At 69.8% G+C, this 56,785-nt stretch carries 50 protein-coding genes, 1 tRNA gene and 2 riboswitches (2 of these 53 cut by a window edge); of the genes, 27 read left to right on the top strand and 24 right to left on the bottom strand.

The features are described 5' to 3' along the window. The 9 genes from ACT53R_RS14440 to ACT53R_RS14480 all read left to right on the top strand — a co-directional run. A protein-coding gene (locus ACT53R_RS14440; RefSeq protein WP_476172596.1) for an MvdC/MvdD family ATP grasp protein crosses the window boundary here: on the top strand, positions 1-324 show its final stretch. 846 nt of this gene lie to the left of the window's left edge; 324 of the gene's 1,170 nt are visible here — the last part of the coding sequence; the start codon falls outside the window, past its left edge; the stop codon is at positions 322-324. A gap of 122 nt (positions 325-446) precedes the next feature. After that, on the top strand, positions 447-755 hold the full coding sequence (locus ACT53R_RS14445) for a hypothetical protein (RefSeq protein WP_476172597.1): 309 nt from the start codon (positions 447-449) through the stop codon (positions 753-755). A 140-nt stretch (positions 756-895) separates the two neighbouring features. Next, complete coding sequence (locus ACT53R_RS14450; RefSeq protein ID WP_476172598.1) at positions 896-1,063, top strand: hypothetical protein; 168 nt, start codon at positions 896-898, stop codon at positions 1,061-1,063. Between the two features lie 190 nt (positions 1,064-1,253). After that, complete coding sequence (locus ACT53R_RS14455; RefSeq protein WP_476172599.1) at positions 1,254-1,487, top strand: hypothetical protein; 234 nt, start codon at positions 1,254-1,256, stop codon at positions 1,485-1,487. Between the two features lie 75 nt (positions 1,488-1,562). After that, a complete protein-coding gene (locus ACT53R_RS14460) occupies positions 1,563-1,748 on the top strand; it encodes a hypothetical protein (RefSeq protein ID WP_476172600.1) in 186 nt (61 codons plus the stop codon). A gap of 66 nt (positions 1,749-1,814) precedes the next feature. After that, positions 1,815-3,956, top strand: a complete 2,142-nt coding sequence (locus ACT53R_RS14465; RefSeq protein WP_476172601.1) for a peptidase domain-containing ABC transporter — start codon at positions 1,815-1,817, stop codon at positions 3,954-3,956. 110 nt (positions 3,957-4,066) lie between these two features. Then, on the top strand, positions 4,067-5,524 hold the full coding sequence (locus ACT53R_RS14470; protein ID WP_476172602.1) for a circularly permuted type 2 ATP-grasp protein: 1,458 nt from the start codon (positions 4,067-4,069) through the stop codon (positions 5,522-5,524). After that, positions 5,524-6,504, top strand: a complete 981-nt coding sequence (locus ACT53R_RS14475; RefSeq protein ID WP_476172603.1) for an alpha-E domain-containing protein — start codon at positions 5,524-5,526, stop codon at positions 6,502-6,504. Before ACT53R_RS14470 ends, ACT53R_RS14475 begins: the two co-directional genes overlap by 1 nt. Positions 6,505-6,589: 85 nt before the next feature. Continuing rightward, complete coding sequence (locus ACT53R_RS14480) at positions 6,590-7,333, top strand: proteasome-type protease (RefSeq protein WP_476172604.1); 744 nt, start codon at positions 6,590-6,592, stop codon at positions 7,331-7,333. Between the two features lie 24 nt (positions 7,334-7,357). On the opposite strand, the gene ACT53R_RS14485 is transcribed toward ACT53R_RS14480, so the two are convergent. Then, entirely contained in the window at positions 7,358-8,074 is a 717-nt protein-coding gene (locus tag ACT53R_RS14485; RefSeq protein ID WP_476172605.1) for a response regulator, read from the bottom strand. Further along, positions 8,071-9,528: a sensor histidine kinase gene (locus ACT53R_RS14490; protein WP_476172606.1), complete on the bottom strand. Its 1,458-nt coding sequence runs from the start codon at positions 9,526-9,528 to the stop codon at positions 8,071-8,073. Before ACT53R_RS14490 ends, ACT53R_RS14485 begins: the two co-directional genes overlap by 4 nt. A gap of 190 nt (positions 9,529-9,718) precedes the next feature. On the opposite strand from ACT53R_RS14490, the gene ACT53R_RS14495 reads away from it, so the two are divergent. Next, the gene (locus tag ACT53R_RS14495; protein ID WP_476172607.1) at positions 9,719-11,638 is read left to right on the top strand and encodes a potassium transporter Kup; all 1,920 of its coding nucleotides are present in this window, start codon (positions 9,719-9,721) and stop codon (positions 11,636-11,638) included. Positions 11,639-11,657: 19 nt separating this feature from the next. Here ACT53R_RS14495 and ACT53R_RS14500 read toward each other — a convergent pair whose 3' ends face one another. Continuing rightward, complete coding sequence (locus tag ACT53R_RS14500; protein ID WP_476172608.1) at positions 11,658-12,962, bottom strand: sensor domain-containing phosphodiesterase; 1,305 nt, start codon at positions 12,960-12,962, stop codon at positions 11,658-11,660. 747 nt (positions 12,963-13,709) lie between these two features. Between ACT53R_RS14500 and ACT53R_RS14505 the strand changes: the two genes are divergently transcribed. Both ACT53R_RS14505 and ACT53R_RS14510 read left to right on the top strand, forming a co-directional pair. Then, the gene (locus ACT53R_RS14505; protein ID WP_476172609.1) at positions 13,710-13,904 is read left to right on the top strand and encodes a hypothetical protein; all 195 of its coding nucleotides are present in this window, start codon (positions 13,710-13,712) and stop codon (positions 13,902-13,904) included. A gap of 204 nt (positions 13,905-14,108) precedes the next feature. After that, complete coding sequence (locus tag ACT53R_RS14510; RefSeq protein ID WP_476172610.1) at positions 14,109-14,591, top strand: fasciclin domain-containing protein; 483 nt, start codon at positions 14,109-14,111, stop codon at positions 14,589-14,591. Positions 14,592-14,974: 383 nt separating this feature from the next. Here the strand turns inward: ACT53R_RS14510 and ACT53R_RS14515 are convergent, their stop codons facing one another. After that, complete coding sequence (locus tag ACT53R_RS14515; RefSeq protein WP_476172611.1) at positions 14,975-15,781, bottom strand: MBL fold metallo-hydrolase; 807 nt, start codon at positions 15,779-15,781, stop codon at positions 14,975-14,977. A gap of 125 nt (positions 15,782-15,906) precedes the next feature. Here ACT53R_RS14515 and pdxR point away from each other — a divergent pair, with 125 nt between their 5' ends. Beyond that, entirely contained in the window at positions 15,907-17,307 is a 1,401-nt protein-coding gene (gene pdxR / locus ACT53R_RS14520) for a MocR-like pyridoxine biosynthesis transcription factor PdxR (protein WP_476172612.1), read from the top strand. A 24-nt stretch (positions 17,308-17,331) separates the two neighbouring features. On the opposite strand, the gene ACT53R_RS14525 is transcribed toward pdxR, so the two are convergent. Continuing rightward, entirely contained in the window at positions 17,332-19,821 is a 2,490-nt protein-coding gene (locus tag ACT53R_RS14525) for an alpha/beta hydrolase family protein (protein ID WP_476172720.1), read from the bottom strand. 204 nt (positions 19,822-20,025) lie between these two features. Beyond that, a riboswitch (S-adenosyl-L-homocysteine riboswitch) is annotated at positions 20,026-20,125 on the top strand. A gap of 32 nt (positions 20,126-20,157) precedes the next feature. On the opposite strand from ACT53R_RS14525, the gene ahcY reads away from it, so the two are divergent. Both ahcY and ACT53R_RS14535 read left to right on the top strand, forming a co-directional pair. Continuing rightward, a complete protein-coding gene (ahcY, locus tag ACT53R_RS14530; RefSeq protein ID WP_476172613.1) occupies positions 20,158-21,579 on the top strand; it encodes an adenosylhomocysteinase in 1,422 nt (473 codons plus the stop codon). Between the two features lie 259 nt (positions 21,580-21,838). Continuing rightward, the gene (locus ACT53R_RS14535; protein ID WP_476172614.1) at positions 21,839-22,342 is read left to right on the top strand and encodes a DUF6623 family protein; all 504 of its coding nucleotides are present in this window, start codon (positions 21,839-21,841) and stop codon (positions 22,340-22,342) included. A gap of 57 nt (positions 22,343-22,399) precedes the next feature. Here ACT53R_RS14535 and ACT53R_RS14540 read toward each other — a convergent pair whose 3' ends face one another. From ACT53R_RS14540 to cyoA, 7 genes are all read right to left on the bottom strand, one after another. Then, positions 22,400-22,939: a response regulator transcription factor gene (locus ACT53R_RS14540; protein ID WP_476172615.1), complete on the bottom strand. Its 540-nt coding sequence runs from the start codon at positions 22,937-22,939 to the stop codon at positions 22,400-22,402. Continuing rightward, positions 22,929-24,353 (bottom strand): ATP-binding protein, encoded by a 1,425-nt coding sequence (locus ACT53R_RS14545; RefSeq protein ID WP_476172616.1) that lies wholly within the window; start codon positions 24,351-24,353, stop codon positions 22,929-22,931. The genes ACT53R_RS14540 and ACT53R_RS14545 overlap by 11 nt, the downstream gene beginning before the upstream one ends. Next, positions 24,343-25,125: an SURF1 family protein gene (locus ACT53R_RS14550; protein ID WP_476172617.1), complete on the bottom strand. Its 783-nt coding sequence runs from the start codon at positions 25,123-25,125 to the stop codon at positions 24,343-24,345. Before ACT53R_RS14550 ends, ACT53R_RS14545 begins: the two co-directional genes overlap by 11 nt. After that, positions 25,122-25,523 (bottom strand): cytochrome o ubiquinol oxidase subunit IV, encoded by a 402-nt coding sequence (cyoD, locus tag ACT53R_RS14555; RefSeq protein ID WP_476172618.1) that lies wholly within the window; start codon positions 25,521-25,523, stop codon positions 25,122-25,124. Before cyoD ends, ACT53R_RS14550 begins: the two co-directional genes overlap by 4 nt. After that, a complete protein-coding gene (gene cyoC / locus ACT53R_RS14560; protein WP_476172619.1) occupies positions 25,520-26,200 on the bottom strand; it encodes a cytochrome o ubiquinol oxidase subunit III in 681 nt (226 codons plus the stop codon). Before cyoC ends, cyoD begins: the two co-directional genes overlap by 4 nt. Continuing rightward, positions 26,142-28,121, bottom strand: a complete 1,980-nt coding sequence (cyoB, locus tag ACT53R_RS14565) for a cytochrome o ubiquinol oxidase subunit I (protein ID WP_476172721.1) — start codon at positions 28,119-28,121, stop codon at positions 26,142-26,144. Before cyoB ends, cyoC begins: the two co-directional genes overlap by 59 nt. An 82-nt stretch (positions 28,122-28,203) precedes the next feature. Beyond that, complete coding sequence (gene cyoA / locus ACT53R_RS14570) at positions 28,204-29,262, bottom strand: ubiquinol oxidase subunit II (RefSeq protein ID WP_476172620.1); 1,059 nt, start codon at positions 29,260-29,262, stop codon at positions 28,204-28,206. Between the two features lie 178 nt (positions 29,263-29,440). On the opposite strand from cyoA, the gene ACT53R_RS14575 reads away from it, so the two are divergent. Next, positions 29,441-30,754 (top strand): MFS transporter, encoded by a 1,314-nt coding sequence (locus tag ACT53R_RS14575; protein WP_476172621.1) that lies wholly within the window; start codon positions 29,441-29,443, stop codon positions 30,752-30,754. A 75-nt stretch (positions 30,755-30,829) separates the two neighbouring features. Here the strand turns inward: ACT53R_RS14575 and ACT53R_RS14580 are convergent, their stop codons facing one another. Next, positions 30,830-31,240: a hypothetical protein gene (locus tag ACT53R_RS14580; RefSeq protein ID WP_476172622.1), complete on the bottom strand. Its 411-nt coding sequence runs from the start codon at positions 31,238-31,240 to the stop codon at positions 30,830-30,832. A gap of 80 nt (positions 31,241-31,320) precedes the next feature. Next, positions 31,321-31,878, bottom strand: a complete 558-nt coding sequence (locus ACT53R_RS14585; protein WP_476172623.1) for a DUF3228 family protein — start codon at positions 31,876-31,878, stop codon at positions 31,321-31,323. Positions 31,879-32,003: 125 nt separating this feature from the next. Between ACT53R_RS14585 and metF the strand changes: the two genes are divergently transcribed. Further along, on the top strand, positions 32,004-32,840 hold the full coding sequence (gene metF / locus ACT53R_RS14590) for a methylenetetrahydrofolate reductase [NAD(P)H] (RefSeq protein ID WP_476172624.1): 837 nt from the start codon (positions 32,004-32,006) through the stop codon (positions 32,838-32,840). Positions 32,841-33,239: 399 nt separating this feature from the next. On the opposite strand, the gene ACT53R_RS14595 is transcribed toward metF, so the two are convergent. The 4 genes from ACT53R_RS14595 to ACT53R_RS14610 all read right to left on the bottom strand — a co-directional run bounded on the left by ACT53R_RS14595 (position 33,240) and on the right by ACT53R_RS14610 (position 36,981). Beyond that, positions 33,240-34,151, bottom strand: a complete 912-nt coding sequence (locus ACT53R_RS14595) for a hypothetical protein (protein WP_476172625.1) — start codon at positions 34,149-34,151, stop codon at positions 33,240-33,242. Between the two features lie 90 nt (positions 34,152-34,241). Further along, positions 34,242-35,165: an NAD(+) diphosphatase gene (gene nudC, locus ACT53R_RS14600; RefSeq protein ID WP_476172626.1), complete on the bottom strand. Its 924-nt coding sequence runs from the start codon at positions 35,163-35,165 to the stop codon at positions 34,242-34,244. 8 nt (positions 35,166-35,173) lie between these two features. After that, a complete protein-coding gene (gene erpA / locus ACT53R_RS14605) occupies positions 35,174-35,545 on the bottom strand; it encodes an iron-sulfur cluster insertion protein ErpA (RefSeq protein ID WP_476172627.1) in 372 nt (123 codons plus the stop codon). A 47-nt stretch (positions 35,546-35,592) separates the two neighbouring features. Then, positions 35,593-36,981 carry a DUF6776 family protein gene (locus tag ACT53R_RS14610; protein ID WP_476172628.1) on the bottom strand — a complete coding sequence of 463 codons (1,389 nt, stop codon included), beginning with the start codon at positions 36,979-36,981 and terminating at the stop codon, positions 35,593-35,595. Between the two features lie 131 nt (positions 36,982-37,112). Between ACT53R_RS14610 and ACT53R_RS14615 the strand changes: the two genes are divergently transcribed. The 4 genes from ACT53R_RS14615 (at position 37,113) to ACT53R_RS14630 (ending at position 43,170) form a co-directional block, all read left to right on the top strand. After that, a complete protein-coding gene (locus tag ACT53R_RS14615) occupies positions 37,113-37,748 on the top strand; it encodes a DUF4126 domain-containing protein (protein ID WP_476172629.1) in 636 nt (211 codons plus the stop codon). Positions 37,749-37,837: 89 nt separating this feature from the next. Continuing rightward, entirely contained in the window at positions 37,838-39,709 is a 1,872-nt protein-coding gene (locus ACT53R_RS14620) for an EAL domain-containing protein (protein ID WP_476172630.1), read from the top strand. Between the two features lie 148 nt (positions 39,710-39,857). Further along, positions 39,858-42,467 (top strand): ATP-binding protein, encoded by a 2,610-nt coding sequence (locus ACT53R_RS14625; RefSeq protein ID WP_476172631.1) that lies wholly within the window; start codon positions 39,858-39,860, stop codon positions 42,465-42,467. A 253-nt stretch (positions 42,468-42,720) separates the two neighbouring features. After that, positions 42,721-43,170, top strand: coding sequence for a CZB domain-containing protein (locus ACT53R_RS14630; RefSeq protein WP_476172632.1), 450 nt, complete (start codon positions 42,721-42,723; stop codon positions 43,168-43,170). A gap of 38 nt (positions 43,171-43,208) precedes the next feature. Here ACT53R_RS14630 and ACT53R_RS14635 read toward each other — a convergent pair whose 3' ends face one another. The 3 genes from ACT53R_RS14635 to acnD all read right to left on the bottom strand — a co-directional run bounded on the left by ACT53R_RS14635 (position 43,209) and on the right by acnD (position 47,735). Continuing rightward, a complete protein-coding gene (locus ACT53R_RS14635; protein ID WP_476172633.1) occupies positions 43,209-43,796 on the bottom strand; it encodes an RNA pyrophosphohydrolase in 588 nt (195 codons plus the stop codon). Positions 43,797-43,914: 118 nt separating this feature from the next. Beyond that, positions 43,915-45,114: a 2-methylaconitate cis-trans isomerase PrpF gene (gene prpF, locus ACT53R_RS14640; RefSeq protein WP_476172634.1), complete on the bottom strand. Its 1,200-nt coding sequence runs from the start codon at positions 45,112-45,114 to the stop codon at positions 43,915-43,917. Positions 45,115-45,116: 2 nt separating this feature from the next. Beyond that, positions 45,117-47,735, bottom strand: coding sequence for a Fe/S-dependent 2-methylisocitrate dehydratase AcnD (gene acnD / locus ACT53R_RS14645; RefSeq protein WP_476172635.1), 2,619 nt, complete (start codon positions 47,733-47,735; stop codon positions 45,117-45,119). 185 nt (positions 47,736-47,920) lie between these two features. On the opposite strand from acnD, the gene ACT53R_RS14650 reads away from it, so the two are divergent. The 3 genes from ACT53R_RS14650 (at position 47,921) to ACT53R_RS14660 (ending at position 49,021) form a co-directional block, all read left to right on the top strand. Beyond that, positions 47,921-47,997 (top strand) — tRNA-Met (locus ACT53R_RS14650). Between the two features lie 86 nt (positions 47,998-48,083). Beyond that, positions 48,084-48,437: a 6-carboxytetrahydropterin synthase QueD gene (queD, locus tag ACT53R_RS14655; RefSeq protein ID WP_476172636.1), complete on the top strand. Its 354-nt coding sequence runs from the start codon at positions 48,084-48,086 to the stop codon at positions 48,435-48,437. 179 nt (positions 48,438-48,616) lie between these two features. Continuing rightward, positions 48,617-49,021, top strand: a complete 405-nt coding sequence (locus tag ACT53R_RS14660) for a phasin family protein (protein ID WP_476172637.1) — start codon at positions 48,617-48,619, stop codon at positions 49,019-49,021. 126 nt (positions 49,022-49,147) lie between these two features. Here ACT53R_RS14660 and ACT53R_RS14665 read toward each other — a convergent pair whose 3' ends face one another. The 3 genes from ACT53R_RS14665 to bioD form a co-directional block, all read right to left on the bottom strand. Continuing rightward, complete coding sequence (locus ACT53R_RS14665; RefSeq protein WP_476172638.1) at positions 49,148-52,216, bottom strand: efflux RND transporter permease subunit; 3,069 nt, start codon at positions 52,214-52,216, stop codon at positions 49,148-49,150. Between the two features lie 3 nt (positions 52,217-52,219). Further along, on the bottom strand, positions 52,220-53,356 hold the full coding sequence (locus ACT53R_RS14670) for an efflux RND transporter periplasmic adaptor subunit (RefSeq protein WP_476172639.1): 1,137 nt from the start codon (positions 53,354-53,356) through the stop codon (positions 52,220-52,222). 112 nt (positions 53,357-53,468) lie between these two features. After that, positions 53,469-54,164 (bottom strand): dethiobiotin synthase, encoded by a 696-nt coding sequence (gene bioD, locus ACT53R_RS14675; protein WP_476172640.1) that lies wholly within the window; start codon positions 54,162-54,164, stop codon positions 53,469-53,471. An 86-nt stretch (positions 54,165-54,250) separates the two neighbouring features. Here bioD and ACT53R_RS14680 point away from each other — a divergent pair, with 86 nt between their 5' ends. The 3 genes from ACT53R_RS14680 to btuB form a co-directional block, all read left to right on the top strand. Then, positions 54,251-54,745 (top strand): GAF domain-containing protein, encoded by a 495-nt coding sequence (locus ACT53R_RS14680; RefSeq protein ID WP_476172641.1) that lies wholly within the window; start codon positions 54,251-54,253, stop codon positions 54,743-54,745. 40 nt (positions 54,746-54,785) lie between these two features. After that, positions 54,786-55,157 carry a TfoX/Sxy family protein gene (locus tag ACT53R_RS14685; RefSeq protein ID WP_476172642.1) on the top strand — a complete coding sequence of 124 codons (372 nt, stop codon included), beginning with the start codon at positions 54,786-54,788 and terminating at the stop codon, positions 55,155-55,157. A 35-nt stretch (positions 55,158-55,192) separates the two neighbouring features. Continuing rightward, a riboswitch (cobalamin riboswitch) is annotated at positions 55,193-55,422 on the top strand. A 127-nt stretch (positions 55,423-55,549) separates the two neighbouring features. Further along, positions 55,550-56,785, top strand: the 5' portion of a protein-coding gene (gene btuB, locus ACT53R_RS14690; protein WP_476172643.1) for a TonB-dependent vitamin B12 receptor. It continues 624 nt past the right edge of the window; only the first 1,236 of its 1,860 coding nucleotides appear in the window; the start codon lies at positions 55,550-55,552; the stop codon falls past the right edge of the window.

The following is a 56,785-nucleotide window of genomic DNA, read 5'->3' on the forward strand; positions in this document are numbered from 1 at the left end:
AGCCTCGGCCTGGTCGCGGGCGCGTTCGACTTCATCGTCACGCCCGAGGACGAATGGATCTATCTCGAGGTCAACGAGGCCGGTCAGTTCATCTTCGTCGAGCAGTGGTGCCCGGAGCTGCCGGTGTTCGATGCGCTGTGCGCGTTCATCGAGAGCGGCGACCCCGACTTCGCGTACCGCAAACCGGCGCAGCCGATGGCGCTGGAAACACTGCGGGAAGGCATGGAGGTCGAACGCGTCTGCGCCGAGGACCGCGCGCGCCGCGCACCGCCGGCCACTGCCGACGCCACGTCTGGGTCCGTCGCCGAGGCGGCCACGTCCTGATCCTGCCGAATCCCCGGCCCGGCGATCGACGTGCCGGGTACGCCGCGGGTGGCGCCACCCGCGGCATCCCGATGCCTGGCGACAGGCTTCCCATCCGCCCAACCACGAAGGAATCACACCACATGAAGCTGAAAGAGCAACGCGTCCTGGGCCGTGTCCTCGCCGTCGAGGAAATGAACACCGTCACCGGCGCCGCGACGCCGCAGGCCGCCACCATGGTGCTCGTCGGCTCCGACACCACCACGTCGGCCGACAGCCACACGCTTTCGGACAGCGGCACCACCGCCGACAGCGGGACCACGTCGGACAGCGGCACCACCGCCGACAGCGGAACGTCGTCGGACAGCGGCACGAGTGCCGACACCAGCACCCGCACCGACAGCGGCACCGCCGTGGACACCGCGGTCGGCCCGCTGATCGACACGGTCTGACGGTCCCGGGGACCGGACTTCCCGGTCCCCTCCCCGCGGCCGCCGCGTTCGCGTTGGCACTTTCCGTCGCGGGGATCGCATGCCGGCGGGCGATGCCACGCCATGGCATCGCTTCATTCCCCACAGCAAGGAGCACATCCATGCACCACCCGAAGGACCGCATCCTCGGCCGCCTGCTCGCCATCGAAGGGCTGGCCCACTTGTCCGCCGCACGTCGCACCGAACCCGCGGACGATCCGTCGCCATCGATCACCAAGCCGTGGCTGGACGCCATTACCCAGCCCGTGGACGACGGCGTGCCGCCGTGACCGCGACCGTGCACCGGTGATCCATCGCACCGGCACACACCGATCCTCGCCATCGCGGCATGGCCCTGATCGGCACCGGACCGGATCGATCCGGTCCGGTGCCCCCGGGCCCGGCAGGTCGCCGGGTCCGTCACCCGGGCGACGCCATGCCACGGCGTCGCTTCATTTCCCCACAGCAAGGAGCACCACCATGCATCATCCGAAAAACCGCATCCTCGGCCGCCTGCTCGCCATCGAGGACCTGACCCACGTGTCCGGCGCGAACGCGACCGAAGCGGCCGCCGCCGCGGGCCAGCCGCCGTCGGTCACCAAGTGGTTCCTCGACACGCGCCCGACCATCGACACGATCGACGATCCGACGCTGCCGATGGTCACCAAGCCCGCGATCGATACCAATCCGCTCACGGACTACCGGGAGCCCTGATTCGCATTGCACGTCGCACGTGCACCCCCGGGGCGCGCCTTCCGCGCGCCCCACTCACCGAAAAGGAGATTCACCATGGACAGATCCTCGAACCGCATCCTCGGGCGCATGCTCGCCGTGGAGGAAATGCAGGACGTCTGCGGCGCCTGGACGCTCGGCAGCGCCGGCGACACCGCGCGTTCCACCGATACCGGCCTGTACCAGGTCGACTCGACCAACGTGCTGCTCGATCCGATCATCAACCCGCCCGGTATCTCCTGACCGACCGCGCCGTGCGCCCCCTGGCGCACGGCGTTTGCCTGCCTCGCCTCCTCGGGAATCCACCGCATGCGCCGCGTCCGCAGCCTCCTCCAGACCGAAGCCGCCCAGTGCGGGAACGCCTGCCTGGCGATGGTGCTCGACTACCACGGCCACGCCATGGACGGGCTGGCGCTGCAGCGCGAATTCCCGTCCTCGCTGCGCGGCACCACGCTTGCCGACCTGGTGCAGACCGCGCACGACCGCGGCCTGCAATGCCGCGCGATGCGGATCGAACTGGAAGACGTGCCGCAATTGCAGACGCCCTGCATCCTGCACTGGAACATGGACCATTTCGTGGTGCTGGCGAAGACCGGCAAGCGCGAGGTGGTACTCCACGATCCCGCCTGCGGCGTGCGCCGCATGCGGCTGCAGGATCTGTCGCCGCACTTCACCGGCGTCGCGCTGGAACTGTGGCCGACGACGACCTTCGTCCGCCGCGGGCTGGGTGCGGACATCTCCCTCCGCCATCTCGCCGGCCAGGTGTCCGGCCTCGGGCGATCGGCCGCGCAGATCCTCGTGCTGTCGCTGATCCTGCAACTGTTCGGGCTGCTGTCGCCGTTCTACCTGCAGTGGATCCTCGACGACGTGCTGGTCACCGGCGACCGCGACCTGCTCTGGCTGATCAGCGGCGGCATCGTGCTGTCGATGCTGGTCACCGCCGCGGTCGGCGCGTTGCGCAGCTGGAGCCTGGCGTACCTGTCGGCGCGGGTCAGCCTGCAATGGTTCGGCGGCATCCTCGCGCACCTGCTGCGGCTGCCGATGGACTACTTCCAGAAGCGCCACCTCGGCGACGTGGTCTCGCGCATGGACGCGGTCCACGCGATCCAGAACACGATCAGCTCGCAATTCATCGAGGCGCTGCTCGACGGCATGATGGTCGCGGTCGCGATCGCGGTGATGGCGACCTACAGCGGGACGCTGCTGGCCATCAGCATCACCGCGATCGGCCTGTACCTCGCGCTGCGCTGGGCCACGTTCCCGACCCTGCGCCGGCTGTCGGAACAGCAGCTCGCGGTCGCCGCGCGGCAGAGTTCGCACCTGCTGGAAAGCATCCGCGGCGTGCAGGCGCTGAAGCTCAACAACGCCGAGTCCATGCGCCGCGCCACGTTCGGCACGCTGATGGCCGAAACCACCAACCTCGGTCTGGAAACCCAGCGTTTCTCGCTGCGCGTGGGCTTCGCCAACCAGATGATCTTCGGCATCGAGCGCGTCGCGGTGGTGGCGCTGGCCGCGTCGCTGGTGATGCGCGGCGACATGAGCGCCGGCATGCTCGTCGCCTACCTGTCGTACAAGGACATGTTCACCGGCGGCGTGAGCCGGCTGATCGACACCTGGATCTCGTTCCGCACCCTGCGCGTGCAGGCCGAACGCCTGGCCGACATCGTGCTGACCGAACCCGAGCCCGACGCGCCCGCCGACGCCGCACCGCTGCCGGAAGACCTGCCGCTGGCGATCGAAGTGAAGAACCTGCGCTACCGCTTCGACGCGCAGGGCGACTGGGTGATCGACGATTGCAGCTTCCACGTGGCGCCGGGCGAGACCGTCGCCCTCGTCGGCCCGTCCGGCTGCGGCAAGACCACGCTGATGAAACTCATGCTGGGGCTGCTGGCGCCGGAAGCCGGGCGCATCCTCGTCGACGGCCGCGACATCGCCGGCGTGCGCCTGCGCGACTACCGCCGCATCGTGGCCGCGGTGATGCAGGACGACCAGTTGTTCGCCGGTTCGATCGCCGACAACATCGCCTTCGGCGACGAGGCGCGCGACGACGCATGGATCGAGGAGGTCGCGCGACTGGCCGCGGTGCACGACGACATCGCGCGCATGCCGATGGGCTACCAGACGCTCATCGGCGACATGGGCACCGCGCTGTCCGGCGGGCAGAAGCAGCGGATCATCCTCGCCCGCGCGCTCTACAAGCGACCGAGCCTGCTGTTCCTCGACGAAGCGACCAGCCACCTCGACGTCGAATCCGAGCGCACGGTCAACGCCGCGGTGAAGGCGCTGCGCATCACCCGGATCGTGATCGCGCACCGGCCGGAAACCATCGCCAGCGCCGACCGCGTGCTGACGATGGCCGCGGGCCGGATCGAACACGTCGCCCGCCTGCCGGCCACGCCGCCCGAACGCGAGGCGCCCGCCCCGGCCCGTCCGCGGGTGTCCGCGGTCTGAGGCCACGCCGGCACCGGCCCGCCGGCATTGGTGCAACGCAACATCTAGGCAAGCCGCCCGGCCCGTGCTATTGAATCGGTCAACGATCCGTTCAGGGAGCCGGGCACCGGATGACGGTTGACGCGAGGCAGAGCCAGTCGACGGCAGCGACGTGGGGCACGTCGCGCTACGACGAGATGCACGACGCCGACGGCGTCGCCCGCGCGCATTACCGCGCCTTCGACGACTGGTTGCAGGGCACGCCCGAGCCGGTGCTGCGGCACAAGCGCAGCGAGGCGGAACTCGCCTTCCATCGCGTCGGCATCACCTTCTCGGTCTATGGCGAAGCCTCCGGCGACGAGCGCCTGATTCCGTTCGACATGGTCCCGCGGATCGTGCCGGCGGCCGAATGGCGGATGCTCGAAGCCGGCCTGCGCCAGCGCGTGCACGCGCTCAACCTCTTCCTCGGCGACGTCTACGGCGAGCAGCGCATCCTGCGCGAAGGCCTGATCCCCGTCGACCTGGTCCTCGACAACCACGAATTCCGCAAGGAAATGCGCGGCCTGCGCGTGCCCGGCGGCATCTACTCGCACATCTCCGGCATCGACCTGGTGCGCGCCGGCGACGGCCTGTACTACGTGCTGGAAGACAACCTGCGGGTGCCGTCCGGCGTTTCGTACATGCTGGAAAACCGGCGGATGATGGCGCGGCTGATCCCCGAGCTGTTCGCGCGCCAGCAGATCGCGCCGGTCGAACACTATCCCGACGCGCTGCTCGACACGCTGCGCGCGGCGGCGCCCGAGGGCATCGACGATCCGGTGGTGGCCGTACTCACGCCGGGCTCGGCGAATTCGGCGTATTTCGAGCACGCCTTCCTCGCCCAGCAGATGGGCGTGGAACTGGTGGAAGGCGCGGACCTGTTCGTGCGCGACGACACCGTCTACGCGCGCACCACCCGCGGCCCGCAGCGCGTGCACGTGATCTACCGCCGCATCAACGACGACTATCTCGACCCCACCGTGTTCCGTCCGGAATCGGTGCTGGGCATCCCCGGCGTGTTCGGCGCCTACCGCGCCGGGCGCGTCACGCTGGCGAACGCGCCCGGCACCGGCGTCGCCGACGACAAGTCGGTGTATCCGTACGTGCCGGACATGATCCGCTTCTATCTCAGCGAGGAGCCGATCCTGCTCAACGTGCCGACGTGGCAGCTGCGCCGCGAGGACGACCTGCGCTACGTGCTGGACCACCTGCCGGAGTTGGTGGTGAAGGAAGTCCACGGCGCCGGCGGCTACGGCATGCTGGTCGGACCGGCGTCGACGAAGGCCGAGATCGAGGACTTCCGCCAGCGCATCCTCGCCCACCCGTCGAACTACATCGCGCAGCCGACGCTGTCGCTGTCGACCTGCCCCACCTTCGTCGAGAGCGGCCTGGCGCCGCGCCACATCGACCTGCGCCCCTACGTGCTGTCGGGCAAGCGCATCGTCGCGATGCCCGGCGGCCTGACCCGCGTCGCGCTGCGCGAGGGCTCGCTGGTGGTGAACTCGTCGCAGGGCGGCGGGACCAAGGACACCTGGGTTCTGGAGGCCTGATGCTCTGCCGCACCGCCGACGATCTGTACTGGGCGTCGCGCCACATGGAACGCGCGGAGAACACCGCGCGCCTGCTGGACGTGACCGCGCGCATCGCGATGCTTCCCGAACGCCTGGACCGCGGCAAGGCGCAGGCCGCGCCGTGGCGGCGCGCACTGGACGCGCTGGGCGCAGCCGATGCCTGCCTGCAACGTTACGGCAGCATCGACGCCGACAGCGTGATCGACCACCTGCTGCTGTCGCCGGAGAATCCCTCGTCGATCTACGGCTGCCTGCGCGCCGCGCGCGAGGCCGCGCGGGCGCAGCGCGTGGCGATCACCGCCGAGATGTACGAGGACCTCAACGCCTCTTGGCTGGAGATGCGCGGCCTCGATCGCGGGCAGATCGCCCGCGACGGCCTCAACAGCCTGCTCGAACGCGTGAAGAGCCGCTCGGCCTCGTTCCGTGGCGTCACCATCGGCACGCTGGGCCGCGGCGAGAGCTACCAGTTCATGCAGCTGGGCGTGTTCATCGAACGCGCCGACTGGGCGATCCGCCTGCTCGACGTGGTCGGCAGCGACGCCGGCCCGCGCGAGGACGGCAGCGCGCGCGACGCCGCGGACTACTTCCAGTGGAGCGCGCTGCTGCAGTCGCTGTCCGCGTTCGAGACCTACCGCCGGCTGCACCGCAAGACCGTCGACCCGGCCGGCGTCGCCGAACTGATGCTGCTGCACGAGGCCAACCCGCGCTCGCTGCAGACCTGCACCCACACCCTGCACTGCGTGCTGCGCGATCTCGCCGGCGGCGAGGCCCCGGAAGTCGTGCGCCAGGCCGGCGCGCTGTCGGCCCATGTCCGCTACGCGCGCATCGACGAGATCCTCGCCGAAGGGCTGGAACCGTGGCTGCAGAACGCGATGGCGCGGCTGGTGCGGCTGGCCGACACGATCCACCGCCAGTTCATGAGCGCTGCCGACATCGTCCCGCCGCGGATCGCGGGCTGATGCGCCCGGCGTCGCCGCGCTTCCCCCGGCGGCGCCCGAGGGGGCAGAATGTCCGCCGCTGCCGCGTGCGCCACCGACCGTTTCCATGACCTACTGCATCGGACTGAATCTCGACCAGGGCCTCGTGCTGGCGTCGGATTCGCGCACCAACGCCGGCCTCGACGACGTGCGCCGCACCGGCAAGATGCGGGTGTTCGCCTCGCCGGGCGAGTACGTGGTCGTCACGCTCTCCGCCGGCAACCTCTCGCTCACCCAGAACGCGCTGAACCTGATCGAGCAGCGCGGCCGCAGCGGCGGCCCCGACAGCCTGGCCACGGCGACCTCGATGTTCGACGTCGCGCGCCTGATCGGCGATGCGCTGCGCGAGATCCGCCAGCGCGACCAGGCCTACCTGCGCGACAGCGGCGTCGACCCGACCGGCAGCTTCATCGTCGGCGGCCAGGTGCGCGGCGAGGCGCCGCGGCTGTTCCTCGTCTATTCCGAGGGCAACTTCATCGAAAGTTCGCCGGAGATGCCGTACTTCCAGACCGGCGAGAGCAAGTTCGGCAAGCCCATCCTCGACCGCGTCGTCACCCCGCAGACCTCGATGACCGAAGCCTGCAAGTGCGTGCTGGTGTCGTTCGACTCGACCATGCGCTCGAACCTCTCGGTCGGCCCGCCGCTGGACCTGCTGCTGTACCGCCGCGACAGCTTCAGCGCCGACCTGCGCCAGCGCCTCGACGAGAACGACCCGTACCTGCGCACCATCAGCCGGCAGTGGAACGAAACCCTGCGCCAGGGCGTCCGCGACCTGCCCGGCCCCGACTGGCTGGACGACGTGGCGCGCTGAGGCGCGCCGCATCGGAACACGCGCTCAACCGCCGCCGAGGAACCGCAAACCCACGCCCGGTTCGGTGGCGATCCAGCGCGGGGCGGTGGCGTCGTCGCCGAGTTTCTGTCGCAGTTTGCCGACGAGGATGCGCAGGTAGTGCGTGTCGTCCTGATGCGTCGGGCCCCACAGTTCGCGCAGCAGTTGCGGCTGGGTGACCAGGCTGCCGGGATGGCGCACCAGCGCCAGCAGCAGCGCGTACTCCTTGCGGGTCAACGAGACCGGCGCGCCGTCCAGCGTCACCGTGCGCTGTGCGGGGTCCACGCGCAGGTGGCCGTCGTCGTACACCGCGGCACCGCTTGCGCCGCCGCGTCCGCGCAGGGAGGCGCGCACGCGGGCCATGAATTCCTGCACGCCGAACGGCTTGGTCACGTAGTCGTGGGCGCCGGCGTCCAGCGCGGCGACCTTGTCGCGCTCGTCGGCGCGCACGGTCAGCACGATCACCGGCACCTCCGACCACGTGCGCAGTTCGCGCAGCGCGTCCATGCCGTCGCGATCGGGCAGGCCCATGTCGAGCACGACGAGGTCGGCGCCCTCCAGCGCGAGCGCCTGCAGCCCTTCTTCCGCAGTTTCCGCCAGGCGCACGGCGTAGCCCTGCGCGCGCAGGCCGATGTCGAGGAAGCGGCGGATCTGCGGTTCGTCGTCGATCACCAGCACGCGGGCGGGCGCGACCGCGGTGCTCGGCGGGGTCGTCGGGCTCATGCATCGGCCTCCTCTTCGGGCGGAGTCTCGGGCGGCAGGGTCAGGTGCATGCGCGTGCCGGTGCCGCCGTCACCCGGCAGCGCGACGAGGCCGCCGCCGTGCGCTTCGACGATGCCGCGCGCGATCGCCAGCCCCAGCCCGGTGCCGTCGCGGCCGCGGTCGCCGCGTTCGGCGGTGTGGAACGGATCGAACACGCGCTCGCGCTCGGCGTCGGGGATGCCGGGGCCGGCGTCGATCACGTCGAGCCAGGCGCCGCCGTCATCGCCGGTGCCGGCGACGACGCGGACGGATGCGCCGCGCGGCGAGAACTTCACCGCGTTGTCCAGCAGGTTGCACAGCGCCTGCTCGAACAAGGCGGGATTCACGCGGATCAGCGCCGGCGCGCGCGCCAGATCGACGGCGAACGTCGCGCCCGGGCGATAGCGGCGCAGGCGCACGGTGGCCGCGCCGACCAGTTCGTCGACGCCGATCCATTCGCGCTCCGGCGACAGCGCGCCGTGGCCGATCCGGGTCATGTCGAGCAGGTTCTGGATGTAGCGGTCGAGGCGTTCGCCTTCCTCGCGCACGGTTTCGAGCAGCGCGCCACGCTCGTCGGCACCGAGGCGCTCGCCGTAGCTCTCCAGCGCGCCGGCGGCGCCGAGGATCGCCGCCAGCGGCGAGCGCAGATCGTGCGAGACCGACGACAGCAGCGCCGCGCGCAGGCGCTCGCGTTCGTGCGCGAGACGGGTGGCGTCGAGCGCGCGCTGCAGGCGCACGCGACGCAGCGCGCCGGCGATGTCGTCGGCCATCGCCCGTGCCAGACGGCGCGGCGCGTCTTCGAGCCGGTCGATGTAGGCCGGGAACTTCAGGCCGAGCACACCGACGCGATCCGCGCCCTCGCCCAGCGGCAGGAACCACCAGCCCTGCGCGTCGACGCCGCGATCGGCACGGGGTGCCGCACCGTCCTCCAGCCGCAGCCAGGTGTCCGCGTCCAGGCTGCCGCGGAACACGTCGATGGCGATCGCCGTCACCGCCACTTCGTCCTCGGCGGCGGACAGCCGGCGCACCAGTTCCTCGCGCGCCTCGGCGTGGCGGCGCGCGCGCGCCATCGCGTCCACCTGCATCGCCAGCCGCGACGCCAGGCTGCCGGCCAGCAGCGCCGCGGCGAGGAACAGCAGCACGGTGGCGATGCCGTGGCGCGCGTCGATGTAGAACGTGTAGCGCGGCGCGATGAAGAAGTAGTTGTAGGCGAGGAAGCACAGCACCGCAGTCGCCAGCGCCGGCCCCAGGCGCGTGCGCGCGGCGACCAGCACCACCGCCAGCATGAACACCAGCGACAGATCGCGCAGGCCCAGCGAGTGCTCCGCAAGCGACGCGACCCCGACCGCGCAGGCGGAGGCCACGACCGCCAGCAGCCAGCCGGCCAACAGGTCGAAGCGTTGCCGGTATTCGAGGTGGCGGGCAGGTTCGGTCATGCGCAGGCCGCCATTGTGCCGAAGGACGCCGCCGCCTGCGGACCGATCCCGTGGGCGGCGCGGACCGGGCCGGGGTACGCACGGGGTTCTCGCGGAATTTACGCGGAATTTACGCCGGACCCGGGATCGCCCGCTTCCGACTTTACGCACCGCGGCAGGAGACTGCGCGCCTCTCCCGCCACGCGCCGCCATGGACATCGCCCCTTCTCCGCAAGCCACCGCGCACACCGCCCCGCGCGACGGGCACGGCGGCCGCTTCGGCGCCCTCATGCTGGGCGCGATCGGCATCGTCTACGGCGACATCGGCACCAGTCCGCTGTACACCCTGAAGGAAGCCTTCTCGCCGCACTACGGCGTGGCGGCGGACGCCGCCGGCGTGTACGGCATCCTGTCGCTGATCTTCTGGTCGCTGGTCGTGGTGGTCACGGTGAAGTACGTCACCGTGATCATGCGCGCCGACAACGACGGCGAGGGCGGCATCATGGCGCTGACCGCGCTGGTCGCGCGCGGCCTGGCGCCCGGCTCGCGCGGCGCCTACGTCATCGGTCTGCTCGGCGTGTTCGGCGTGGCGCTGTTCTTCGGCGACGGCGTACTGACGCCGGCGATCTCGGTGCTGTCGGCGGTCGAGGGCCTGGGCGTGGCTGCACCCGCCCTCTCGCACTGGGTGCTGCCGGTCACCGTCGGCGTGCTGGTGCTGCTGTTCCTGCTGCAACGCTTCGGCACCGAGGTCGTGGGCCGTGCGTTCGGGCCGGTGGTGCTGGTGTGGTTCGCGGCGCTGGCGGCGATCGGCGTGTACAACATCGTCGGTCATCCCGAGGTGCTGCAGGCGCTGGACCCGCGCTGGGGCGTGCGCTTCTTCGCGGCGCACGGCTGGCACGGGCTGGTCATCCTCGGCGCGGTGGTGCTGGCGGTGACCGGCGGCGAAACCCTGTACGCGGACATGGGCCACTTCGGCCGGCGCCCGATCACCGTCGCCTGGAACGCCATCGTGCTGCCGGCGCTGACGCTCAACTACTTCGGCCAGGGCGCGCTGCTGCTGCGCGATCCGTCGGCGGTCGCGAATCCCTTCTACCTCGGCGTGCCGGCGTGGGCGCTGTATCCGATGATCGGCCTCGCCACCGCGGCGACGGTGATCGCCTCGCAGGCGGTGATCAGCGGCGCCTACTCGGCCGCGCGCCAGGCGATGCTGCTGGGCTACCTGCCGCGCATGGGCGTGCGCCACACCTCGCGCGAAACGCTCGGCCAGATCTACGTGCCCGCGGTGAACTGGCTGCTGATGATCGCGGTGATCATCACCGTGCTGGGCTTCGGCGACTCGACGTCGCTGGCCACCGCCTACGGCGTGTCCGTCACCGGCACGATGCTGATCACCAGCCTGCTGCTGATCGTGCTGGTGCGCATGCGCGGACAGGTGCCCGCGTGGGCGTTCTGGCCGGCCGCCGCGCTTTTCCTGCTGGTCGACCTCGCCTTCCTCGCCGCCAACCTGGCGAAATTCAGGGACGGCGCGTGGTTCCCGATCGCGATGGGCGTGGCGATGTTCGCGGTGATGCGCACCTGGGCGCGCGGCCGCGCGATGCTGCACGCCGAGCTGCGCAAGGACGGCGTGCCGCTCGCCGACTTCCTGCCCGGCCTGCGCCTCTCGCCGCCGGTGCGCGTGCCCGGCACCGCGGTGTTCCTCACCGGCACGCCGGGCATCGTGCCCAAGGCGCTGCTGCACAACCTCAAGCACAACAAGGTGCTGCACGATCGCAACGTGCTGCTGACGGTCGAGACGCTGCCGATCCCGGTCGTGCCGATCGCCCGGCGGTTGTCGTTCTCGCGGATCGACGATGATTTCATGCGCGTGACCGTGCGCGTGGGCTTCATGGAGTCGCCGGACGTGCCGCTGGCGCTGATGCGTTCGTGCGACCGCGGCGGGCCGGCGTTCGATCCGATGGACACCACCTTCTTCGCCAGCCGCGAGAGCGTGCTCGCGCCGCCGCGCCGCGGCATGCCGCAATGGCGCGATCGCGTGTTCGCGTTCCTGCATCGCAACGCCGCGCCGGCCAACGAGTTCTTCCGCATCCCCGCCACGCGGCTGGTGGAGCTGGGCACGCCGGTGGAGATCTGAGTGGCACCGTCGCCTGCGCTCACGCTGGCGACGGCAGCGCCATCTCCAGCGGCACGGGCCGGCCGAGGTAATAGCCCTGGCCGTATTCGACGCCCAGCCCGGCCAGCGCCTTCAATTCGCGCTCGGTCTCCACGCCTTCGACGATGATGGTCGCGTTGGTGCCGCTGGCGAAGGTCTGGATCGCCGACACCAGCGTCTGCCGGCGCAGATCCTGGTCGATGCCGCGGGTCAGCGAGATGTCGAGTTTGATGATGTCCGGCGACACGTGGAGGATGTGGCGCAGCGAGGCGAACCCGGCGCCGGCGTCGTCGATGGCGACCATCACGCCGCGCGCCTGCAGTGCGCGAAGCGAGGCGCAGAGGCGTTCGTAATCCGCGACGTTGGTGTGCTCGGTGATCTCGATGATCACCCGTGCCATGTCGTACCCGGCGAGCAGCGCGCGGAATTCATCGGACACGATGGTGTCGGGCGAGGCGTTGATCGACAGCCGGCAAGGCTGCGGGATCTCCTCCAGCCGGCTCAGCGCCGCGCGCATGGCTTCCAGCTCCAGCGCCAATCCCATGCCGACCTCCGCGGCCTGCATGAACCAGACGTCGGGCGTCGGCGAGCCCGCGGGGAACCGCGACAGCGCTTCGTACGCGAACACGTGGCCATCGCTCAGCGACACGATCGGCTGGTAGACGATGGCCAGCGCGTGTTCGCGGATCAGCGCCCGGATGCGCCCGGCGAGATCGGACTTGTGCTGCTCGGCCTCGTGCTCGGCCGCAAGGCGGCCACGGTATTCGCTGAGCAGGTCGGAATAGCCGAGCGCGTGACCCAGCGCCGCGCCGACCAGCGCCGCCATCATGCGCATGGTGCGCACGTCCGGCGTGCGATACGCGCGCGGATACGGCGACAGCACCTTGAGCACGCCGAACGGTTTGTCCTCGTACACCAGCGGCGTCACCAGCATGGAGCGCAGTCCGACGCGGCGACAGGCTTCGCGGTTCACGCGCGGATCGGTTTCGGAATCGTCGCAACGCAGCACTTCGTTGCGCGCGACGCACAGTCCCGACAGGCTGCCCTGCGCCGGCACGCGCAGGCCGACCTGTGCGGCGGCGGAGCCGCTGGCGACCCAATACACGAAATCACCTTCGTCGAGGATCTCGACCACCGCACCGGCGGAACGCGTGAGCTCGCAGGCACGGCGGATGACGGCGTTCACGACCTGGTTCGGATCGTGCGCGAGCATCACGATCTCGTTCTGCGCCGCGATGATGCGGGCATAGAGCCCGGCATCACGCCCGGGCGACGGGCCCGAACCGGTCTGCGCATCCTCCCGCATGCGCGGATCCGCGCGCCTGGGTAAAGAGTCCTTGCCCATGCCCTGCCCCGTCTGTCCGCGTTGATGGCGTGGTTCCGAAATCCCTCTGCGACAGATACCGCTTGCCCCATGACCCGTCAAGACATTCTCGACACGCAAAGCGCGCCGGCACGGCGAAATGCATGCAGGCAAAGACGCCGTCAATGAGGATCGCGCGCACGATCAATCGCGCACGCAATTCCACCTGAATCGCAACGCGATCGTCTGGCACGATCGACACGCTCGATGGCGATTCAGACAACGCACGGAAGCGCGTTACCGCCTCCAGTCGTCACGCGGACCTTCCGGCCGCCATGGGTTCGCTTCACCCATCCGACGCCTCATGGGTGGTGCCGTGGACGGCAATGGCCATCCCGTCCGCGGTGCCACCGGGCACGCTTCGAGCGCGACCAGATCCCATCGCGTACCCGCCAGCCAGAATCGGAAATGGCGAACAAATGTTTTCAGGTGACGCGTGAAGCTTTCCATCGATGAATCCCGTGCCTGGCACCCTGGGATCCGACAAACGCAGGCGGCGACTGCGGGTGCGGAGCGCAGGCCCCGGAGAAGATCGTGCGCGTCGGGTTCATGCGAGTGGATACGCATCCCGCTGATCATGCGCCCGATCCCGGGCCAGCGCGGCCGGGTGACTCGTTCATTCATGCCCCGTACCGCATCACGACGTACCGTGATCACCCGTCGCATGCGCCACGCACCGGACATCCGCACATGAAAGTGGAAAAGCGGCATCGCTACGTGAGCGATTCAGGACCGCATGCGACCCGGCACGACGACACCGTCACGGTGCTCACGAGCGCGGCGCATGACGACATGCCTGCATGCTCCGCATCGAGACGCATCGACGTGGCACAGGCGTCCGGCACCACCTCACGTGAACGCATTCCGCAGGGCGCGCCGGGATAACATCGGAATAACAATCGGAGGCGCACCCTGCATGGGCATTACGACGCAAGGTCGTAACGGCCACTCAGCCGCGGCGCATCCGTGAACCCCACGCACTGAGCCTTCATGCCCGCCCTCCTGGCGGGTCGCGGTTTCGGCCGCCCCCGGATCCTGCGCGATCGCGTCCTGCGCCATCGCCGATCCCACTCGAAAGGCCATTCTCGAATGAATACCAACACGCCCACCATCGCCGCCAATTCCGGCGCCTCCGTCACCGCCATCGCTGCCGTCAGCCTGAACATCGTCGACACGATCGCCGCGAACGACACGTTCAAGACCTTCGGCACCGCCCTGCGACAGTCGGGCATGAACGACGTGCTCCGCGGCACCGGCCCGTTCACCGTCTTCGCCCCCACCGACGCCGCGTTCGCCAAGCTGCCCTCGGGCCAGCTCGATCGCCTGATGAAGCCCGAGAACAAGGAAGAACTCACCTCGCTGGTGAACTACCACGTCGTGAAGGGCCGCAAGCTGGCGTCCGACATCGGCAAGTGGGATTCGGCCCGCACCGTCAACGGCCAGTCGGCGCCGATCAAGCTCACCGACGGCAAGGTCAGCATCGACGGCGCTCATGTCACCTCGGCCGACATCGGGTCGAGCAACGGCGTCATCCATGGCATCGACAAGGTGAACATCCCCACCAAGTCGTGACCCACGGCGGTACACCAAGGAAAACGGCGGGCATTGCCCGCCGTTTTTTCGTGCGTGGCCGCCGGGTGGCGCGGGCCGGGCTCAGTGCGTCGCGGCCTGCTTCGCATCCTTGCCAGGCGCGTCGGTCGTCGCCGACTTCGCGTACTTCACGAATTCGTCCAGCCATGTCTCGCCACCGGTGTCCGCGACGATCGCGCAGTTCCGACCGTTCGCTGCAACACACAACGCCCGCGAAACACCGCGTCAAGGCGATTTCGGCATGGCGGACGGATTCTTTCGTGCGCACGCCACGCGGGGCAAGACGCACTCGATGAAGAACGCCGACACGATCGATCACACGGCTGTTTCCCGGCCTCGGCGGCCACATCGATCGACGACGCGAATCACCCCGTGACGCGATCGAGATAGCGTGAAATGGAGGCATCGACCGCGGCGCGCGCATCGCCGAGGATGTTCCGCCCCCACGTATAGCCGTACACGTCCTCGAACGCCAGGCCATCGAGGCGCTCGCGGATCGCGCGCACGTCCGCGGGACGCATCGGGATGTAGTTGGGATAGCTGTACATGAACGTGACGTGGCGACGGTCGAGCACCACCTGCAGTGCATCGCCGGGGAACAGCGCGCCACCCGCACGCGGACCGTCGCGCCAGTGCAGCGCAGTGCTGCCCGGGAAGTGCCCGCCGCAGCGCAGCAGCGTGACCGATGACGACAGCGGGAAGCGGTCGCCGTCCCAGAAGCCGATGCGCGGCGAGGGCCGCCGCACCCATGCGCGATCGGCGGCATGCAGCAGGATCGGCACATCACCCAGCGCCTCGCTCCACTCGACCATCGCCGAGTAGAAGTGCGGGTGCGAGATCACGATGCTGTCGACGCCACCCTGCGCGCGCAGCGCGGCGACGGCCTCGTCCGTGACCAGGCTGACGCACTCCCACAGCAGATTGCCGGCGTCGGTCTTCAGCAGCAGCGCGCGCTGCGGGATCGCGAACTCACCCTCGATGCCGATGCCGAGCAGGCCGGCATCGTCCTCGATGCGCAGGCGGTGGCGCTTCGCCAGCGCGTCGTGCGTGGTCCAGCGCTGACCGCCCCAGCCGACGTACTGGCGATCGTCGAGGCAGATCGGGCATTCCGGCGGTGGCACGGGGCTGTCGGCGAACTGGGTCCCGCAGGTTTCGCACAGATGGCAGGGCATGGTCGGTCCTCGGAGCGGCAATGGCGCCACTATCGGGGTAATCTGGCGCCATGGATCGACCAGTTCCGATCAAAAAAGGGGAGCCGGTTTTCCCTTTCGACCTCCGCGCCGAGCGCGCGGAAGGCGTGGTTGCCTCACTGCATCGGCAACTGCGCGCCGCGATCCTCGACGGCCGGCTCGCGCCGGGCACGCCGCTGCCGTCCTCGCGGCGTGCAGCGGCGGCACTGGGCGTGGGCCGCAACGCGATCGCCGCCGTCCACGACCGGCTCGTGGCCGAGGGTTACGCGATCGCGCGACCCGGTGCACGCACCGTCGTCGCCGGCACCGTCGCGCGACGCCCGGCCCGTCCGGGCGCGGCGCAACGCAACGCGCCACGCCCGGCCGACGCCCTGCAGCCGCCTTGGCGCGAGGCACTGCCGGCCGCGTCCGTCCCCGCACTGCCCGAACGCAGCTTCCGTCTCGGCGTGCCGGATGCACGCATGTTCCCGCATGCGCTGTGGCGGCGGCTGGCCGCACGCGCCTGGCGCGATCTCGCACGGCAGCCGTTCGACTACCCGCCGCCCGAAGGGCTGCCCGTGCTGCGCGATGCGATCGCCGGCCACGTTGCGTTCTCCCGCGCCGTCGCCTGCACCGGCGAGGACGTGCTGGTCACCGCCGGCGCGCAGCAGGCGTTCGCGCTGCTCGCCCGCCTGCTGGTGGCGCCGGGACGCACCCGTGTGGCGGTCGAGGAACCGGGCTACCCGCCGGCACGCGATGCATTCGCGGCGGCGGGCGCGGTGCTGGTGCCGGTGCCGGTGGACGACGCCGGCCTGTGCGTCGACCGCCTGCCTGACGACGTCCGTGTCGTGCTGGCGACGCCGTCGCACCAGTCGCCGACCGGTGTCGCGCTCTCGCTGGCGCGACGCACCGCGCTGCTGGCATTCGCACGACGCCGCGGTGCGATCGTGATCGAGGACGACTACGACGGCGAGTTCCGCTTCGGCGGCCGTCCGCTGGACGCGTTGCAGACGCTCGATCGCGACGGCCGCGTGTTCTACGTCGGCACGTTCTCGAAAAGCCTGTTCCCCGCGCTGCGCAAGGGGTTCATCGTCGCACCGGCCTGGGCGCGCGATGCGCTGCGCGCAGCCGCGCGCACCTGTGCGGGCCACGCCGACGCCGCGATGCAGAGGCTGCTCGCCTCCTTCCTGCGCGAAGGCCACCTCGCCCGCCACGTGCGGCGCATGTGGCCCCTGTACGCTGCACGTCGTGCGGTGCTGATCGAGGCGCTCGACGGCCCGCTGTCACCGTGGCTGGCGCGCATCCCGTCCGAAGCCGGCCTGCACCTCGCGGCACGGCTGCACGATCCCGACCACGCGGCGCGACTGCTGCCGCGCCTGCTCGAACGCCTGCCGGGCACGCAGGCGACCCGCGATTACGCGATCGGTTCCGACGTGCCGCCTGCGATCGCGATCGGCTACGGCAGCATCGACGCGGAGGCGATCGCGCAGGCGATGCATGGCCTGCGGGAGGCGCTGGCGCGCGCCTGACCCGCGCGCCAGCGAGCCGCGGGCTCAGGGCGCCACGGCGTCCTTCGCCGGCGCGACGGGCGTCGCCGGCTTCGCGTGCTTCACGAACTCCTCCAGCCACGCGTCGGTCTCGGCCAGCATGTGCAGGATCGATTCGCGGGCGCGATACGAATGCGCTTCCTTCGGCAGCATCACCAGCCGCGCGGTGCCGCCCAGACCCTTCACCGCGGCGAACATGCGCTCGCTCTGGATCGGGAACGTGCCGCTGTTGTTGTCGTCCTCGCCGTGGATCATCAGCAGCGCGTCCTTGATGTCGTTGGCGTAGTTGAACGGCGACATCGTCTGGTAGGTGTCGGGCGCCTGCCAGAAATTGCGCTCCTCGGACTGGAAGCCGAATGGCGTGAGCGTGCGGTTGTAGGCGCCGCTGCGCGCGATGCCGGCCTTGAACAGCCGCGTGTGCGCGAGCAGGTTCGCGGTCATGAACGCGCCGTACGAATGCCCGCCGATCGCGATGCGGTCGCGGTCGGCCACGCCGCGGCGCACCACTTCGTCGACCGCGGCTTCGGCGTCGGCGACGAGCTGCGGCACATAGGTGTCGTTCGGTTCCTTGCTGCCTTCGCCGACGATCGGCATCGACGGGTTGTCGAGCACCGCGTAGCCGCGCGCCAGGAACGGCAACGGTCCCGTGTAGCTGATGGCGTTGAAGCGGTACGGCGAGCCGGTGACCTGCGACGCGGCCTCGGCCGATTTGAACTCGGCCGGATAGGCCCACAGCAGCGTCGGCAGCGGCTTGTCGCGGCCCGGCTTGAAGCCCGGCGGCAGGTAGAGGTTCGCGGTGAGTTCGACGCCGTCGCGGCGCCTGTAGCGGATCTGTTCCTTCTTCACGTCGCGCAGCTGCGGCGTGGGATGCGGGAAGTGCGTCAGCGCCACCGGCTTCGCCTTCGCGCCGAGATCGAGACGGTAGTAGTTGACCGGTTCGATCGGCGATTCGCGGGTGATCAGCACCTGCTTGGCGTCGTCGTCGAGCAGCGCGACCACGTTGCTGTAGGTCGGCGCGGCGGAGCGGAACAGCCGCTGCTTGGTGTTGGTGTCCAGATTCCAGCGATCGAGGAACGGACGATCGCCCTCGGGCGAGGCGCCGTCGCCGATCAGGTACAGGCTCTTGCCGTCGGACGAGAAGCGCAGGCGCGGGAAGCCGTTCTCGTCGCGCTCGGCGACCGGCGTGCCGGGATTCGCGTAGCGGTCCTCGCTGGAGCCCTCGAACAGCAGCACCGGCGCGGTGGCCGGCGCATCGGGCGCCAGCCGCCAGGTCTTCACCTTGCGCGTCTTCCACCAGAACTCGCTGAGCAGCGCCACGTCGCCGCGGCCCCAGGCAATGCTGGCGACGCGGCTGCCGACCTTTGCCAGCGACACCGGCGGCGCGTCGAACGGCGCCGGTTGCATCAGCACTTCGTCGCGCACGTCGGCCGGCTTCGCGGGATCGCCGCCGTCGCGGGCCTCGGTCCACACCAGCGTGGCCGGCGCGTCGCTGCGCCACTCGATGTCGCGCACGCCGGTGGGCACGGCATCGTTTCCGCTGGGCAGGCCCTCGAACAGCGGCAGCGTGGCGACGGTGTGCAGCGGCTTGCCGTCGAGATCGAGCACCGCGATGCGGCGCGGGAAGTACTGCCACGGCACGACGTACGAGAACGGCCGCTCGATCGTCTCCGCCAGCAGGTGCCGGCCGTCCGGCGACGGCGACAGGCCGACGTACAGGCCCGGCGTGCCGATCTCGCGCACGGCGCCGTCCACGCCGACCAGCGCCGGCTGCACGCGCAGGTAGTGCTCCAGCACCTGCGCGTCGTGTTCGTCGTGCAGCATGTCCTGGTAGGTGCGGATCTGGCGCACCGCGCCCTTGCCTCGGGTTTCCTGCGTGTTGGGGCCGGGCGGCACCACGCTGTCCGGCGGCGGCCCGCCCTGGCCCGTGCGCAGGTTCACCAGCAGGTGCCTGCTGTCCGGCATCCAGATCACGCTGCCGCGCACCGTGTTGAGCGGGCGATCCAGCAGCTTGCGTGCGGTATGCGCGGCCACGTCGACCAGCCACAGCGTGTTCGCGCCGGAATACGGGTCCTGCTGGTTCAGCGCGAGGTATTTCTGGTCGGGCGACCACGACACCGACGCCAGCGAGAGCGGCTGCGGCAGGCCGTCGATGTGGATCTCGCGCCCGCTGGCCGCTTCCATCAGCCACAGGTCGGTCGAGAACGTGAACTTGCTGGGCGCGTAGGTCCGCGGGTTGATCCGCAGCCCCGCCAGCCGCAGTTCCGGCTGCGCGACCAGCGCGATGGACGGCAGCGGCGGCACCTGCTGCAGCGCGAGCAGGTCGCGGTGCGGGCTGAGCGCCACCTGCGGCGCCTTGGGCGCATCGACGATGGCCTTCAGCTCGGCCACGGGCTCGCGGTAGCCGCCGGCGGGCTGCGCGGCGGCGACCGATGCGGCGGATTGGGCGGTCGCCATGGGCGCGACCAGCGCACCCGGCGCGGCGAGGGCCGCGGCCAGCAGCAGCGGCAGGGCGAGCCGGCGCAGCGCCGGCGGGCGGGCGGGGGACAGGCGATGGGGCATGGCGGCACGGACTCCCGAGGTTCGGCACGAGGCGACCGCCCATCCTCGCCGCCGTTCGTCGCCGGGCCATGCGCCACAGGTCATGGCGGCGGATCGATTCATCGTTCCATCGCGAGAAAGCGATAGAATGCCGCCCCTGCCCCCGCCGAGGGGCGCTGCAAGCCCGGCAGGACGCCCGTGCGTCCCCGTCCGGGATCAGGCTCGGCGGGCGGTCCCACCGCATCAACGGCGCCCGTTCACTGTCCCCCGCGGGACACACGACGGAGTATTGCCATGAACGCACAGGTCAAGCCCATCCAGGACTGCAAGGTCGCCGACATCGGCCTCGCCGACTGGGGCCGCAAGGAAATCGAGATCGCCGAGCACGAGATGCCGGGCCTGATGTCGATCCGCCGCAAGTACGCCGAGAGCAAGCCGCTCAAGGGCGTGCGCGTCACCGGCTCGCTGCACATGACCATCCAGACGGCCGTGCTGATCGAGACCCTGAAGGACATCGGCGGCGACGTCCGCTGGGCGTCCTGCAACATCTTCTCGACCCAGGACCACGCCGCCGCCGCCATCGCCGCCACCGGCACCCCGGTGTTCGCGTGGAAGGGCGAGACGCTGGAGGAATACTGGGACTGCACCCTCGACGCCATCACCTTCCCGGGCGGCAAGGGTCCGGAGCTGGTCGTCGACGACGGCGGCGACGTCACCCTGCTGATCCACAAGGGCTACGAGCTGGAAAACGGCAGCGACTGGGTGAACACCCCGTCGGGCTCGCATGAAGAGCAGATCATCAAGAACCTGCTCAAGCGCGTCGCCAAGGAGCGCCCCGGCTTCTGGACCACCGTGGTCAAGGACTGGAAGGGCGTCTCCGAAGAGACCACCACCGGCGTGCACCGCCTGTACCAGCTGGCCGAACAGGGCAAGCTGCTGATCCCGGCGATCAACGTCAACGACTCGGTCACCAAGTCGAAGTTCGACAACCTCTACGGCTGTCGCGAGTCGCTGGCCGATGGCCTCAAGCGCGCGATGGACGTGATGCTGGCCGGCAAGGTCGCCGTGGTCTGCGGCTACGGCGACGTGGGCAAGGGCTCGGCGCACTCGCTGCGCGCCTACGGCTGCCGCGTCATCGTCACCGAGATCGATCCGATCTGCGCGCTGCAGGCGGCGATGGAAGGCTACGAGGTGAAGACCGTCGAGGACACCCTCGGCCTCGCCGACATCTACGTGACCACCACGGGCAACAAGGACGTGATCACCTACGACCACATGCTCGGCATGAAGGATCAGGCGATCGTCTGCAACATCGGCCACTTCGACAACGAGATCCAGGTCGACCGCCTCAACAGCAGCGGCGCCGAGAAGATCAACATCAAGCCGCAGGTCGACAAGTACAAGCTGCCGAACGGCCGCGAGATGTTCCTGCTGGCCGAAGGCCGCCTCGTGAACCTCGGCTGCGCCACCGGCCACCCGAGCTTCGTGATGTCGAACTCGTTCTCGAACCAGACCCTCGCGCAGATCGACCTGTGGGCGAACAAGGACTTCTACTCGCCGAAGGTCTACATCCTGCCGAAGAAGCTGGACGAGGAAGTGGCGCGCCTGCACCTGGAGAAGATCGGCGTGAAGCTGACCACGCTCACCGCGCAGCAGGCCGAGTACCTCGGCGTGCCGGTGCACGGCCCGTTCAAGCCGGAGCACTACCGCTACTGATCGCGGGGTTTCCTCCGCGATGTTTCACCACGACGGGCGCTTCGGCGCCCGTCGTCGTTTGTGCCTTCGCTGCTTTTTTGTAGGAGCGACGTGAGTCGCGACCTCGTGGCGCACAGGTCGCGACTCACGTCGCTCCTACAAAGGCAGGCAGTCGCCACCCGCTGGCCTTCGCCTGCCGCGATTCCCGTTCATTCAGAGCCGGCGTCGTCGGCTCCGGTCCGAGAGCCGCGGACCGGGCAGCGCATCAAGGGAGGAACGGATGACGAAGTACGCATCGTGGGCCCACGGGAACGCCGTGGTGACGGAGCTGCCGAGCGGGCTGCTGGTCCGCCACTGGGGCTGGGGCACCGAAATGCAGTTCACGTTCAACGCCGGGCAGTCGCCACCGGCGGCGTGGGCGCACATCCCGATCCCGACGCCGGTGATCCTCGACGACGTGCGCCTGAAGGTCCGCACCCTGTTCCTGCTGTTCAAGACCGGCCAGCACGCGGCGATCGACAGCATCCACGTCTTCGACGGCCCCAACCGCATCCACGCCGAGGATTTCGTCAACGGCAACGGCCCCAGCCCGCTGCGCCGCACGGGCAACCATTCGACCGGCATCGACGGCCGCAACACGATCACCCTGGCCGCGGATCACGAAGTCCTCTGGGGCCTGTCGATCGCGTTCAAGATGACCCCGGTCGCGGTCACCGTCTCGTCGCCACCGGTCGATCCCGAAGGCACCGTGCTGATCACGACTGCCGGCGCGGATTTCTTCTGATCGCGCGGAACACGCTTCGCAATGCGCGGGTCGCGACGTTGCGCGCCGGCCCGCGGCTCACTTCACCCGCCGTTTCTCCAGCTTGCGCGCCAGCGTGCGGCGATGCAGGCCGAGCCGGCGCGCGGTCTCGGAGATGTTGAAGCCGGTCTCCACCAGCGTCTCGTGGATGCGCTCCCATTCGAGCGTCTTGATCGACGAGGTCTTGCGCGCGCCGACTTCGACCTCTTCGTCGCCGGCGGCGCGCTTGAACGCGGCCTCGATGTCATCGGTGTTCGACGGCTTCGCGAGGTAGTGCATCGCGCCGAGCTTGATGGCCTCCACCGCGGTCGCGATGCTGGCATAGCCGGTGAGCACGACGATCAGCATGTCGGGATCGTGCGCATGCAGGTCCTTCACCCACGACAGTCCCGACGCATTGCCGGCGAGCTTGAGGTCGACCACCGCGTGCGTCGGCGCGAAACCGTCGAGCACGGTCGCCAGCGGCTCCTGGCCGGTCGCGACGCGCACCGCGCAGCCGCGGCGCTCGAACGAGCGCGCCAGCGTGCGCGCGAACGCCACGTCGTCCTCCACGATCAGCAGCCTGCGTTCATCGCTCATCGTCGCGGCCCTCGTGCATGCCGTCATGGTACGTGTCGTCGTCGTGCGACCCCGGGTCGATCTCGATCGCCGCGAGCGGCAGCGTCACCGTCACCGCGGCGCCGCCCAGCGGCAGATTGCGCACCGCCAGTCGTCCGCCCAGCGTGCGCGCCACGTTCACCGACAGGAACAACCCGAGCCCGCCACCGGCGCGTCCTTTCGTCGAGTTGTACGGCGTGCCCAGCCGGTCCAGCACCTGGGTGTCGAAGCCCGGTCCGGCGTCACGGACCTCGATCACCAGGTCGTCGTCGCGGCCGGAGACCTCCAGTTCGACCCGCGCCGGCGACACTTCCAGCGCGTTGTCGAGCACGTTGAACACCATCTGCCGCAGGCCGGCATCGGCGACGATCCACGGGTTCGGCACCACCCGGCGCCGGTAGCGGAAATCGGCGGGATTGCTCAACGCGCGCCACTGTTCGGCCAGTTCGTCGAGGAAGGCGTGCAGCGTGGTCTGCACCGGCGCTTCGCCGCGGGTCTCGCCGGCGGCCAGCAGGATGTTGGTGACGATCGACTTGCAGCGCGCGACCTGCGCCTGCATCTCGACGAGATCGTGGTAGATCTCCGCCTCCGACGACATCGACGGCAGGTGCTGCCAGTCGCCGAGGATCACCGACAGCGTCGACAGCGGCGTGCCCAGTTCGTGCGCGGCGCCCGAGGCGAGCAGGCCCATGCGCACGATGTGTTCCTCTTCCGCCGCACGCTGGCGCAGCTCGGCCAGGCGCGCGTCGCGCTCGCGCAGGATGCGGCCGATGCGGGTGATGAACACCACCAGCAGCGCCGCGATCAGCACGAAGCAGATCAGCAGGCCCTGCACGTAGAGATCGGCGAGGCCCTTCGACAGGTCGACGTCGATCCGGGTCGGGCTGGGCACGGCGATCAGCGCGGCCACGCTCAGTGCGGTGGCGGCGGCGACGATCCAGTTGCCCGGCGGGCGCAGCAGCACGGTCGCCAGCGCGACCTGCAGCAGGAACAGGAACACGAACGGATTGGCGATGCCGCCGCCGAGATGCAGCTGGAACGCGAGCGACGCGACGTCGACCAGCAGCGCGGCCAGCAGCGCGCCGTTCGACACCCGGCCCGTGCGCCACCACACGAACTGGCTGAACAGATTGAACAGCGCCAGCGCCGCGAGCGTGCCGAGCATCCAGCCCAGCGGGAGCGCGATGCCCAGCCCGGCGTACACGATGAGGATCGTGAGCAACTGCCCGCCCACCGCGATCCAGCGCAGCTGGATGAGCTGGTGCATGCCGCGCAGGCCGGCGTGGGCCGTCGCCGGCGTCGCGGGCGGCCTGCGCAGCCCGCGGGCGACGGTATCCTCGGTCGACCGGTCGGCAGGAGTGGCCTGCATGGCGGGGCCCTCTTCGTCAGCGGTCATCTTGCCGCATGCGACGCCGCGAGACGAGCAGCGCGGCGCCGGCCAGCGCCGTGAGCAGGGCCATGCCGAACCACGTCAGCGCATAGCCGAGGTGGGGATCGCGGAAGTGCACGACGGTGAGCCCGCCGCGCGGCCAGCCGCCGGGACGTGGGCCGGCCTCGGCATCGACGAAGAACGGCGCGACCGACGCCGCGGGCAGGCCCCGCGCCCGCGCGATTTCGGCCACGTCGCGCGAATGCCAGCGATCCTCGCCCGGCACGTTGCGGCGCAGGAAACCGCCGCCGGGCTCGGACGGACGCAGCAGGCCGACGATCTCCACCCGGCCCGCGGGCGGCGCAGCGGCGCGCGCGCCCTGCGGCACGAAACCGCGATTGACGAAGACGATGTCGCCGCCGTCGGTGCGCAGCGGCGCCAGTGCCCACGCGCCCATGCCGAAATCGGTGACGGCCTGCGTGCGTGCCTCGGCGACCGGCAGGAAGCTGCCCGCGAGGCGGACACGGCGGTAGCCGTCGCGTTCCTCGCTCGTGCCCGGCCATGCGGCACGCGGCGGCGGCGCGACCGGCGCGGCGTGGATGCGCGCATCGACCCGCGCGATCAGCGCGTGCTTCCACGCCATCCGCTGCAACTGCCACAGGCCCAGCGCGACGAAGCCGGCGAAAGCCGCCGCCAGCAGCGCGGACAGGGCCACCGTCCACGCCGACGGCCGGCCGCGCCGCGGCGCCGTGCGCCCGGTCGCGATCAGCCCTGCGGCACCGGCCATCGACGCACTCATGGCACCGCCTGCATCCCCTGCATCTCGTGGGCGCCCGGCATCATGTTCGTGTTGAGGTGGTGCATCACCCACAGCGAGCCGCTGAGCACGATGACCACCAGCACCGCAGTGAAGACCAGCGCGAGCAGGTTCCAGCCGCCTTCGGAGCGGGCGTTCATGTGCAGGAAGTAGACCATGTGCACCACGATCTGCACGGCAGCGAACGCCAGCAGCACCACGGCCAGTGTCGTGGAATGCTGGATGCCCTTGCCCATCACCAGCGCGAAGGGAATCGCCGTCAGCACCAGCGACAGCAGGAAGCCGGTGAGATATTCCCGCGCCGAGACGTGCGGGATGCCGTCGTCGTCATGGTGATCGTGGTGCGCGTCGTGCGCGGCATCGGAAGAGAGCTGGCTCATGGCAGCACGCCCATCAGGTAGACGAAGGTGAACACGCCGATCCAGACGACGTCGAGGAAGTGCCAGAACATCGACAGGCAGGCGATGCGGCGCATGGTCTCGCGGGTCAGCCCGCGCTGCGCGACCTGCACGCACAGCGTCAGCAACCAGACGACGCCGAAGAACACGTGCAGGCCGTGGGTGCCGACCAGCGCGAAGAACGACGACAGGAACGCGCTGCGCTGCGGGCCCGCGCCCTCGTGGATCAGGTGCACGAACTCGTACAGTTCGATGCCGAGGAAGCCGAGGCCCAGCGCGCCGGTCGCGAGCAGCCAGCCGATCGTGCCGCCGCGATTGCGCTTCTGCATCGCGATCATCGCGAAACCGTAGGTGATCGACGACAGCAGCAGCACCGCGGTGTTGGCCGCGACCAGCCGCAGGTCGAACAGGTCCGCGCCCGACGGCCCCGCGGCGTAGTTGCGCCCGAGCACGCCGTAGGCGGCGAACAGGCAGGCGAAGATCATCAGGTCGCTGAGCAGGTACAGCCAGAACCCGAACAGCGAACCGTTCTGCGGATGATGATGGCCGGTGGTATCAAGGAACACTGGCGCACCGTCCTCGCGGTGCAGGGCGATGGCGTCAGACACGGACGGCCTCCAGCTGCGCGGTGCGCGCACGTTCGGTGGCGTCGACCACATCCGCGGGGATGTGGTAATCGCGGTCGAGGTCGAAACTGTTGCGGATGGCCCACGCGACGGTGGCGAGCAGACCGGCGATCGCCAGCCACCACACGTGCCAGATCATCGCGAAGCCGAGCAGCGTGCTGGTCGCGGCGAGGATCACGCCGGCCGAGGTGTTGCGCGGCATGTGGATGGGCAGGAAGCCGCCGGTCGGACGCACGAAGCCGCGACGCTTCATGTCCCACCAGGCGTCGGTGTCGTGCACGACCGGCGTGAACGCGAAGTTGTAGTCCGGCGGCGGCGACGACGTCGACCATTCCAGCGTGCGGCCGTCCCACGGGTCGCCGGTCACGTCGCGCAGCTGCTCGCGCCGGCGGAAGCTGACGAACAGGCAGACGAGGAACGCGGCGATGCCGATCGCGATCAGCACCGCGCCGAACGCGGCGACCACGAACCAGACCTGCAGCGACGGATCGTCGAAGTGGCTCATGCGCCGGGTCACGCCCATCAGGCCCAGCACGTACAGCGGCGTGAACGCGAACCAGTAGCCGGCCAGCCAGAACCAGAACGAGACCTTGCCCCAGAACGCATCCAGCCGGTAACCGAAGGCCTTCGGGAACCAGTGCGTCATCGCCGCGAACAGGCCGAACACCACGCCGCCGATGATGACGTTGTGGAAGTGCGCGACCAGGAACAGGCTGTTGTGCAGGACGAAGTCCGCCGACGGCACCGCCAGCAGCACGCCGGTCATGCCGCCGACCACGAACGTCACCATGAAGCCCATCGTCCACAGCATCGGCACCTCGAAGCGGATGCGGCCGCGGTACATCGTGAACAGCCAGTTGAAGATCTTCGCGCCGGTCGGGATCGAGATGATCATCGTGGTGATGCCGAAGAACGAGTTCACGCTGGCGCCGGAGCCCATCGTGAAGAAGTGGTGCAGCCACACCAGGTACGACAGCACGGTGATGCAGACCGTCGCGTAGACCATCGACGAGTAGCCGAACAGGCGCTTGCCGCTGTAGGTCGACACGATCTCGGAGAACACGCCGAACACCGGCAGGATCAGGATGTAGACCTCCGGATGGCCCCAGATCCAGATCAGGTTCACGTACATCATGGCGTTGCCGCCGAGGTCGCTGGTGAAGAAATTGGTTCCGGCGTAGCGGTCGAGCGTCAGCAGCGCGAGCGCGGCGGTCAGCACCGGGAACGACACCACGATCAGCACGTTGGTGCAGAGCGCCGTCCAGGTGAACACCGGCATCTTCATCATCGTCATGCCCGGCGCGCGCATCTTAATGATCGTCACCAGCAGGTTCACGCCGGACAGCAGCGTGCCGACGCCGGCCACCTGCAACGACCACAGGTAGTAGTCGACGCCGACGCCCGGACTGAACGCGATGCCCGACAGCGGCGGCATCGCCAGCCAGCCGGTGGTGGCGAACTCGCCGAAGAACAGCGACATCATCACCAGCACGGCGCCGCCGACGGTCATCCAGAAGCTGAAATTGTTGAGGAAAGGAAAAGCCACGTCGCGCGCACCGATCTGCAGCGGCACGAGGTAGTTCATCAGCCCGGTGACCAGCGGCATCGCCACGAAGAAGATCATGATCACGCCGTGGGCGGTGAAGATCTGGTCGTAGTGGTGCGGCGGCAGGTAGCCGAGGTTGTCGCCGAACGCCATCGCCTGCTGCAGGCGCATCATCAGCGCGTCGGCGAAGCCGCGCAGCAGCATCACGATACCCAGCACCATGTACATGATGCCGATCTTCTTGTGGTCGATGCTGGTGAACCAGTCCTTCCAGAGCGTGCCCCAGAGGCGGTACTTCGTGATCGCGCCGGCGACGCCGAGCCCGACGAGCACGGTGCCGATGAAGGTCGCGAGCACGATGGGCTCGTGCAGCATGGGGATGTCCGCCAGCGACATCCGCCCGGTCAGGGGCGCGTAGGCGGCGGTGGCAGTGGACAGCGACATCGTGGCGTTCCGGAGGTGAAGGCGTTGTTCTGGGGAGGCGACGGGATCATGGCGCGCGCGCGCCGCCGTAGCCGACGGGCACGAGGCGACGCTGCGCTTCGGGCGTTTCGCAGACACCGGAGGCGACGTAGGCGCCCAGCCGCGGATCGCCGCGACGCGGCATCGCAAGCGAGCCCAGACCGTCCTTGCCGAGCCCACCGGCGGCGTCGATCGCCATCATCTGGTTCGCGCACAGCCGCACCGGATCCACGCAGCGGTTCACGATCGCGTCGAACAACCCGCGCTCGACCGCGCCGTAGCGGCGCACGGGTTCGCGCTGGCTCGGCTTTTCGAGTTCGAGGTAGGCGCCGCGATCCAGCGTCGCGCCAGCCGCGCGCTGCGCGTCGATCCAGCGGTCGAAATCGGCGTCGGCGAGGCCGCGGAAGCGGAAGCGCATGTGCGAGAAGCCGGCGCCGCTGTAGTTGGCGGAGAAGCCGACGTGGTCGCCCGGCGCGTTGATCACCGCGTTGAGATCCGACTCCATGCCGGGCATGCCGTAGATCATCCCGGCCAGCGCGGGCACGTAGAACGTGTTCATCACCGACGAGGCGGTGATGCGGAAATGCACCGGCCGATCGACCGGCACCGCGACTTCGTTCACCGTCGCCACGCCCTGCTCGGGATAGACGAAAAGCCATTTCCAGTCGAGCGCGACCACCTGCACTTCCAGCGGCTTCGTGCCGGCGGGCACCGGGCGTCCCGCGGCGATGCGATCGAGCGGCCGCGCGGGATCCAGCAGGTGCGTGCTGATCCACGTGACCGCGCCGAGTGCGATGATGATGAGCAGCGGCACGCCCCAGATCACCAGCTCCAGCTGCGTGGAATGGTCCCAGTCGGGTGTGTAGGTCGCGGCGCGATTGGACGCGCGGTAGCGCCACGCAAACCAGAACGTGAGCGCGATCACCGGCACGATCACGATCAGCATCAGCACCGTGGCGACGACGATGAGGTCGGCCTGGCGGCTGGCGATGTCGCCCGCGGGATCGAGCACCTGCAGCCGGCAGCCGGAGAGCAGCGCGGCCGACGCCAGGGCGACGACCAGCGACGAACGGAGCCTGTTGCGCATGGGAGGGGGAAGGAATCGCGACCGGAATTGATCGCGATCAATATAGGTACCTCGGTTCGCGGGCAGGATTGGACGTTTTGTCCCATGGTCCGCGCACCCGGGCTCTGTCAGTCTGTGTCCTGCGGCGATTCCGGCCGCATGCTCCCTCGACTGCCCCCGTCATCCGACGCCGCGACCGATGAACATCGCCACAGGCCCCACCGTCTCCACCCACGACCACGGCACCAAGGCCCATCCCGACGTGGCGCCCGGCGAGATCGCCGTGGGCGTGGTCATCGGCCGCGCCTCCGAATATTTCGACTTCTTCGTCTACGGCATCGCCTCGGCGCTGGCGTTCCCGTCGGTGTTCTTCCCGTTCGCGGACGGCCTGCGCGGCACGCTGTACGCGTTCGCGATCTTCGCGCTGGCGTTCGTCGCGCGGCCGTTCGGCACCATCCTGTTCATGTCCGTGCAGACCCACTGGGGCCGCGGCATGAAACTCACCGTTGCGCTCTTCCTGCTGGGCACCGCGACCGCGGGCATGGCCTTCCTGCCCGGCTACGCCACGCTGGGCGGCGCCTCGATCGTGCTGCTCGCGCTGCTGCGCATCCTGCAGGGCATCGCGCTCGGCGGCTCGTGGGACGGCCTGCCGTCGCTGCTCGCGCTCAACACGCCGAAGGAACGCCGCGGCTGGTACGCGATGCTGGGCCAACTCGGCGCGCCGGTCGGTTTCATCGTCGCCGCGTCGGTGTTCGCCTTCCTGCATGCCAGCCTGACCGAACGCGATTTCCTCGACTGGGGCTGGCGCTATCCCTTCTACGTGGCCTTCGCGATCAACGTCGTCGCGCTGTTCGCGCGGCTGCGGATCGTGGTTGCCGAGGAATACCAGGGCAGGATGCACGAACTCGACCTCGAACCCACGCCGATCCGCGAACTCGTCGCGGAGAAGGGCCAGCACGTGGTGATCGGCGCGTTCGCCGCACTCGCCAGCTACGCGCTGTTCCACATCGTGACGATCTTCCCGCTGTCGTGGATCCGGCTGTATTCCGACCAGTCGATGAGCGCCTTCCTGTCGATCCAGATCGTCGGCGGCCTCGTCGCCATCGGCGGCGTGATCGCGTCGGGGGTGATCGCCGACCGCGTCGGCCGCGCACGCACACTGGGCGGGCTGGCGATCGCCATCGCGATGTTCAGCGGCTTCGCGCCGACGCTGATGGGCGGCGGCACCGCGGGCCAGGCCGCGTTCGTGTTGATCGGCTTCCTGCTGCTGGGCCTGTCCTACGGCCAGGCCGCCGGCGCGGTGACCGCGAACTTCGGCCGGCGCTACCGCTACACCGGCGCTGCGCTCACCGCCGACCTCGCGTGGCTGATCGGCGCCGCGTTCGCGCCGCTGGTCGCGCTGGGCCTGTGCGCCACCTTCGGCCTCGAATGGCTGGGCGCCTACCTGCTGTCCGGCGCCGTCGGCACGCTCGCCGCGCTCGCCATCAACCGGGCGTGGAAGTACAAGAGCTGACGCCCGTCATTCCGCTTGCTTCGTGGTGCGATCACGGGCGCTTCGGCGCCCGTCTTTTTGCGGCCATGCACCGGATCACCGCAGCAGCCCCCGCTTGTATTCGTGCAGCCCGAAGGCAAGCAGCGCAATCAAGAGCAACAGGTTCACGAGGTAGGGGCCGCTGGTCCGATCCTCCGTCATGAACAGGCTCGACACGATGTAGGCGGCGAGCAGGAAAACGCCGATCTTCCTGCGGAAGAAGAACAGGCCCGTCGCCATGGCCAGCAGCCCGGGCATCGCGACCAGGCCCGCCAGCCGCAGCGGAGGGACGACGCCATCGAACAGCACGGCGCGGTTGTCCATCAGGAAATACGCAGCGCCCCAGAACGCGAGCAGCGCCAGCAGGAACGCGATGCCGGAAACGCTCGCGTGAAGCCAGCCGGGGAGCGGCCTGCGGCCTTCGGGCGGCGGCAACGCACTGTTGGGCGCCTGATAGGGATTCGTCATGGCGGTCCTCCGTGGGGCTTGCGCCATCCTGCCCGCGACAAGGTCGAACAGGAAGACGCCGCACGGCGGAGGCGCCTCGATCACCCCCGCCAACTCGCGTGCCGCTCCCAGAACTCGACCGCACGCCGATACGCCTCGCGGTCGATCGGCACGCCGGAGCCGCCCTCTTCCACGCCCAGTGCGTTGCGCAGCATGGTGATCGGGGTCATCGGGGTTTCCTCGGGCGTCATCGTGTAGAGGCAGCCGACGATGCCCCAGTCGGCGTCGTAGGGCGTGCCTTCCTTCGCCATCTGCTCGCGGTCGTAGAGGATCGCGATCAGGTATTCGGCCACCGGTGGCTCCACGCCCTCGAACCAGCGCACCAGCACCGGCAGCTCGCTGCTGTTGCGGGCCTCGTAGCCGCTGCGCAGCAGGTGGCGGTTGCCGTCGTCGATCGGGATGGTCATGCAGCGCGTCGAGGTCCAGTTGCGGTGCACGTGCAGCTTGCAGAACGGCGCGTAGCCGTCGAGCACGACCACCGGCGGTTCGGCGTTGAGGCGCGCGACGAACTGCTCGGGCGTGCAGTCCTGGATCGTGTTGCGGCGGGGTTCGCGCGGGAACAGGCGGGGGCGGGCGAAGTCGGTGAGGACGATGGTCATCGGGCAGGCGCGGGACAGGATGGGCGGCAGCGTACCGCCTCGGCCGCCGGACGGGGCCATCGACCCCATATGCATTCATCGCGATAAAGAGATATGATGGCCGCCGACCCGCCAGGACGCTCGTCATGCCCGCGCATTCGCCCGCCATCTCCTTCGAGTTCTACCCGCCCAAGACCGACGAACAGCGCGATCTGCTGGACCGGACGGCGAAGAAGCTGCGGACCCACGGGCCGGAATACGTGTCCTGCACGTTCGGGGCCGGCGGCTCGACCCTGAGCTACACCTCGGAGACGGTGCGCCACCTCAAGCAGACCCACGGCTTCGACGCCGCGCCGCACCTCTCGTGCATGGGCGGCAGCCGCGAGGAGATCCGCGAACTGCTGCAGCTGTACCGCGCGCTGGGCTGCCGCCGCATCGTCGCGCTGCGCGGCGACCTGCCCTCCGGCATGGCGCGCATGGGTGACCTGCGTTACGGCTCGGACCTGGTGGCCTTCATCCGTGCCGAACACGGCGACCACTTCCGGATCGAGGTCGGCTGCTACCCCGAAACGCACCCGCAGGCCGATGATGCCTTCGCCGACCTGCGCCACTTCAAGGCCAAGGTCGACGCCGGCGCGGACGCCGCGATCACCCAGTACTTCTACAACGCCGACGCCTATTTCCGCTTCGTCGACGACGCACGCAGGCTGGGCGTGGAGGTGCCGATCATCCCCGGCATCATGCCGATCTCGAACTTCAGCCAGTTGCGGCGCTTCTCCGACGCCTGCGGCGCCGAGATCCCGCGCTGGGTCGCGAAGCGCATGCAGGCGCTGGGCGACGACGCCGACGGCATCCGCGAATTCGCCGCCGACCTGGTGGCCACGATGTGCCGCCGCCTGCTCGACGGCGGCGCGCCGTCGCTGCATTTCTACACGCTCAACCTCGCGAAGCCGACGCAGTCGGTCCTGGCGCGGCTGGGGTAACGATCGCGATCGTTCGTTTTTGTGGGAGCGACGTGAGTCGCGACCCATGACGTCATCAGGTCGCGACTCACGTCGCTCCTACAGAAACCTGCAAGGCGCCGCCTCGGCAACATGGCGTGATCGCGATGCAGGTCTGACCTGTGGGAGCGACGGAAGTCGCGACGGGCTGCGGACAGGCTTTCCGCAATTCGTCGCGCCTTGTCCAGCCTTCGGGTGTTGAAAACCAGCGCTCCCGCAGAAAGCGAATCAGAATTCGCGCGCGGCAATGCCGCGCAAGCGACCACCTCGATCAACGGGACGATGCCGTCCATGGCGCCGTGCTTCGGGCTTCGGATCGCCCGGCTCGCACCTCCTTGTGCGGACGTTCGCCGACGCGCGCGGCAATGCCGCGCAAGCGCGTCAGCTCACCCAGCCGGCGACGACGAACAGGGCGAGGATCACCAGCCACAGCAGCAGGGTGCGCCAGACCAGGCTCATCGCGTCGCGCAGCTCGGGCAGTTCGCCCAGTTTCGCCCAGGCGTTGCCCGGGGACGCGCCTTCCTCGATGAATTCCTGCGCTTCCTCGGCGATTTCGCCGCGCACGCTGGCGCGGGCGGCGGCACCAAGGTGCGCGTGGTCGAGACGCCACGACGCCCCGCCCCGCTCGCGCCACACGCCGAGCACCGTGTCGAAGTTGCCGACCAGCGCCAGCGAGAGCGTCATCGCCTGCGCCACCGGCCAGTTCATCAGTGCGAACAGGCGACGCGCGCCCTCGCGGGTCCCTTCGGGCAGCACGGTGGCGGCTTCGTCCTCGGCCGACAGCGCGGCGAGGCGGTACAGCACCGCACCGGTGGGTCCCAGCAGGAGGAACCACGCCAGCACGCCGAACCAGCGCCGCAGCGCGCCGGCGAACACGCCTTCGACCAGCACACCGGCATCGGCGGCATCGCCGACGCAGGCCGGTGACAGGCGCGCAGCCGCGTCGCGGCGCGTGGCACCGTCGGCGGCGTCGACGACGGCGGCGACATCGGTATCGAGATCGCGCGGCCCCCAGGCCCAGAACAGCACGGCCAGCGCGAACAGCAGGCCGAGTACGCCGGCCAGCGGCGTGTGCAGCGCCCATTGCAGCAGCGCGACCAGCAGCACCGGCGGCAGCACCGCCAGCAGGATCCCGCCGCGGCCGCGCCAGAACGCCGGCCGCGACGCCAGTTGCGTCGACAGCCAGCGCAGCCAGTGCGGATAGGCCTCATGGCGACGCACCGCCGCGGCGAAGCCGGGCGCGAGGTGCCCCAGCGCCAGTGCGAAGATGACGGCGATCAGGGTCGCGGACATGGCCGCAGTCTAACAGTCCGCCCGAAAGCGGCCCGGGGTCGGATCAAACCGCGCGCACCGCGCATCGATGCGTCCACGGCGATCGCGGCGTCAGCCGGCGGCCTCGGCATGCCAGCACTCGATCAGCCAGCGCGAGATCGAGACCGACGGCGACAGCAGCAGGCCGTCCGGGCCGCTCTCGCCGCGCAGCGCGGCGCCGACTTCGTCGCGCGAATACCAGCGGACGTCTTCCAGTTCCTGGTCGGCCTGCGGCGGATCGGGTTCGGCCTGCGCGACGAAGCCCAGCATCAGCGACGACGGGAACGGCCACGGCTGCGACGCCAGGTAGCGGCTGGACCGCACGCGCACGCCGGATTCCTCCATCACCTCGCGGGCGACGGTCTGCTCCAGCGTCTCGCCCGGCTCGACGAACCCGGCGAGCGTGGAATAGCGCCGCGCCGGCCAGCTGGCCTGCCGGCCCAGCAGCAGGCGCTTGCCATCGGTGACGGCGACGATCACCGCCGGATCGGTGCGCGGGTAGTGATCGAGCCCGCAGGCGTCGCAATGGCCCTGCCAGCCGCCGCGCTCGAAGCGCAGCGCGCCGCCGCAGGCGCCGCAGAACCGGTGTCGCGCGCGCCAGTGCAGCACCGCGCGGGCCTGCGCGAACAACGTCGCTTCGAACGCCGGCCACTGCGAGGCGGCGGAGCGCAGATCGATGCGACCGTCCTGCGCGCCCGGGGCGTTGAACGCAGCCGGCGCGGCAGCGCCTGTGCCGGCATCGCCGACGCAGGCGAACCACGCCGCATCGCCCTGCATGCCGAGGAAGATCGCGTCGTCGGGCGTGTCCACCAGCGTCCGGCCTTCGGGCGCATCCAGTTCACCGTTCGCGTCGACGCGGGTGCGGCCGTCGGCATCGACGATCACCACGCGGGCGTCGGGCCAGTAGGCACGGAGGGCATCGGGCTTGTCGCGCAAGGCGTCGGCGCGGTCCAGCGCGCCTTCGACGAAGGCGAAACGGGGCGGGATCGGCGGCATCGCGGGCCTCAGGCGCTGAAACTGCTGCCGCAGCCGCAGGTGGTCTTGGCGTTCGGATTGCGGATCACGAACTGTGCGCCGTGCAGGCTTTCGGTGTAGTCGACCTGCGCGCCGACGAGGTACTGCAGGCTCAGCGGATCGACGACGAGGGTGACGTCGTCGGTGACCAGCGCAAGGTCGTCCTCGTTCAGCTGGTCGTCGAACTCGAAGCCGTACTGGAAGCCGGAACAGCCGCCGCCCTGGATGTAGACCCGCAGCTTGAGCGCGGGATTGCCTTCCTCACGGATCAGTTCGCGCACCTTGGCGGCCGCGGCGGCGGTGAAGTCGATCGGCGCCGGCGCGTCGTCGGCAGCGGGCGGGAGGGTCACGGGCATGTCCATCGCGACAGGATGCGGCGCGCCGGGCGCGGGTTCAAGCGCGCCGGCGCTCATCCGCCCGAGACGGAATGCAGTGTTTCAGGCCACGGGAAGGACTGCTCGACCGCCGCCCCGCCCTGCGGCACCAGCCGCACCGTCACCCGCAGCGGCTTGAAGTCGGCCGGCAGCAGGATCTCGCCTTCCAGCTGCTGGAAATACTTGAACGAGTACTCGGCGCCCGGCGCGTTCGGCTGCTTGCGCAGCGTCGTCCACGACAGCCGCTCCATGCGGTCACGGCGGGTGCCTTCGATCGACAGCGTCAACCGGCCGCTGTTCACCGCGCCGCGATTGACGTTCTGGGTGAGCGTGGCGACGAAGTGCCAGGCATCGCCGTCCTGCCGGCGCATCTCGAGATCGTGCACGCTCAGGCCGCGGCGCTGGCCGGTGGCGCCGACGAAACGCTCGTAGAAGGCGATGTCGGCGCGCAGGCTGGCGATTTCCTCGTCACGCTCGGCGAGTGTGCGCTCCAGGTCGCGGTTGGCGTCGCGGCTGATCTGGTCGGAGCGGCGCAGGGTCGACACTTCCTGGCTGAGGCGATCGCTGCGCGTGCGCAGCGCGGCGAGGCTGCCGCCGCTGCCGTCGCCGCCGGCGAAGAAGACGGTCCACACGCCCCACAGGCCGAACCCGAGTGCCGCCACGAACAGGCCGACCGCGAGATAGACCCAGTGGTGCGGCACCGGGGCATGCGGCGCCGCGGGTGTGGCCGGCCGCGCGGGCGGCGGCGCATGCCCGGAGCCGAACGCATCGTCGTGCGACGCGACACCGTCGCCTTGCTGATCGTGGAGGACCTCGCCGTCCTCGTCCCGGTACGCGGGCGGCGGCGTCTCCGGCCCATCGCCCACCACCGTCCACGCCGACGTGACGTCGTGCCAATCGGAGATCGGGGGGGGCGGCTCGGCTTCGGGCGGGGCTTCGGTGTCGACGGGAGGCTCTGCCGCGATCTCCGGGGCGGATTCGACGTCGATCGCGTGGACGAGGACGGCCGGGGGCTCGACGGCATCGCCCTTCTCGATGGTGACGGGCGCCTCGGCTGCCGGCCTCTCGACCGGCGCGTCCGCGACGCCTTCCGGCGCTGCCGCCTCTGCAGACGCGGCCGATGCCGCCTTCCCGCCCCGGCGTTTAGACGGCGCCTGCGCAGGCGCGGAGGCTGTCAACGGCGGGGATGTCCTGGCACGGCCACCGCGGCGGCGCGGCCCCTTCGCGACGGGCGTCGCCGCACCATGGGCCTCGACGCCCGGGGCCCCGGCTTCCGCGGCCTCCGCGTCGAGCGCTTCGGGATCGGGATGCAGCGCCTGTTCGAGGATCACCTGCACCGCCGGCTCGGCCGACGCAGGCGCCGACGACGCCTTGCGGCGGCGCTTGCGACGTCGGGGGGCAGTGGTGTCGGACGGATCGCTCATCGCCGTCCATCCTAACCGGACGACCTTAAGGCTGCGTCAAGCCGGCGCACTGATACTCTGCGCCCGTGCGGCCGGACCGGCCGCCACCGCGCCCGGCCGCGTCGCCGCCGAGAGGGTCGGGGGAACCATCCATGTCCGAAGCCCATGTGTTCGCGATCGGCATCCTGCTGGCCTGGTTGGCCGGGGTGCGTGCGTATCTCACCGTGTTCGGCGTCGGCATCGCCGGCTACTTCGGCTGGCTGGACCTGCCGCCGGCGCTCGAAGCCACCACCTCGCCGTGGGTGCTGGGCGTCTCCGGCGCGCTGGCGGCGGTGGAGTTCTTCGCCGACAAGATCCCGGGCGTGGATTCGGGCTGGGACCTGCTGCACACCCTGCTGCGGATCCCCGCCGGCGCCTTCCTCGCCGCGGCGGCGATGTCGCCCGACGGCCACCTCGCCGGCGGCATGCTGGCGGCCGGCGCCGGCGCGGCGCTGACCAGCCATGCCATCAAGGCCGGCACCCGCGCGCTGCTCAACACCTCACCCGAACCGGTCAGCAACTGGACCGCTTCGGTGGTGGAGGACACGGTCGTGGTCGGCGGCCTCGCGCTGGTCTGGGCGCATCCGTGGATCGCGCTGACCGTGGTCGTCGGCAGCGGCCTCGCCATCGGCCTCGTCGTCTGGTGGCTGTGGCGCACGGTGTACCGCGGCGTGTCACGCCTGCTTTCGACCGGTGCGTCGCCGGGGACGGCCGTTTCCGCATCCGACGGCACCGATCCGTTCCGCTGAAGGACGCGCGCCGCCGTCCATTTCCCGCGGAACGGCGCTTCCCATCCCCGGGCGAACCCGCATAATGCGGGTTCACGTCCGGAGTTGCGATGTCCTTCATTCCGCCTGACCGTTCCACTGTTGCCGGCGCCCCTTCGGGCGGCGGCAACGGGACTGTCCGGGCCGAAACGCCGCCGGCCGGCTACTGGCGCCGCTGGAGCGCCGACGCGCCGCCGCCGGAAGCGGTCGCCACCGCGCAGGCGGCGGTGGCCGAAGCCGCGCCCGCCGACCTTCCGCCGCAGGTGGTGCCGACCGAACAGGGCGAACCGCCATACCGCATCCTGATCGTCGAGGACGACCGCAGCCAGGCCCTGTTCGCGCAGAGCATCCTCAAGGGCTCGGGCATGGACACCGAGGTCGTGGCCATGCCCGGCGAGGCGATGGCGGCGATGGATCGCTTCCAGCCCGACCTGCTGCTGATGGACCTGCACATGCCGGGCATGTCCGGCACCGAGCTGACGACGAAGATCCGCACCCACGGCGCCTACGCCCACATCCCCGTGGTGTTCCTGACCGGCGACACCGATCCGGAACGCCACCTCGAAGTGCTCGACAGCGGTGCCGACGATTACCTCAGCAAGCCCGTCCGCCCGCGCCACCTGATCGCGGCGGTGCAGAACCGCGTGCGCCGCGCGCGTGCCCTGCGCCAGCAGCGCGAACAGGAAGTGCGCCGGCATCCGGCCACCGGCCTGCTGACCCGCAACTACATGCTGCAGCAGCTGTCGCTGGCGTTCCCGCAGCAGACCTCCGGCGCCGTGCATTTCGTGGTGATCGAAGGCACCTCGGCGCTGCGCGACCACTACGGTTACGCCGCGCTGGACGCGATCCTGACCGAGGCCGGCAAGCTGGTCGCGGCCATCGCCGGCGAGCGCGCCGCCTCGCGGCTCAACGACAACACCTTCGTCGTCTACTGGCCCGGCCTGCCGCCGGATCGCCAGGCGGTGTGGGCGCGGCAGCTGCGCGACGCCTTCCTCGGCCGGACGCTGGAGGTCAACGGCGACACCGTGCGCCTGCGCGCCTGCGTGGGCTATGTCGACCTGGCCCACGGCTTTCCCGATGCCGGTGCCGCGCTCGGGGCGGCCGAAGAAGCGCTGCGTCTGGCGCGCGCCGAATCCACCGGCATCGCCGCCTACCGCCCGCCGGCGGATGCGGTGTCGGAGCAGTCGGCGAAGATGCTGGTGCAGTTGCAGGACGCGCTGACCAACGAACGCCTGGAGCTGGCGTTCCAGCCGATCGTCTCGGTGGTCGGCAGCGAGCAGGAGCAGTACCAGACCCTCGTCCGCCTGCGCGATGCCGAAGGCCGCCAGCACACCGCCGCGGAAATCGTGCCGATCGCCGAACGCGCCGGTCTGGTGCACGAGATCGACCGCCGGGTGATGACCCGTGCCATGGCGATCCTCGGCGAACAGCTGCGCGGCAGCCGGCGCGCCCGGCTGTTCGTGCCGCAGGCCGCGCGCACGCTGGGCCAGGACGGCTACAGCCAGTGGCTGCTGGATGCGATGAAGGACCTCGGCATCGAGGGCCGGCTGCTGGTGGTGGACGTGCGCCTCGGCGATGCCCTCGTCCATTCGGTGCTGCTGCGCGAGTTCTGCGAGCGGATGATGAACGCCGGCGTCCGCCTGTGCCTCAGCCAGTTCCAGTCGAACCCCGAGGCCGACGCGCTGCTGGCCCAGCTGCCGCTGAGCTACCTGCGCCTGTCGCCGCACTACGCCGGCCGGATCGAGCAGCAGGCGGTCCACGACGAGATGCGGATGGTGATCGAGCGTGCCCACCTGCAGGGCCTGCAGGTGATCGGCCAGCACGTCGAGGACCCGCAGACCGCTGCCAAGCTCTGGCTCAGCGGCATCGACTACATCCAGGGCGATCTGGTCCAGCGGGCCGCCGACGCCATGGATTTCGACTTCCAGCACGCCCTGCTGTAGTCCCGGCCGGCAACGGCTGCCCGCAAGTACGCTGGTCAAGCTGCACGGCGCTGGGGCATCATCGGCGTTCCGGCCCCGTGCCGGAAGGGAGCATCGCGGCCCCGGAAGGACCCCGATGCCGATGCCGCTACAGCCCAGGTGCCGTGCCTTGAATCCCCCGAAGCCTTCGCTGCTGACCTTCCGCTGGCTGGCGCTGGCGACCGCGCTCGGCGCCGTCCTGGTCCTCGGCCTGCATTTCATCACCCCCGGTGGCCCGTGGCTGATGATCGGCATCGCCCTCGTCCTGATCACTGCCGGGATCGCCGGCTATCTGGCCTATGCCTCGCGCAACTACGAGCGCCACATGCGCGAAGCGGCCGAGATCGCCGCGCGCAGCGACGCCGAACGCGCCGAGCTCGAGCTCGAGCTCCAGCGCCGCAGCACCCTCGAACAGCAACTGCGGCAGGCCAAGCAGGACGCCGAATCGGCAGTGATGGCCAAGGGCGAGTTCCTGGCCACGATGAGCCACGAGATCCGCACCCCGCTCAACGGCATCGTGCCGATGCTGGACCTGCTGATGCATGCGCGGCTGCCGGCCGACCAGGCCGAGATGGTGCACACCGCCTTCCTGTCGTCGCAGCAGATGCTGCGCATCGTCGACGACATCCTCGACTACTCGAAACTGGAAGCGTCGAAGCTCCAGCTCGAATCCACCACCTTCAACCTGCGCGACACGCTGGAATCGGTGATCCAGCTGATGGAGCGGCCGTCGCAGAGCAAGGGCCTGCGCCTGAACCTGCAGATCGATCCGTCGGTGCGGCTGCCGGTGCGCGGCGACCCGGTGCGCCTGCGCCAGGTGCTGAGCAACCTGATCAGCAACGCGGTGAAGTTCACCGAACGCGGCGGCATCACCGTCACCGTGCGCAAGATCGGCGAGACCAGCGCCCAGCACCAGCTGCGCTTCGAGGTCCGCGACACCGGCATCGGCATCCCGCAGGCGGCGCAGGAGCGGCTGTTCCAGGCCTTCAGCCAGGCCGACGCTTCCACCACGCGCCTGTACGGCGGCACCGGCCTCGGGCTGGCGATCTCCAAGCGCATCATCGACCTGATGGGTGGCCGCATCGGCGTGGAATCCGAATCCGGGCAGGGATCGACGTTCTGGTTCGAGGTGCCGCTGCTGAAGGTGCAGGGCGACATCAGCACCACCCGCCCGGTCGAACCCGGCAACGGCCGCGTGCTGCTGCTGACCGGCGACCAGCGCCTGCGGCTGCGGCTGAGCATGCTGCTGCCCAACTGGGGCCTGCGCATCACCGCGGTCGAGACCACCCAGGAAGCGCTGGAACGCATCCGCGGCGCCCTGCACCAGGGTCCGACGTGGGCATTCACGACCGTGCTGGCCGACCTGAGCAGCGTGCGCAGCACCGCGGTCGCCCTGCTGCGCAACCTCGAACGCCAGAACACCTACGGCCAGGTCCGCCTGGTCTGCCTGCAGGGCGACGAACCCGCGCCCGAGGAACTGATGCAGGCGGCGACCGTGCTGCCGCGGCAGTCACCGGATGCCGACCTGCGCGCCGCGCTGATCGGCGCCACGCCGGAGTCCGGCAGCGGATCGCAGGCCGACACCATGCCGGTCTTCGTCGAAGGTGGTGCGCCGCTGGCGATCGAATCGTCGCTGCCGATGCCCTACGAAACCGCCGGCGCGCCCGCCCCGGCACCGGCCGCGCCTGCGCCGGCCGCGCCGCAGGAAGACGAGCCCATGCCGGCGCGTCCGATGCGGGTGCTGCTGGTCGAGGACAACCCGGTCAACCTGATGGTCGGCCAGCGCCTGCTGGGCGTGCTCGGCACCTCCTGCGACAGCGCCACCAACGGCGAGGCCGCGCTGCTGCGCATGTCCGCCTCGCGCTACGACCTGGTCCTGATGGATTGCCAGATGCCGGTGATGGACGGCTACACCGCCACCCGGCGCTGGCGCGAACACGAGGCCGTGACCGGCGGTCGGCGCCTGCCGATCGTCGCCATGACCGCCAATGCCATGGCCGGCGACCGACAGAAGTGCCTCGACGCCGGCATGGACGATTACCTCGCCAAGCCGGTCACCCGCGGCGAACTGGAACGCTGCCTGTTCCATTGGCAGCAGGTGTCCGGCCAGCAGGCCTCGGCCGAACGCGCCGGTGCCGCCGCTGCGGCGACCCCTGCCGCAGCGCCCGCCCCCGCCGCCCCGGCGGCGACGCTTGCGCCCTCGTCGCCCGACGCCACTCTCGAAGCCGCCGCCAACCGCCCCGTGTTCAACTCGAATCCGTTCCTGCCGCCCCCGCCGACGGCCACCAAGCCGGCCCAGCAGCCGCCCGCCGCCGCCCCGACGCCCGCACCGCCTGCGGCACCCGCCCCGGCGCCGGCCGCTGCGGCACCCGCGGAACCGCCGCCGCCGATCCTCGACGACAGCGTGCTGGAAGAACTGCGCAGCATCCTCGGCACCGAGGTCGACCGCCTGATCGAAGTCTTCCTCGACGACAGCCCGCGGCTCATCGCCGCGCTGGAAGTCGCCGCGTCCGGGCCGGATCTGGACATGCTGCGCAACGCCGCGCACACACTGAAGTCCTCCAGCGCCAACCTCGGCGCGATGGCCCTGTCCAACGCCGCCCGCAAGGTCGAGCTGGGCGCCCGCTCGCAGACGCTCGAACGCCCGGCGGTGGCCGTGGCCCTGATCGCCAACGAATTCGCCCGCGCCCGCCAGGCCCTGCGCGCCAGCATGGCCAAGAGCGCCTCCCAGCCGGGGTGAGATCCCCGGTCCGGGGGGGGGGGGGGCGGGCCGATACGGTCGGCTCAACACCTGTCAATTGACGCGCAACGGCAGCCAAGTTGGACCGACGTCACATTAAGACGCGCCTCGCGCGGCACCTCGATCGTTCTAGACCATCGAAAGCAACGCTTCCCATTGATTCCCCGAAGCCCGTTCGCGTGCCCTGCGGCACGACAACGGGCACGCTTCTTGCCTGTGATGGCTCAGACATCCATTCAGACAAGGGGACCTCATGGGATTTCTGGATTTCTTCAAGTCGTTCGGGTCGAAGTCCGAGCGTGACAAGGCCCAGCAGGACGTCAGCAAGGCGCTGACCTCGCTCGACATCGACGTGGCGATCGGCGCGCACCAGAACTGGAAGGATCGTCTGGTGATCTACCTCGACGGCAAGTCGACCGAAGACCTGCGACCCGAAGTGATCTGCCACGACGACCGCTGCGACCTCGGCAAGTGGATCCATTCCGACGGCCAGAAGCAGCTCGGCCAGTACGCGATGTTTTCCGAGCTGCGCGCGGTCCACAAGATGTTCCACCAGCAGGCGTCCAGCGTGGTCGCGCTGCACCAGTCCGGCAAGCGCACGGACGCCAAGGCGCTGCTCGAGGGCGACTACAGCAAGACGTCGGAGCGGATCATCCGCCGGCTGAAGGATCTCAAGCTGCTGAACGAAAGCAGCGGCGGCTGATCCGCCGCGCAGCCACGGCCCGGCGGCGCAACGCGCACTCAGCCCGGGCCGGATTCCCGCCCCGTCGCCGGCCTGGATGCCCCGCGCCGGCGACCGCGGGGACGCATCCACCGCATCGAATCACCGCCCAGCGGCGGGATCGCCTCACCCGCCACCTGGCGCGCGTACGGTGCCAGGTGGTGCAGCGCGTGGGCGTAGACCGAGCGCTTGAAGTTCACCACGTGCTCGATCGGATACCAGAAATCCACCCAGCGCCAGTGGTCGAATTCCGGCGAGTCGGTGAGGTCGAGCTTCAGGTCGCTCTCGCTGCCGGTGAAACGCAGCAGGAACCACACCTGTTTCTGGCCGATGCAGACCATGCGGTCGTTGCGACGCACCGCGCGCGACGGCAGCCGGTAGCGTAGCCAACCGGGCGTGGAGCCGATCACGTCGACGTGCTCGGGCAGCAGCCCGGTTTCCTCGCGCAGTTCGCGGAACATCGCCTCGGTGGGCGTCTCGTCGCTGTTCATCCCGCCCTGCGGGAACTGCCAGCCGTCGCGGCGGACGCGACGGGCCCAGAACACCCGGCCATCCGGGTGCATCAGGACGATGGCGACGTTCGGTCGATAACCGTCCGGATCGATCACGATGCGGACTCCTGACTTGTTGGCCCGAGGGCCGCTGTCACCGACTGTGCCACGACCGGCGGACGTCGACAACCCGCCCCTTCGACCGAGGCGGAACGCCCGATCCATCCACGCACGATCAGCCGGGCAACGTCTCCGCCGGCACCCGCACCGCGCCTTCCATCAGCACGCGCGCGCTGCGGCTCATGACCGCCTTGCGCACCACCCACTGGCCGTCGACCTGCGCCGCCTCGGCGCCCACGCGCAGCGTGCCGGACGGATGCCCGAAGCGCACCGCGGTGCGCGCACCGCCGCCGGCCGCCTCGCTGACCAGCGTGCCGGGGATCGCCGCCGCGGTGCCGATCGCCACCGCCGCCGTGCCCATCATCGCGTGATGCAGCTTGCCCATCGACAGCGCGCGCACCAGCAGGTCGATCTCGCCCGCGGCGATACGCTTGCCGCTGGAGGCCGTGTAATCAGCCGCCGGCGCCACGAACGCCACCTTCGGCGTGTGCTGGCGCTTCGGCGCCTCGGACACGTCCTGGATCAGCCCCATGCGCACCGCGCCGTGCGCGCGGATCGACTCGAACATCGCCAGCGCCTTCGCGTCGCCGTTGATCGCGTCCTGCAGCTCGGCGCCGGTGTAGCCGATGTCGGCCGCACGCACGAACACGGTCGGGATGCCGGCGTTGATCATCGTGACCTGCAGCGTGCCAATGCCCGGCACGTCGAGATCGTCGACCAGGTGGCCGGTCGGGAACATGCTGCCGCCACCCTCGCCTTCGCCCTCGTCCGCGGGATCGAGGAACTCCAGCACGATCTCCGCCGCCGGGAAGGTCACGCCGTCCAGCTCGAAATCGCCGGTTTCCTGCACCTCGCCGTCGACGATCGGCACGTGGCAGACGATGGTCTTGCCGATGTTCGCCTGCCACACGCGCACCGGGAACGTCCCGTTTTCCGGCAGTCGCGCCTTGTCGATGAACCCGTTGGCGATCGCGAACGGACCCACCGCCGTCGACAGGTTGCCGCAGTTGCCGCTCCAGTCGACGAACGCGGTGTCGATCGACACCTGGCCGTAGAGATAGTCGACGTCGTGGTCCGGCCGGCTGCTGCGCGAGATGATCACGCACTTGCTGGTGCTCGACGTCGCCCCGCCCATGCCGTCGGTGTGCTTCGCGTACGGGTCCGGACTGCCGATGACGCGCATCAGCAGCGCATCGCGCACCGGCCCCGGCGCACGCGCAGCCTCCGGCAGGTCATCGAGCCGGAAGAACACGCCCTTCGACGTGCCGCCGCGCATGTAGGTGGCGGGGATACGGAGTTGGGGACGATGCGTCATGGTCAGGCCACCTTGCTCGCTTCGAGGAAATCCTGCGCGAAGCGCTGCAGCACGCCGCCGGCTTCGTAGATCGAGACTTCCTCGGCGGTGTCGAGACGGCAGGTCACGGGGACTTCGACGCGTTCGCCGTTGCGGCGATGCACGACCAGCGTCAGCGTGGCGCGCGGGGTGCGTTCGCCGGTGACGTCGTAGGTCTCGGTGCCGTCGAGGCCGAGGGTGAGGCGCGTGGTGCCGGGCTTGAACTCCAGCGGCAGCACGCCCATGCCGATCAGGTTGGTGCGGTGGATGCGTTCGAAGCCTTCGGCGACGATCGCTTCCACACCCGCGAGGCGCACGCCCTTCGCTGCCCAGTCGCGCGAGCTGCCCTGGCCGTAGTCGGCGCCGGCGACGATGATCAGCGGCTGGCCGCGGTCCATGTAGGTCTCGATCGCTTCCCACATGCGCATGACCTGGCCTTCGGGCTCGACGCGCGCCAGCGAACCCTTCTTCACGCTGCCGTCGGCGTTGCGCACCATCTCGTTGAGCAGGGTCGGGTTCGCGAACGTCGCGCGCTGCGCGGTGAGATGATCGCCGCGGTGCGTCGCGTACGAATTGAAGTCCTCTTCCGGCAGGCCCATCTTCGCGAGGTATTCGCCAGCGGCACTGCTGGCGAGGATCGCGTTCGACGGCGACAGGTGATCGGTCGTGATGTTGTCGCCGAGCACCGCCAGCGGGCGCAGGCCCTGCAACGTGCGCGGCTTGGCGAGCGCGCCTTCCCAGTACGGCGGGCGGCGGATGTAGGTGCTCATCGGGCGCCAGTCGTACAGCGGCTTCACCGGCGCGTCGTGTTCGACGCGCACGTTGAACATCGGCTCGTAGACCTTGCGGAACTGTTCCGGCTTCACCGCCGACTTCACGATCGCGTCGATCTCGGCGTCGGTGGGCCAGAGATCCTTCAGCGTGATCGGGTTGCCCGCCGCATCGTGGCCCAGCGCGTCCTTCTCGATGTCGAAGCGGATCGTGCCGGCGATGGCATAGGCCACCACCAGCGGCGGCGAGGCGAGGAACGCCTGCTTCGCGTACGGATGGATGCGGCCGTCGAAATTGCGATTGCCCGACAGCACCGCGGTCGCATACAGGTCGCGGTCGATGATCTCCTGCTGGATCTTCGGATCCAGCGCGCCGCTCATGCCGTTGCAGGTGGTGCAGGCGAAGGCGACGATGCCGAAGCCCAGCGCTTCGAGATCGTCCTTCAAGCCGGCTTCTTCCAGATACAACGCAACCGCCTTCGAGCCCGGCGCCAGCGAGCTTTTCACCCACGGCTTGCGCACGAGGCCCCCGCGACGCGCGTTGCGCGCGAGCAGGCCGGCGGCGATGACGTTGCGCGGATTCGAGGTATTGGTGCAGCTGGTGATCGCGGCGATGATCACCGCGCCGTCGGGCATCAGGCCTTCGGCTTCCTGCGCCTTGCCGGTCTGCAGCTTGGATTCGTCGGCGATGCCCTTCGCGGCGAGATCACTGACGGCGACGCGCGCGTGCGGGTTCGACGGGCCGGCCATGTTGCGCACCACCGTCGACAGATCGAACGACAGCGTGCGTTCGTACTGCGCGGCGGCGAGATCGTCCGACCACAGGCCAAGCGTCTTCGCGTAGGTCTCGACCAGCGCGACCTGCTCGTCGCTGCGGCCGGTGAGCTTCAGGTAATCGATGGTGTTGGCATCGATGAAGAACATCGCCGCGGTCGCGCCGTATTCGGGCGCCATGTTCGAGATCGTCGCGCGATCGCCCAGCGTCAGCGCGGCAGCACCCTCGCCTCGGAATTCGAGATACGCACCGACGACCTTCTGCTTGCGCAGGAATTCGGTGAGCGCGAGCACGATGTCGGTTGCGGTGATGCCCGGCTGCGGCTTGCCGGTGAGTTCGACGCCGATGATGTCCGGCAGGCGCATCCACGACGCGCGGCCGAGCATCACGTTCTCGGCTTCGAGGCCGCCGACGCCGATCGCGATCACGCCCAGCGCGTCGACATGCGGCGTGTGGCTGTCGGTGCCGACGCAGGTGTCGGGGTACGCGACGCCATCCAGCGTGCCGATCACCGGCGACATCCGCTCCAGGTTGATCTGGTGCATGATCCCGTTGCCCGGCGGGATCACGTCGACGTTGCGGAACGCGAGCTTCGTCCAGTCGATGAAGTGGAAGCGGTCCTCGTTGCGGCGATCCTCGATCGCGCGGTTCTTCGCGAACGCATCGGGATCGAAGCCGCCGCATTCGACGGCGAGCGAATGGTCGACGATGAGCTGGACGGGAACGACCGGGTTCACCTGCGCCGGATCGCCGCCCTGGTCGGCGATCGCGTCGCGCAGACCGGCGAGGTCGACCAGCGCGGTCTGGCCGAGGATGTCGTGGCAGACCACGCGCGCCGGGAACCACGGGAAGTCGATGTCGCGCTTGCGCTCGATGAGCTGCGACAGGAAGGCGTCGAGGCGCGCGGGCTCGGCGCGACGGACCAGGTTCTCGGCCAGCACGCGCGAGGTGTAGGGCAGGCCCGCCCAGGCGCCGGGCGACAGGGCCTCCACCGCCGCGCGGGCGTCGAAATAGGCCAGGGAGGTGCCGGGCAGCGGCTTGCGGTGGGCGGTGTTCATCGGGAGGCGGGGTCCGTGGCCGTGGGGCGCGCAGGACGCGCCACAGGCGGATCGCCGCCGTGCGTCGCTCGGTCTGCGCAGGGGAAATGGAAAGTCCGATTATCCGGAAGAGGCGGCCCTGCCGTCATCCGCACATGGCAGTGGTTGACGGGCGTCCGCGCGGCACGGACAATAACCGGCTTCGTGGCTATGTAGCTCAGCCGGTTAGAGCACAGCACTCATAATGCTGGGGTCGGTGGTTCGAGTCCACCCATAGCCACCACCGCTTTCCGTCCGCCCCCGGGCGCGACCAAGGACCCGCCGGCAGGCGGGTCTTTTCGTTTCCGGCCTCCGTCCGAGGATCCCGCCATGGACATCTTCAAGGTCTTCACGCTCGAAGCCGCGCATCGGCTGCCCCACGTGCCGCCGGGCCACAAGTGCGCGCGGCTGCATGGCCATTCGTTCCGGGTGGAGATCCACGTCTCCGGCGAGATCGACCCGCAGACCGGCTGGGTGATGGACTTCGCCGACATCAAGGCCGCGTTCAAGCCCCTGTACGAGCAGCTGGACCACCACTACCTCAACGAGATCGAAGGCCTGGACAACCCGACCAGCGAACGGCTGGCGGTGTGGATCTGGGAGCGGCTGAAGCCCGATCTGCCGCTGCTGAGCGAGGTCGTGGTCCACGAAACCTGCACCTCCGGCTGCCGCCACCGCGGCTGAAAACCGGTCGGGATCGGCCGGAAAGGCCGGAAAATCGTCGCAACCCGTTGATTCTCCGTGAAATCCTGAACAGGGGCGATGCCGTTCGTCGGGCTCATGTTGCAATGCAGCAAAGCTGGGCCTATGTTGCACTGCACAAACCGGCACTTCCTGCCGGCATCCCGCCCAGGAGTTCTGTCATGTATCCGCAGTTCAACGATCAGTTCGCCAAGTCGGCCCGCCAGTTCGCGGACACCACCGCGCAGGTCGGCCGTCTGGCGCTCGAGAACACCGAGGCCGTCTTCGGCCTGCAGCTCGCCGCCATCGAAGAGAACATGAACGCCACCTTCGCCTTCTGGGGCGAGCTGGCCGATGTCCGCGACTTCGACGGCCTGAAGGCCGCGTGGCCGAAAGGCGCCCAGATCGCCCGCGAGACCGTCGAGCGCAGCATCGGCGCCGGCCAGGAAGCCTTCGGCCGCACGCTGAAGACCAACGAAGCCATCGCCCAGATCGCGAAGTCGCAGTTCGAGACCGCCGCCGCCACCGCGCAGGCGGACGTCGAGAAGGTGGTCAAGGCCGCTTCGGCCGCCCGCAAGGCCCGCTGATCCAGCGCGGGCAAGGCGCCGCTCCCTCCCCGGCGCCTGTTGTCTCTCTCTTTCGACCCGGTCGCACCCGCGACCGGGTTTTTTCTTGCCCGCCGTCCGGCCGCGACGTTCAGGCCGGCCGCGGCCTCAGCCGGCGGCGGGATGTGCGGCCGCGGCCTGCGCTTCGGCCTGCCGGCGGTGGTGGTCGCGACCGATCAGCAGGTACATCACCGGCACCACGAACAGCGTGAAGACGGTGCCGATGCCCATGCCGCCGACGATCACCCAGCCGATCTGGTTGCGCGCCTCGGCGCCGGCGCCGGCGGCCAGCGCCAGCGGCAGCGCACCCAGCACCATCGCACCGGTGGTCATCAGGATCGGACGCAGGCGCAGCGCCGCGGCGTCGATGACGGCCTCCAGCTTGGTCCGCCCCTGCTCCTGCAACTGGTTGGCGAATTCGACGATCAGGATGCCGTGCTTCGCGATCAGGCCGACCAGCGTCACCACGCCGATCTGCGAATAGATGTTCCAGCTGCCGCCGGTGAGCTTCAGCGCGAGGAACGCGCCGAACATCGCGAGAGGTACCGCCAGCAGGATCACCAGCGGGTCGACCCAGCTCTCGAACTGCGCGGCCAGCACCAGGAAGATGAAGGCGATCGCCAGCGCGAAGATCAGGCCGAAATCGCCGGCGGATTCGCGGAACTCGCGGCTCTGCCCGGACAGGTCGTACTGCGCGTCGGGCGCGACCTCCTTCAGCGCCGACTCCATCCACGACAGCGCCTCGCCCATCGAATAACCAGGCGCCAGGCCCGCGCTGATCGTCGCCGAACGCAGCTTGTTGAAGTGGTTGAGTTCCTTCGCCGCCACGGTTTCGCGCACGCCGACCAGATTCGACAACTGCACCATCTGGCCGTCGCCGGCGCGCACGAAGATGTTGTCCAGGTCGCCCGGCGTGCGGCGGTCGGCGTCCTCGACCTGCACGATCACGTCGTACTGCTCGGAGCCGCGCTTGAAGCGGGTGACGTTGCGCCCGCCGAGCATCGTCTCCAGCGTATGGCCCACCGTCGCCACGTCGCTGCCCACGGCGGCGACCTTGTCGCGATCGACATCGATCTTCAGCTGCGGCTTGTCGAGCTTGAGATCGCTGTCGGGATTGGTCAGGTTGGGGTTCTCGCGCATCTTCGCCATCAGCTTCTGCACGGTGTCGCCCAGTTCGTCCCAGGTGCCGGTGCTCTGCACGACGAAGCTCACCGGCTGGCCGAAGTCGTCCTGCCCCAGCGGCGGCGGCAGCGTCGGGAACGCCATGATCCCGGGGATGCCCATGAACTGCGGGAACAGCTGGCCCTGCACTTCCTGGGTCGAGACCTTGCGCTGCTCCCAGTCCTTCAGCATCACGAAGCCGATCGTGGTGGTGATCGACGGGAACCCCACGATCTGGAACTGCCGCTGCAGGTCGGGCAACTGCCGGAACTGCGCTTCCATCTGCTTGGCGTACTTGTCGGTGTACTCGACGGTCGAGCCTTCCGGCGCGATGCCGAAGCCGATGATGAAGCCCTGGTCTTCCTGCGGCGCGAGTTCGCGCGGCAGGCCCGTCCACAGGAGCGCGGCGGCGGCGAACACCGCGACGGCCGCGCCGACCACGATCCAGCGCCAGGCCAGCAGGCGTTCGAGCAGGCCGCGGTAGCCGCGGTCGACGGCGGCGAGCGCGCGTTCGCCGGCGAGGTAGAACCGCCCCGGCTTGTCCTGGTGGCGCAGCAGCTTCGACGACATCATCGGTGACAGCGTCAGCGCGGTGAATCCGGACACCAGCACCGCGCCGGCGAGGGTCAGCGCGAACTCCACGAACAGCTTGCCGGTGCGCCCGGTGGAGAACGCCAGCGGCAAGTAGACGGCCGCCAGCGTCAGCGTCATCGCGACGATGGCAAAGCCAATTTCCTTGCTGCCCTTGAGCGCCGCCTCGAACGGCGGCATGCCGTCCTCGACGTGGCGGTAGATGTTCTCCAGCATCACGATGGCGTCGTCGACGACCAGGCCGATCGCCAACACCATCGCCAGCAGCGTCAGCGTGTTGATGGTGAAGCCGAAGGCGTACATCAGCGCGAACGCGCCGACCAGCGACACCGGGATCGTCACCAGCGGGATCAGCGTGGCGCGACCGCTGCGCAGGAACAGGAAGATCACCAGCACCACCAGCGCGATCGCCTCGCCGACGGTCTTGTAGACCTCGTCGATGGATTTCTCGATGAAGATGGTGGAGTCGTAGGCGATGTCGACCTTCACGCCCTCGGGCAGCGTGCGCTGGATCTCGGGGATCATCGCCTTCAGCGCCGTGGAGATCTCCAGCGGATTGGCGACCGCCTGCTTGACGATGCCCAGCGGCACCGCGTCCTGGCCGTTGTAGCGGGCACGGAAACGGGTTTCCTGCGCGCCGAGTTCGACCTTGGCGACATCGCGCAGGCGCACGAGGTTCTGGCCGTCGTTGCGCAGCACGATCGCGCCGAATTCCTCCGGCGTCTTCAGGTCGGTCTCGGACAGCACCGTGAACTCGCGCGCGCGGCCTTCGACGCGGCCGGCCGGGATCTCGACGTTCTGCGCACGCAACGCGGCCTCGACGTCGGCGGACGTGAGGTCGAAGCCGGCCAGCCGCTGGGGCTGCAGCCACACGCGCATCGCATAGGTCGGGCTGAACACCTGCGCCTGGGCGACGCCGGGAATGGTCTGCACGCGATCCTTCACCAACCGCTCGGCGAGGTCGGCCAGTTCCACCTGCGAATGCCGCGGCGAGGAGAAGGCGAGATAGATGATCGGCTGCGCGTCGGCTTCCTGCTTCTGCACGATCGGCTCGCGCGCTTCCTCGGGCAGGAAGTCGCGGGCCTGGCCGACGCGGTCGCGCACGTCGGACGCGGCGCCGTCGGGATCGCGATCCAGGCGGAAGCGGATCGTGACCTGGCTGGACTGTTCGCGGCTGACCGACTGGATGTACTGGATGCCTTCCACGCCCGACAGCGCGTCCTCGATCGGCTGGGTGATCTGCGATTCGATCACCTGCGCGCTGGCGCCGGGATACGTGGTGTTGACGGTGATGACCGGCTCGTCGACCTTGGGGATCAGGCGCACCGGCAGGCGCTGGTAGGCGATCAGGCCGACCAGCAGCACGACGAGGTTGATGACCGTCGCGAAGACCGGCCGCCGGATCGAAAGGTCGGAGAGCGTCATGGCTCAACCGCCCTGTTTCGCGGCCGGCGCGGGCGCCGCCTCGGGCTTCGCTGCGTCGGGTTTCGCGGCGCCGTCCGCCGGCAGCACCGTCACGCCCACGCCGTCGTGCATCATCGGCTTGGCCTGGCCGGCGGTGATCACCACCGCGCCGGGCTGCAGGCCTTCCACCACCTCGACCTTGCCCGGCACGCGCGCGCCGGTCTTCACCACGGTCTTCTTCGCCTTGCCACCGACGACGGTGTAGACGAAGCGGGTGTCGCCTTCCTGCATCAGTGCCTGCTCGGGCACCAGCAGCGCCTGCGCATCGCCGGCGGATTCGAGCTTCAGGCGCGCGAACTGGCCCGGACGCAGGCGGCCATCGGGATTGCCGATCTGCGCGCGCAGCTTCACGCTGCGGGTGTTGGCGTCGATGCTGGGATCGATCGCCAGCACGCGGCCGCCGAAGCGGTCGCCCGGGAAGGCATCGACGTCGATCTGGATCGCCTGCCCGCGCGAGAGCTGCGCCAGCGCACGCTCGGGCACGCTGAAATCGACCTCGATCGGATCGATGCGCACCAGCGTGATCAGCTCCTGGCCCGCGGTGACGAACGCGCCGACGCTGACGTTGCGCAAGCCGACCTGGCCCGCGAACGGCGCGCGGATCGTGTACTTCGCCAGCGTGGCGCGCGCCGAATTCACCCGCGCCTCGTCGACGCCGAGCGCGGCGCGCGCCTTGTCGTGGTCGGCCTGCGCGACCAGCTTGGCGGCCAGCAGTTCCTTGCTGCGCGCGGCGGCGCGGCGGCTGTTCTCGAGGTTCGCCAGCGCTTCCTTCAGCGCGGCCTCCGGCAGGCTGGCGTCGAGCGTGAACAGCACCTGCCCGAGCACGACGTGTCCGCCTTCCTCGAAATGGATGCGGGTGATGCGCGCCGGCACTTCCGCGCGCACCGACACCGATTCGTCCGCGCGCAGGCTGCCGACGGTCTGCAGGCCGGCGGACAGCGGCTGCGGGGTGACGGTGATCGCTTCGACCGCGAGCGGCATCTCGCCACCGGGCGGACCACCGCCTTCGCCGGCCTGGCCCTCCGCGGACTTGTCGCCGCAGGCTGCGAGCGCGAGGGTGCAGGCCAGCGCCAGCAACACCGAAGGACGTCGAAGGCGCATGGGCGACCTCACAGGACACAGGATCGGCGGCCAGTCTAACGCGCGTGGCAGCGCTGTCGCCGTGCCGGAAGTGATGGGCGACGCGTCATGCACACCGCATGATCGCGCCCGTCTATGGCGACGTCGGCCGCAGCGCCTGCAGTGCGTTCGGCACGCTCGCCGCATCCGCGCGGAACGGCAGCATGCCCCAGCACGGCACCGGCAGATGGCGTTCGAGCCAGTCGAGGTTCTCCGCGCGGAACGGGGTGTCGGCTTCGATCTCCGACACGATCCAGCCCGCGAGCGTGCAGCCGTCGGCGGCGATCGCGCGCGCAGTCAGCGCGGCGTGGTTGAGGCAACCCAGGCGCAGGCCGACGACCAGCACCACCGGCAACGACAGCGCGCGTACCAGGTCGGCTTGCGAGAACGCCTCGTCCAGCGGCGCATCCCAACCGCCGACGCCTTCCACCAGCACGCAGTCGGCCCGAGCGGCAAGCCGTGCGTGGGCGGCGAGGATCGGCGCCGGCGTGATGGCCGTGCCGACCGCGCGGGCGGCGAGCGCAGGCGCGGTCGGCGCGGGCAACGCCCAGGGATTCACGTCGCCGTAGGCCGGGCGCGGATCGCTGGCGGCCTGCAGGCGCAGGGCGTCGTCGTTGCGCCAGCCGTCGGGCGTGGCCTCGCAGCCGCTCGCGATCGGTTTCATGCCGGTCGCGCGCAGGCCGCGCGCACGCCAGGCGTGCAGCAGCGCGACGCTGGCCACGGTCTTGCCCACGCCGGTGTCGGTACCGGTGACGTAGAGGCTGCGGAAGTCGGGCGGCGATGCGGTCATCGTCGGGAATCCATGCGTGGACGGCGCGGTGCGGCCGCGCGGAAGGGCATGGTAAGGCGCCACGGCGGCGCTGTTACACTGCGGGCATGAGTTTCGCCGCCATTCCGCTCACCGGCGACAAGCCGGAACAGTACGCCCAGCTCGCCGCACAGGCGGACGCCCTGCTCGCGGGCGAACACGATCGCATCGCCAACGCGGCGAACCTGTCGTCGCTGGTGTACCACGCGCTGCCCGACCTCAACTGGGTCGGCTTCTACTTCTTCGACGGCACCGAACTGGTGGTCGGTCCGTTCCAGGGCCTGCCCGCCTGCGTGCGCATCCCGCTCGACAAGGGCGTGTGCGGCGCGGCGGCACGGACGCGGCAGACCCAGCGCATCGCGGACGTGCATGCGTTCCCGGGCCACATCGCCTGCGATGCCGCCTCGCGTTCGGAGCTGGTGGTGCCGCTGGTGCACGACGGCGCACTGGTCGGCGTGTTCGATCTGGACAGTCCGGTTCCGGACCGATTCGGCGTTGAAGATCAGGCAGGGCTCGAAACGATCGCGGCGCTGTTCGTGCGCAGTCTGCGCACGGACGGTTGAGCCGCGACGCCACGATTTCACTTCGCGATCCCAACCGCCCATGGCGACGTCCATCAAACTCCGCAACATCGGTCCGAAAAGCGCGGCATGGCTGCGCCAGGTCGGCCTGCGCACCGAAGAAGACCTGCGCGCGATCGGCGCGCTGGAAGCCTTCATGCGCGTCAAGCGCGCGGGCTTCAAGCCCAGCCTCAATCTGCTGTATGCACTGGAAGGTGCGCTGATGGACTGCCACTGGCAGGAAGTCCCGGCCGAACGCCGCAGCGAACTGCTGGTCGCCGCCGACGCCGCCATCGCCCTGCTGCCGCCACCGCGTGGCCGCCCGGTCGCATCGCCGGTGACCACCACGCACACCGCCCGCGAGGAGGCCGCCCCGGCCTTCCGCCTGTTCGACGAGCCCGACAGCGGCGACTGAGCCGCCTGCCCGCCCCCGGCTCGGGGCGATCGGCTACACTGCGCGCGCTTCGCGGTGATCCGGCGGTGGTATTCGCCACCGGATTGAAACGGGAAGCCGGTGGGTTCCGGCACATGTCCGGAACGATCCCGGCACTGCCCCCGCAACGGTAAGCGCGTCAAATCGTCGCATCCGCCACTGTGGTCTCCACGGGAAGGCGCGACGACCGAACGGTTCCGTCCGTTCGCGCGCGAGTCCGGAGACCGGCCACGAAGTCCACACGGTTGCGATGCGGAGGGCGTCGCGGCGATGTCGCCGCCCGCGCCTGCGCGGTCCGCCGCTCGCAGCCTGTCCTCCGTTCGCGACTTCCCGCCTGATGTCTCGCCGCGCGGGTGCGCGCGATGGAGTCCCGAATGTCTTTCCGCAAGATCACGCTGGCGCTGGCCATCCCGGCCGCGCTGTTCTCCCCTTCCGCCTTTTCCGCCGACGCCGGCCATGATGCCGATGCGCTCGACACGGTCGTCGTCACCGCCACGCGCACGGCGGTCACCGCCGACGCCGCGCTGGCGCCGGTCGAAGTGATCGACCGCGACGCGATCCAGCGCAGCCAGGCCGCCTCGCTCGGCCAACTGCTGCGCGGCCGCGCCGGCATCAACCTCAGCAACCAGGGCGGCGAAGGCAAGCTCAGCACGCTGTTCGTGCGCGGTGCCGAATCCGACCACGTGCTGGTGCTGGTCGACGGCGTGCGCATCGGCTCGGCGACGTCGGGCCTGGCCTCGTTCCAGGACCTGCCGATCGCGCTGATCGACCGCATCGAGATCGTCCGCGGCCCGCGCTCCAGCCTGTACGGCTCCGACGCCATCGGCGGCGTGATCCAGATCTTCACCCGTCGCGACCAGGGCGCGGCGACGTTCCGCTTCCACGCCGGTGCCGGCAGCCACGGCCGCCGCGAAGGCGGCCTCGGCTTCGGCGGCGGCAACGACCGCGGCTGGTTCGGATTCGACGCCGGGCTGGTGACGACCGACGGCATCGACGCCTGCCGCGGCGCGGGATTCCCGGTGTTCGCCGGCTGCTTCGTCGACGGCCAGACCGACCGCGACGGTTACGAGAACCGCGCGGTGTCGGTGCGCGGCGGCGTCACGATCGGCGACGCCGTCACGCTGCAGGCGCACGCGCTGCACGTCAGCGGCCACAACGACTACGACGGCAGTTTCGTCGACAACTCCGACATCGTGCAGCAGGCGGTCGGCGCGCAATTGCAGTGGAAGGCGAGCGATGCGTTCACGCTGACCGTGTCCGCCGGCAGCAACAAGGACAGTTCCGACAACTTCCTCGGCGATGCGCCGAACGGCTTCTTTTCCGGCCGCCGCGACACCGCGTCGGTGCAGGCCGACCTCGTGCCGGCCGAAGGCCAGACGATCACCGTCGGCGCCGACTGGCTGCGCGATCGCGTCAGCAGCGACACCGACTACGACGACCGCCGCCGCGGCGATCGCGCGGCGTTCGCGCAGTACCAGGGCCGCTTCGGCAAGCACGACGTGCAGCTCGCGCTGCGCCGCGACGACAACGACCAGTTCGGCGGCAAGACCACCGGCAACGCCGCGTGGGGCCTGGGCTTCGGCGACGGCTGGCGCGTGACCGCGGGCTAC

This window comes from Lysobacter sp. DMC104 (assembly GCF_056313665.1).

Bases quoted from the DNA above. Each gene is read 5' to 3' on its own strand.
- ACT53R_RS14660 (WP_476172637.1), top strand. From the start codon at position 48,617: ATGTATCCGCAGTTCAACGATCAGTTCGCCAAGTCGGCCCGCCAGTTC.
- metF (WP_476172624.1), top strand. From the start codon at position 32,004: ATGCCCGCGCATTCGCCCGCCATCTCCTTCGAGTTCTACCCGCCCAAG.
- cyoD (WP_476172618.1), bottom strand. From the start codon at position 25,523: ATGAGCCAGCTCTCTTCCGATGCCGCGCACGACGCGCACCACGATCAC.
- ACT53R_RS14485 (WP_476172605.1), bottom strand. From the start codon at position 8,074: ATGAGCCCGACGACCCCGCCGAGCACCGCGGTCGCGCCCGCCCGCGTG.
- ACT53R_RS14545 (WP_476172616.1), bottom strand. From the start codon at position 24,353: ATGACCGCTGACGAAGAGGGCCCCGCCATGCAGGCCACTCCTGCCGAC.
- cyoA (WP_476172620.1), bottom strand. From the start codon at position 29,262: ATGCGCAACAGGCTCCGTTCGTCGCTGGTCGTCGCCCTGGCGTCGGCC.
- ACT53R_RS14575 (WP_476172621.1), top strand. From the start codon at position 29,441: ATGAACATCGCCACAGGCCCCACCGTCTCCACCCACGACCACGGCACC.
- ACT53R_RS14680 (WP_476172641.1), top strand. From the start codon at position 54,251: ATGAGTTTCGCCGCCATTCCGCTCACCGGCGACAAGCCGGAACAGTAC.
- ACT53R_RS14620 (WP_476172630.1), top strand. From the start codon at position 37,838: ATGTCCTTCATTCCGCCTGACCGTTCCACTGTTGCCGGCGCCCCTTCG.
- ACT53R_RS14505 (WP_476172609.1), top strand. From the start codon at position 13,710: ATGAAAGTGGAAAAGCGGCATCGCTACGTGAGCGATTCAGGACCGCAT.
- ACT53R_RS14515 (WP_476172611.1), bottom strand. From the start codon at position 15,781: ATGCCCTGCCATCTGTGCGAAACCTGCGGGACCCAGTTCGCCGACAGC.
- ACT53R_RS14685 (WP_476172642.1), top strand. From the start codon at position 54,786: ATGGCGACGTCCATCAAACTCCGCAACATCGGTCCGAAAAGCGCGGCA.
- ACT53R_RS14670 (WP_476172639.1), bottom strand. From the start codon at position 53,356: ATGCGCCTTCGACGTCCTTCGGTGTTGCTGGCGCTGGCCTGCACCCTC.
- ACT53R_RS14490 (WP_476172606.1), bottom strand. From the start codon at position 9,528: ATGACCGAACCTGCCCGCCACCTCGAATACCGGCAACGCTTCGACCTG.
- ACT53R_RS14495 (WP_476172607.1), top strand. From the start codon at position 9,719: ATGGACATCGCCCCTTCTCCGCAAGCCACCGCGCACACCGCCCCGCGC.
- ahcY (WP_476172613.1), top strand. From the start codon at position 20,158: ATGAACGCACAGGTCAAGCCCATCCAGGACTGCAAGGTCGCCGACATC.
- ACT53R_RS14500 (WP_476172608.1), bottom strand. From the start codon at position 12,962: ATGCGGGAGGATGCGCAGACCGGTTCGGGCCCGTCGCCCGGGCGTGAT.
- ACT53R_RS14665 (WP_476172638.1), bottom strand. From the start codon at position 52,216: ATGACGCTCTCCGACCTTTCGATCCGGCGGCCGGTCTTCGCGACGGTC.
- ACT53R_RS14475 (WP_476172603.1), top strand. From the start codon at position 5,524: ATGCTCTGCCGCACCGCCGACGATCTGTACTGGGCGTCGCGCCACATG.
- ACT53R_RS14550 (WP_476172617.1), bottom strand. From the start codon at position 25,125: ATGAGTGCGTCGATGGCCGGTGCCGCAGGGCTGATCGCGACCGGGCGC.
- ACT53R_RS14535 (WP_476172614.1), top strand. From the start codon at position 21,839: ATGACGAAGTACGCATCGTGGGCCCACGGGAACGCCGTGGTGACGGAG.
- ACT53R_RS14540 (WP_476172615.1), bottom strand. From the start codon at position 22,939: ATGAGCGATGAACGCAGGCTGCTGATCGTGGAGGACGACGTGGCGTTC.
- ACT53R_RS14460 (WP_476172600.1), top strand. From the start codon at position 1,563: ATGGACAGATCCTCGAACCGCATCCTCGGGCGCATGCTCGCCGTGGAG.
- nudC (WP_476172626.1), bottom strand. From the start codon at position 35,165: ATGCCGCCGATCCCGCCCCGTTTCGCCTTCGTCGAAGGCGCGCTGGAC.
- cyoC (WP_476172619.1), bottom strand. From the start codon at position 26,200: ATGTGGTCGACGCCACCGAACGTGCGCGCACCGCGCAGCTGGAGGCCG.
- ACT53R_RS14610 (WP_476172628.1), bottom strand. From the start codon at position 36,981: ATGAGCGATCCGTCCGACACCACTGCCCCCCGACGTCGCAAGCGCCGC.
- queD (WP_476172636.1), top strand. From the start codon at position 48,084: ATGGACATCTTCAAGGTCTTCACGCTCGAAGCCGCGCATCGGCTGCCC.
- ACT53R_RS14465 (WP_476172601.1), top strand. From the start codon at position 1,815: ATGCGCCGCGTCCGCAGCCTCCTCCAGACCGAAGCCGCCCAGTGCGGG.
- ACT53R_RS14630 (WP_476172632.1), top strand. From the start codon at position 42,721: ATGGGATTTCTGGATTTCTTCAAGTCGTTCGGGTCGAAGTCCGAGCGT.
- bioD (WP_476172640.1), bottom strand. From the start codon at position 54,164: ATGACCGCATCGCCGCCCGACTTCCGCAGCCTCTACGTCACCGGTACC.
- ACT53R_RS14470 (WP_476172602.1), top strand. From the start codon at position 4,067: ATGACGGTTGACGCGAGGCAGAGCCAGTCGACGGCAGCGACGTGGGGC.
- ACT53R_RS14585 (WP_476172623.1), bottom strand. From the start codon at position 31,878: ATGACCATCGTCCTCACCGACTTCGCCCGCCCCCGCCTGTTCCCGCGC.
- ACT53R_RS14455 (WP_476172599.1), top strand. From the start codon at position 1,254: ATGCATCATCCGAAAAACCGCATCCTCGGCCGCCTGCTCGCCATCGAG.
- ACT53R_RS14615 (WP_476172629.1), top strand. From the start codon at position 37,113: ATGTCCGAAGCCCATGTGTTCGCGATCGGCATCCTGCTGGCCTGGTTG.
- ACT53R_RS14595 (WP_476172625.1), bottom strand. From the start codon at position 34,151: ATGTCCGCGACCCTGATCGCCGTCATCTTCGCACTGGCGCTGGGGCAC.
- ACT53R_RS14580 (WP_476172622.1), bottom strand. From the start codon at position 31,240: ATGACGAATCCCTATCAGGCGCCCAACAGTGCGTTGCCGCCGCCCGAA.
- ACT53R_RS14510 (WP_476172610.1), top strand. From the start codon at position 14,109: ATGAATACCAACACGCCCACCATCGCCGCCAATTCCGGCGCCTCCGTC.
- acnD (WP_476172635.1), bottom strand. From the start codon at position 47,735: ATGAACACCGCCCACCGCAAGCCGCTGCCCGGCACCTCCCTGGCCTAT.
- ACT53R_RS14450 (WP_476172598.1), top strand. From the start codon at position 896: ATGCACCACCCGAAGGACCGCATCCTCGGCCGCCTGCTCGCCATCGAA.
- ACT53R_RS14445 (WP_476172597.1), top strand. From the start codon at position 447: ATGAAGCTGAAAGAGCAACGCGTCCTGGGCCGTGTCCTCGCCGTCGAG.
- erpA (WP_476172627.1), bottom strand. From the start codon at position 35,545: ATGGACATGCCCGTGACCCTCCCGCCCGCTGCCGACGACGCGCCGGCG.
- ACT53R_RS14480 (WP_476172604.1), top strand. From the start codon at position 6,590: ATGACCTACTGCATCGGACTGAATCTCGACCAGGGCCTCGTGCTGGCG.
- prpF (WP_476172634.1), bottom strand. From the start codon at position 45,114: ATGACGCATCGTCCCCAACTCCGTATCCCCGCCACCTACATGCGCGGC.